Source organism: Dyella nitratireducens (assembly GCF_014642835.1).
Classification (GTDB): domain Bacteria; phylum Pseudomonadota; class Gammaproteobacteria; order Xanthomonadales; family Rhodanobacteraceae; genus Dyella_B; species Dyella_B nitratireducens.
The window spans coordinates 193,861-251,531 of record NZ_BMJA01000002.1; the positions used below are offsets into that span (position 1 = coordinate 193,861).

The window sequence follows — 57,671 nt, forward strand, 5'->3', positions numbered from 1 at the left end:
CCAGTCACTGAACACGTCGCTGTAGGTGAGTTTGGCTGCGCCCGTTTTCTTCACCACGCCAGCCTGCGGATCGAACGGGCTTACCGCGTGATATTCGATCTGCGCCTGTTCCGCCGGTGCATAACCCTTGCCCTTGGTGGTGATCACGTGAAGCAGTTGCGGACCTTTCGCATCTTTCAGCGTGTGCAGCACTTCCAGCAGCTTCGGCACGTCGTGGCCGTCGATGGGGCCGGTGTAGTGGAAGCCCAGTTCCTCGAACATGGTGCTGGGTACTGCCACGCTGTCGTCGCGTTTTTCCAGGCGTTTGGCCAGGCCGCCTACGTTTTCGCTGATCGACATGCCGTTGTCGTTGAGCACCACCAGCAGGTTCGCGCTGAGGTCGCCGGCATGATCAAGCGCCTCGAACGCCATGCCGGCGGTCATCGCGCCATCGCCGATCACCGCCACGAACTTGCGCGTTTCACCCTTGTGCTGCGCAGCGATCGCCATGCCCAGCGCGGCGGAAATCGACGTGGAGGAATGGCCCACGCCGAAAGTGTCGTACTCGCTTTCCTCGCGGCGCGGGAATGGCGCCAGGCCACCTTTTTTCTTGATGGTGGTGATGCGATCGCGGCGGCCGGTGAGGATCTTGTGTGGGTAGCATTGGTGGCCGACGTCCCAGATCAGCCGATCGTGCGGTGTGTCGAACACGTAGTGCAGCGCGACGGTCAGCTCTACCACGCCGAGGCCTGCACCGAAATGGCCGCCGGAGCTGGCTACCGCTTCAATCAGGTAGCGGCGCAGTTCGTCGGCGACAGTGGGAAGCTGATCGTCGGGGATGCAGCGTAGGTCGGCGGGGGACTGGATGGACGCGAGATGCGGGAAGCGGGAGAGATCGATCATCCGCGTATTGTGCGCCCTCTCGCCGCTTTTTCCCCTCTCCTCCAATAGGAGAGGGGGCGTGCGGTGCTACACCAACGCCTCGCGCCGATGCCGCGGCAGATGGCTCACCAGAAACTCCATCTGGTCCGCCAGAATGTTGCGGTTGGAGAGAATCAAATGCTCCACCCAGCTCGGCCGGTACGGCACTGCCAGCAGCGGCATGTTGGCTTCCTGCGGCGTGCGGTTGCCTTTCTTCAAGTTGCAGGCCAGGCAGGCGCTGACCACGTTTTCCCACTCGTCGCGGCCGCGTTTGGAAATGGGCAGCACGTGGTCGCGGGTCAGTTCGCTGCGGCTGAAGCGAACGCCGCAGTACATGCACAGGTAGCGGTCACGGCTGAACAAGGCGACGTTGGTCAGGGCCGGGGCGGGGTCGATGGCGTGGTCATGGCAGTGACCACGGCTGGCGACGATAGGATGCAGCTCGATACGACTTTGCACGCCCAAGTGCCGGTTGTGGCCGCCGTGCACGGTGAGGCAAGGGTCGCCAAGGGTCCAGGCCACGGCGTCCCGGACATAAAGGCATACCGCGTCCTGCCAGCTGATCCAGTCAAGAATCCGGCCCGCGGCATCCAGTGACAGTACCCGGGTCGAGTTCAGGTCGGCCCTATGTGGCACTTCCATAAGCATGCGTTTCGTCCTTCACCTATAAGCGAAAGAGCGTCTTTCTATGCAATGGCGCTCGGTTTTTCCGCAGCATAGAACAAATTCATTGCAAATCGCATGCAATCCGTTGAGGTCTTCTGACGGAAAACCGGGGCAAAGTGCCAACTCGCCCCGGCTTTGGCGCGCTGATATAGTGGTTGTTCATCTGTAGACCCGACGCCGGGCTTGGGAGGGGGAGCCGTGGGTGGCGACCCCGGCACGGCGGGGCAGAGGTAATTAACGTGGCTGAAGTACTTTTCTACGAGCGTCCGGTTCCGCTGAACCGCACCGTCCACAAGGATCTGCGCATCAAGGGGCTGCAGAACCTCAAGTTCGCACACAACGTGCATTCCGTGCCGCTGACCTGCTCGGAATTCCCCATCACTGCCCGCGACATCCCGATCCTGTTCGCCGGCCCCGACGAAGGCAACGCCGGTCCGATGGCACTGCTGGGTTTGCGCCAGAACGAGAATCTGTACCTCGACGACGCCGGGCAGTGGGCACAGGGCGTGTACATTCCGGCCTTCGTCCGCCGCTATCCATTCGTGCTGGCCGAGAAGCCGCCGGGCGCGGAAGGCGACGACTTCACCGTGTTCCTCGATGAAGCGTATGAAGGCTTCAACAGCGCCGAAGGCGAGCGCCTGTTCAAGGAAGACGGCACCGAAAGCGACATGCTGAAGAACGCCGTGAACTTCCTCGGCGAATTCCAGCAGCACGTGGCGCGTACCAAGCAGCTGATGGAAGATCTGCGCAAGCACGACCTGCTCGAGCCGCGCAACATCCGCCTGGAGCGCAACGGCAACGTGATCAACCTCAATGGCCTGTACGTGGTCAGCGAGGAAAAGCTGCGTAAGCTCGACGCGGAAACCACGCACCGTTTCCTCACCGATGGCACCCTGGGCTGGATCTACGCCCACCTGCTGTCGCTGATGAACATCGATCGCGTGGGCCAGCGTCTGGCGCTGCGCGAGGAAGCCGAGGCGGCTAACGCGACCAAGAATTGATTGGCTGTTTCATAGCGATCATGAAAAAGCCACCCATATCGGGTGGCTTTTTTGTAGGTTGGGGTGCAAACCCCAACGCTGCCATCGCCACGAGCATGGCGATGTTGGAATCTAAGGTTTCGTTGCCACGCTTTGCGGATGCATCGCAGCCACATCCGCCGCCGTGATGTTGTTCGTGTAGTGATTACCAAAATGCGTGCGCACGTAATTGATCACCTCGGCAATCTGCTCGTCGGTGAGCATCGTGTCCCTGAAGAAATTCTTGCGATCCGCAGGTCGTTCGGCGAACGACGGCATGTCATGCCGGCCGAACAGAATCACTGCAGCCATGTATTGCGGTGATGCCAGTTTCGGATTGTTCGCCAGTGCCGGATACGTCCCTGCACCGGTTGCCCCCTTGGCGTCAGGCATATGACAGCCTTGGCAAATAGCGTGGAAGATCGCTTCGCCATTTGCTGTTTTGAGCGAGTCGTAGGTGTAGAACGTGCTATCCGAAGTCTGTGCGACGGCGTTGCCCGTTCCGGCAAGCAACAGCACAACGATAAAAAGCAGCTGCTTCATGCTGCACCTCCTGCCACAACCCGCTGATGAAGCCGGGCAATCACATCCATCGCTGACGTCACGGCGCCTTCCTGCCACGCAGGCAAATAGGAGGCATGTTCACCCGCAAGGGCGATGCGTCCATCGATCTGGCATAGATTGTCGTAATGCTTCGCGCGCAATTCATCCGTCCAGGTCGCAAAACAGCCCAGGGTGAATGGCGCACGATGCCATGCCACAGCGACACCGTTTTCGAATTCCTGTTTGTACTGTGGGTGAATCTGGCTCCCGTATTCCACCGCTCTGCGCACGCGTTCTTCCGGCGGCATGGCCGTGAACTGATAAGCATCCAGGCCATAGAGATAGGCACCAAGCAGCACACCCTTGCCCTTGCGGTTGAAATCGTTGCTCGGGTAGCTGATGGTGTTGATCGGCAGATCGGTCATGGTGACGCCGCCGTAGATGTCCTCGTCTTCTTCCCAGAAACGGCGCTTGAACTGCAAGCCGATTTTCACGGAAGCGGCATAAGGTACCGCGCCGATCGCTGCAGCCATCGGCGCGCTCACGTTCATGGGAATCTGGCTAAGGATGGAAAGCGGAATGGTGCAGATGCACCAGTCTGCATGCGCTGTTTGGATGTGGCCCGAACGACGTGCATCTTCGTAGCTGACGGTGACGCCATGCTCGTCCTGGTGGATGGCAGTCACTTTGGCGTTGTAGCGGATCACGCCGTCCAGTTGGCGCCCGAAAGCTTCGCCAATGCGTCCCATGCCGCCGACGGGTTGGAACAACGTGGTCTGGAATTCGTAGTTTTCGCCGTCGGCAAGGCCCGACCACAAGCGCGAACTGAGCACATCGTGCAATTGCAGCGGTTGCGAATCCAACGGTTTTGCTGACAGTCCGCCGCCGGGTTCTTTGTCGTAGCCGCGGCGATTACTGGCGCTGTGGCCGGCGACGTAGGCGTAATGGTCGTTCAGTGCCCCCCACCGGCGTAGCGAGTCGAGCAGCAGCGCCTGGTCTTCCTTGGTAACTTGCGCCTCGAGCTTGCCTTGCTGCGTGACCTTGGCCAACAACTCGGCGATATGCCCGCGGTAATCCGCATTGATGGCGCGGTACCGTTGTGGCTTGCCGCCAAAAGCCTGCGCGCTGTGGAGGTAGGCGTTGTAGTTGACCTGCACGAACGACTCGAGCGGTATGCCGAGTTTCTTGCAGTAATCGAGCAAGCCGCGATGGTGGTAAGGAATGCGCCATGGGCCCGGATTGATATACAGCCCACGCTCGAACTGGCAGTGCTGGGTGAAGCCACCCAGTTCGGTATAGGTATCCCCGCCGCGCAGCGTCCAGTTGCGGCCGCCGGGGCGCTGGTTGTATTCGAGTACCTGCACTTTGTATCCGGCCTGGCGGAGCTCATACGCCGCCACCATGCCGGCCAGCCCCGCGCCGAGAATCAGCACGGAGGTACCGCGTGGTGCGCCCTGAAGTACAGGCGCACCTTTGTACGGCGACTCGGCTGCCAGGCCAAGCCGATTCATCACCGCATACATCGCCGCCCCGCCCGCGCTGAGCCCGATCAGGCGCAGCAGATCACGACGCGTCATCGAAAGCTGGGAGTCTTCCCCTTGCATTGCCTGCCCCTTGTCATCGAGCTGTCAGCTCAGCGCATCCAGGGCGGTGGGGACAGTGACATAAGGCATGCATCGCCGCAGAACATTCCCTCTCTTCATCACGGAGAGGGCGAATTTCGCAGAAAGCGTAGATTGGGTTAGCGCAGCGTAACCCAACCTGCACCAGTTCAATGCATCGGCTTCGCCATCCGCAACAAATCCAGGTTGTACCCCGCCGCCTCATACAGCGCGCGCGCGCGTTCATTGCCTGGAAACACCGCCAGCGTCACCAACTGACACTGATGTTCGCGTGCCCAGCCCTCCGCATGCTCGATCAGCGCCTTGCCCACACCCTGGCCTTCGTGGCGCGGTGCAACGGCAAGATCGGAGATGTGGCAGTTGTAGCGCCCGGTGAAGTAGTCCTGGGTTTTCTGGAGGTGGATGAAGCCCACGCGATCGCCGTCGTCGTTTTCGGCCACGAAGACGTAGCTGTTGGAGGGCTGGTCATCCAGGTGGCGGCTGAGGTCCTTGCGAATACCTTCAATACATTCGTGCCGCTTGCGCCAGGTAGGCAGGGTGAAATCCACGAAGCGTGGAACCAGGCCGAGGATAAAGTCGTCGTCATCCTCGGCCAGACGAATAAGAAAAGTGGTGTCGCTCATGCGTCGGCCGGTCAATAAGAACGGGTAGGTCGGTTCTACACCCAACAGGGTTGTGGGTGGAAGACCCTGTCGTATATCTCACGCCTTTGGTGCCAAGCGAAAGCTCGCCGGTGTCTGCTCCCGCCCCTGCAAGCAGGGGCGGGAGCGGTTCTTCGGAGTAGGGAAATTATTCGCCGATAACCGGCAGCGAGATGTAGCTCGCCTGCTCACCCGAGTGATAAACCCGCTGCGTCGCCTTCTGATAATCCGCCGGCTGGGCGAAAAAGATATTCGGCACGAAGGTTTGCGGATTGCGGTCGTACAGCGGGAACCAGCTCGATTGCACCTGCACCATCACGCGATGGCCGGGCAGGAACACATGATTCGCAGCCGGCAGGTCGAAGCGGTAGGCCAGTGGCTGGTTGGCGGCGAGCGGTTTGGGGTTGTCGTAGCCTTCACGATAGCGGCCGCGGAAGATGTCCATCGATACGGCCAGCTGAAAGCCGCCCATCTCCGGCTGCTCGGCCATCTGGTCGGGATACACGTCGATCAGCTTCACCACCCAGTCGCTGTCCGTGCCGCTGGTGGATGCCACCAGGTGCACTACCGGTGCGCCGGCAATCGTCAGTGGCTGTGTGAGCACATCGGAGACATAGGTGAGCACGTCCGTGCGACCGGAGGCTTCGCGCTGGTCATCCACCAGCCACTGCGACCAGGTGAGGCCGTTGTCGTAACCGATCGGTTGGATCGGGCGTGCGCGGAATGGTACGGGGTGGGCGGGATCGGACATGTATTCGTCATAGGCGCTGCCGCTGCCCGGCGCACTGAAGCCAAGCTTGTTATCCGCCACCAGGTACAACGGGCGGCTCTTCACGTTGCAGCCCTGCTCGCAGGCCAGCGGCCAATGGCTCAGGCGCTGCCATTGATTGCTGCCGGTCTGATAGGCGGTGACCGGTGCGATGTCCGCCTTGGGTGCACCGTCCTTCAAGTACTGCGCCAGATACGGCCGCAGGATGTGTTCGCGGAAATACTTGGCGGTGTCGCTGCCGAAGTGGATCGCGCCGAGCGAGCTGGCTTCGTCGATTTCCTGGCCGTGATGCCAGGGACCCATCACCAGCTTCACCATGTCGCCGTTCTTGTCCTTCGGCTTGATGGCGCGATACACGGCAAGCGCGCCGTAGATGTCTTCCTGGTCCCACAAGCTGTGCACCAGCATGGTCGGCACTTTTAGCGGTTGTCCGGCGAGTACCTTGTCGACCGCCTGCTCGCTCCAGAAGGAGTCATAGGCCGGGTGCGCGGTGACCTTGTTCCAGAAACCCAACTGCTCCATGCCGTACTGCTTGCCCATGTTGCCGGCGGAGACGTAGTGCATGAACAAATCGTACTCATCGTGATAGTTGGTCCACCACTTGTAGGTGTTGTCGCGGCTGGCCGACTGCTCATAGATGTAAGACATGTTCTGCTGGCGGAACGCACCGTGGTGGAACCAGTCGTCACCCATCCAGCCATCCACCATCGGGTTCATCGGCACGGCCACTTTCAGCGCCGGATGCGGATTCACCAGTGACATCAGCGGCTCGAAGCCGTCGTAGGAAATGCCGATGGTGCCGACTTTGCCGTTCGATTCCGGCACGTTCTTCACCAGCCAGTCGATGGTGTCGTAGGTATCGGTGGCATCGTCGACCGGTGTCGGATTGAGCGGGCCGTGCACCGGCCGGTTCATCACGTAATCGCCTTCGGAACCGTACTTGCCGCGGATGTCCTGGATCACGCGGATGTAGCCGTCTTCCACGATCACGTCGGTGGCGTTGTCGTAGCCTTCCAGCATCGGGCCAAGATGGCCGCTCATGACGTGATGCGTAAGTTCCTTGGCATCGTACGGCGTACGTGTGAGCACGATGCCGGCGTGATGCGCGCCTTTGGGAATCAGGATCACCGTATTGAGCTTGACGCCATCGCGCATCGGAATCTTCACGTCGCGCTCGACGTAGTCGAAGCTTTCGCTGGCAGGCTTGAATTGCGCCGGCGTTTCGCTGGGGTAATTGGGGTATTGCGGCTTTGGCGTGTCGTCCATGGCCGATGCGGCGCCGCTCAGGCTGAGCAGCAGGGCAAGCAGGGCGGGTTTGATCCCGCGTACAGCGATCTTCATGGTGACTCCCCTTGGGATGAGCCTCCCTAGACTAGCGGGAATGCTAAGGAATTACGCAGGACGTAGGTCGGGGTTTGCATTCTGAGATCGCGCCAGTTGTTTTATGGCAGCCAAAGTGTCGCTGATCGCGAAAAGAAGGCAGTCTTGCCTCACCGTCATTCCGGCGAAGGCCGGAATCCATGCTTCGTACTGGCGATGGATTCCGGCCTTCGCCGGAATGACGGTGAGGAACGTGTCGAACTGATTAGCTGGTTCACAGCTTTCCGCGATCAAAATAAAAACGCCCGGAGTTCTCCGGGCGTTTTTGCAGAGCGCATGCAGCTTTATGCAATCGCCGGAAGCGTATCGATCCCCGCTTCGATTGCCGCCTTGTGCATATGCGTACGCGGCAACAGGCGCGCAAAGTAAAACGCCGCCGCATCCCGCTTCGCCTGCTTGAACGCCTGCTGCTGCGTACTTTGCCCCAGCGCCGCAACCGCGCGCGCCCAGAAATAGGCAAGCGTGATGTAGCCGCTGTAATAGAGATAGTCCGTGGCGGCAGCGCCAAGTTCTTCCGGATTGGACTGGATACGTTGCGCCAGCTTCATTGTCAGTTCGCCCCATTCCTTGGCGAGCGCGCCGAGCGGGCCGATGTACGGCTTCAAGGCTTCATCGGTTGCATGCTGTTTGCAGAACGCCCCAACTTCACCCAGGAAATGCTGCAGGCCCACACCCTTGAGCTGGAGGATCTTACGGCCCAGCAGGTCAGCAGCCTGGATGCCGGTGGTGCCTTCGTACAGCGTGATGATGCGTGCGTCGCGCACGAACTGTTCGACGCCGTTCTCCACGATGAAGCCGTGGCCGCCATACACCTGCAGCGCTTCCTTGGTGCACTCCTGTGCAAGCTCGGTGACCAGGCCTTTGGCGATCGGAATCAGGAAGGCAAGCAGTTCGCTGGCCTTCTGCCGCTGTGCTTCATCGGCGCCGCGCGCTTCGATATCGGTTTGCAGCGCGGCGTACAGCAGCAGCATGCGCGAGCCTTCCACGAACGCGCGCTGGGTCAGCAGCATGCGGCGCACATCCGGTTGCACCAGCAGGTTATCGGCGGGCTTGTCCGGGAATTTCGCACCGGACAGCGAACGCGACTGCAGGCGCTCGCGGGCGTAGTTGAGGCTGTTCTGCCACGCGCGTTCGGCAAGCGCGAGCCCTTGCACGCCCACCGACAGGCGTGCGGCATTCATCATGGTGAACATCGCCGCCAGGCCCTTGTGCGGCTGGCCGATGAGGAAGCCTTCCGCTTCGTCGAAGTTCATCACGCAGGTGGCGGAGCCGCGAATACCCATCTTGTGCTCGATGGCGCCCGCGTACACGTTGTTGCGCTCACCGACCGAGCCCGCACCGTTCACCTTGAACTTCGGCACGATGAACATGGAGATGCCGCGGCTGCCGGCTGGCGCATCGGGCAAGCGCGCGAGCACCAGGTGGATGATGTTTTCAGCCAGGTCGTGATCACCCGCGCTGATGAAGATCTTGGTGCCGGTGATCTTGTAGCTGCCGTTGGCGCCAGGTTCTGCACGCGTTTTCAAGAGACCCAGGTCGGAACCGGCCTGTGGTTCGGTCAGGCACATGGTGCCGGTCCATTGGCCGGCGACGATGGGCTTGAGATAGATGTGCTTCTGGTCTTCCGTGCCGTGCAGTTCCAGCGCATGGCAGGCGCCTTCGGAGAGCAGTGGGTACAAGCTCCACGACAGGTTGCCGGATTGGAACAGCTCGGTCGTGGCAACACCCAACACGGAGGGCAGCGCTTGCCCGCCAAACTCCTCCGCCATGGTGAGTCCGGCCCAGCCGCCCTCGGCAAATTGCTTGAACGCTTCCTTGAAGCCCTTGGGCGTGGTGACGGTACGGTTGGCCTTGTCGTAATGGCAGCCTTCTTCGTCGCCGGGTGCATTGGTCGGCGCCAACACCTGTTCGCTCAACCGGCCGGCTTCTTCCAGCACGGCATCGAGCAGGTCGCGCGTGTGGCCGTCGCCCCCTTGCAGCTTGGTCAGTGCGGTTTCGGCGCCGAGCACGTCGAAAAGTGCAAAGCGCTGATCATCAAGCGGGGCCTTGTAGAGCGTCATGGCGGGATCCTTCGTAGAGCGTTAGCGATACGTGTTGGGGACGCCGGGAACCGGCGAGAGGAACGAGTTGCTGTTGAACGGGAAATCACGCGGATTCTTGTTGTCCGGGTGGTCTTCCAGATTGGGCATGCAGTGCACGACACCATTCACCACGTAGGGCAGGGAACCGGAGCTGCCTTTGGCGGCCACGGCTTGCAAGGCCTGGCTCATGGCCGGTGTCGGCAGTACTTCCACCTGCACCACGTCGCCGGCAAAAGAGGGGACATCCAGGTCGAACGTCTTATGCACCCGCACCGGAATACCTTGCGCGACCTGCAAGCTGCCTTCGATCGATTGGTAATTCATGCCGGTGTAGCTGTTGTTCTGGAAGCGAAGGGTGAGCTGCCAGGCGCCATCGGGCTGCACGTGCATCTGCTGGATGGTGATGGTGGGCGGGAACACGCTTTGCCGTTGCGGTCCGCAGGCCGTCAGCAGGATTGCCAGCAGCGATAAGGCCAGTCCGTGGAGCAGTCGTTTCATGGAAGCACCTCAAACGATTGTTTGAATATAACAGGGAATGGGATGGGTGGAATGGGGTCGTGCAGCACGCAAAACGTTTGAAACGAAATGGTCGCATGCGGTTCCCAAGGTCACACAGAGCAGGCATCATTACTGGCTGCGCTCACTCTCTTTCCAACTACGGTCATCCATGTCCCGTCGCATCGTTGCTCGCCGCTCACCCATCCACGGCAATGGCGTATTTGCCGTTGCTCCCATCCAGAAAGGTGAGGAAATCATCGAATACAAGGGCACGCTCATGACCCATGACGAAGCCGACGAGATGTACGGCGACGGTGGCGAAACGGGGCATACCTTCCTGTTCACGCTCAACGAGGAGTACATCCTCGACGCCAACCGCAAGGGCAATGTCGCGCGCTGGATCAACCACAGCTGCGCCCCCAACTGCGTGGCATTCGTGATCGAGAATGAAAAAGGCAACCTGCGCAAGGACAAGGTGATCATCGAAGCCAGGCGCAACATCAAGGCCGGCGAAGAGCTCACCTACGATTACGGCATCGTGCTGGAGGTGCCGCACACGGCGCGCCTGAAGAAAAAGTGGGCCTGTCTGTGCGGTTCGCCCAAGTGCACCGGCACGCTGCTCAAGCCCAAGCGCCAAAAGCAGAGCTGATGTCGCAAGCCGGATGATATTCCGGCGTTTGGCAAAGCGTTTATCGAGCTGTCGACGGCGTAGCGCGGCTGCGCCCTCTCCCCAGCGGGGAGAGCATTAGCGGGGTGGGGGCCAATCTCGCCCAGAGCTTTATCCAGGGCGAGCGTAGGTTGGGGTGCAAACCCCAACACGATTTACCGATGGGCATGACGATGTTGGGGTTTTCACCCCAACCTACGTGGCATTTCTGACGGAACGCGCCACTTGCACACCCGTCACATCTTGCCCCTATACTCAAGTCAAGCATCGGCACGGGGGCCGATGTTCAGACAGGGAAAAACCAGCCATGGAAACGAATCCGTATGCCGCGCCCGGCGCGGTGGTCGAGGACGCACCCGCATGGGCCGAAGGGGATATCGAGGCGCGCAAAGCCACCCGATGGCAGCGTTGGTGGGGCAATTTTATTGACGGCTTCATCGTGGGGATCTGCAGTTGGCCCATATCCGCATGGTGGGCGACTCATCACGGTATGAACCACGCCGCAAGCGCTCGCATGATGGCGAATTTTCCGTTTACCGGGCCTAGTTTCGTGATGATCAGCTTCGTATTGGTGTTGGTGGTCATTTCCATCAATATCGCGTTGCTTAACGGCAATGGGCAGACCATCGGCAAGCGTGCCGTCGGTACTAAGATCGTGCGTACGGACGGCAGCGAGGTGGAGCTCTGGCGCGTGATCGTTCTGCGCTACCTTCCCCTGTTCTTTGCGCGGTTGATCCCCTTTATCGGTGGCCTCGCCTATCTTGCCGACGCGCTCGTCATCTTCGGCAACGAAAAGCGCTGCATCCACGATTACATCGCCGACACCATCGTCATCGTCAACTGATGCTGGACACAGTACGCGAAATCGAAACGCCGGAAGGCGTCAGCTTGCGTCTGCGCGCTGCCGGAGCTTTCGGCCGCGCCCAGGCCTGGCTGCTCGATACCTTGCTGCGCTTCGTGGTGTTCTGCGTCGGGCTGGGCATTTTTTCCGCGATACTTGGACGTGGCGGCGTCGGCTTGGGCATGCTGCTGATGTTCACGCTGATGTGGGTCTACAACGTGGTGTGCGAGGTGTGGTTTCACGGCCAGACCCTTGGCAAGCGCGCACTGGGTTTGCGCGTGGTCAGCGCCGATGGCACGCCGGTTACCTTGTTGCCATCCGTCGTGCGCAATCTGCTGCGCGTGGTCGATGCATTACCGGGTATATATGGCGTTGGCTTGGTGACCAGCATGATCGATCCTTCTGCGCGTCGCATCGGCGACATCGTGGCGGGGACGCTGGTGATTCATGCCGACGATCTTCCTGCCGGCAGCAAGGTGCCGATGGCTCCCGCACAACCGCTGCCTCTGCCGCTTGATCAGGACGAGCAGGCCGCGGTGATCGAATTCGCCGAGCGTTCGCCACAACTCACGCCGGAGCGCCAGGAAGAATTGGCCGATATTCTTTATCCGCTGACGGGACGCGAAGGCACCGCAGCGGTCACGCAGATCACCGCCTACGCCAATGGATTGCTGGGAAGGCCATGAAGCAGGAGCAGTTCGTCGCCTTGCATGAAAAAGAATGGAACGTGCTGCGCTCCTGGCTCGGGCAGCTCGACCGCACGCCGCAGGCAGCCATGCGCGCGGAGCACGCGCTGGATTTTCCGCAGGCGTATCGGCGCGTATGCCATCACCTTGCCTTGGCGCAGGCGCGCGGCTATAGCCGCGAGGTAACCGATCGCCTGCAGCAGATCGTACAGATGGGGCATCGCCAGCTCTATCGTCCGCCTGCGCCGCGTTGGCACAAAGTGGCGGTGTTTCTGGTCGCTGATTTTCCGCGTCTGGTGCGGCAGCAGTGGCGCTGCATGCTGGTGGCGATGTTGTTGCTGTATCTCCCGGCGGTGATTGCTTACGTGGCGATCATGTGGGAGCCGTCGCTGGCGCATTCGGTGTTCACGACGCGGCAATTGGCCGACTTCGATCACATGTATGACCCGGCCAACAGCCATCTCGGGCGCAGCAGCGGCACCGATCTGCAGATGTTCGGTTTCTACATCATGAACAACGTGAGCATCGCGTTTCGCACGTTCGCATCGGGTTTGCTGTTCGGCGTGGGCGCGATCTACGTGCTGGCCGCCAATGGCGTGATCATTGGCGGCGTAGCCGGGCATTTGAACGCGATCGGTTACGGCGCGCCGTTCTGGCGTTTCGTGGTCGGGCATTCGGGCTTCGAGCTTACCGCCATCGTGATTGCCGGTGGCGCGGGTTTGCAATTCGGTCTGAGCTTGTTGGCACCGGGGCGTCAAAGGCGCGAGGTGGCATTGCGACACGCGGCATGGATCGGTGCGCGCTTGGCGATGGGCGCGTTTGCGATGCTGATCGCCGCAGCGTTTATCGAAGCGTATTGGTCTTCGATCGCCGCGCTGCCGGATGTTGTGAAGTACAGCAGTGGCGCGGGCATCTGGGTACTGGTGTTCTGGTGGCTCTTGCGCGGCGGGGCAGGGAGCAGGCATGCAGCTTGAGCGCATCGGCGTTGCTTTGCGTCCGCGCACGTCGCAGGAAGCGATGGATCTGGGCATGGCCATGCTGCGCGCGCATGCGCGGCCGGTGTGGTCGGCGTGGCTGGTGTTTACGCTGCCGATCTTTCTTGCTTGCCAACTGCTTGCATGGGTGCTGGGCATGCCATGGCTGGCATTGGTGCTGCCATGGTGGTTGCGTCCGTTGTTCGATCGCATTCCGCTTTACGTACTTTCGCGCGCCGTATTCGAACAAGCACCCAGCTGGCGTGAAACGTTGAAGGCACAACGAACATGGCCGTGGGGGCGCACGTTTGCCGGATTGACCTGGTTGCGCGTGGATACCAACCGTTCGCTGCGCTTGCCGATGGAATTGCTCGAAGGCATGGCGGCGAAGCAGCGTCGGGCGCGCTGGCGTGTGCTCAGCCGGCCGCTAGTCGGCGCGGCCAGCGGCCTGACCTGGATCTGCATCGCCTTCGAGTTGGTGATCTCGCTCAGCTTATGCATTTTCGCGATGTGGTTGGTGCCGAGCGAAGCACTGCCCGATTCCATGCGCAGCTTGAATCAGGCGTTCACCATCCCGGCGTTCCGGCATGCGTTGCTGTGGATTGCTTCGGGCGCTATCTACGTGTCGATGAGCATCGTCGAGCCGCTCTACGTGGCGGCAGGGTTCGGCTTGTACCTCAACCGCCGCACGCAGTTGGAAGCGTGGGACATCGATCTTGCATTTCGGCGCCTGCGAGAGCGGTTGCTGGAAGCCGGCGTGGGCGTGGCGCTGCTTATTTGTGTGCTGTGCTTGCCGTCCTTCGCGCATGCGGCGGACACACGAGCCGATGCAGCCCATGCGTCGTCGCAAAACATTGCCGAAGTGTTCCATCAGCCGGTGAACGACAAGGATGCGCTGTTCGCCAGCGAAGCCGCCTATGTCTATCGCGATGCCCGCTTCGGTCAGCCGCATAAGGTGCAACGTTGGGTGCCGCGCATACCGACGATGGATACACGTTCAAACGCTGTATCGCCATCCTGGTTCGGTGCCATGTTCGCCAACTTGGGCGCAGGCTTGTTGAACGTGCTGCTCTGGGGTCTGCTTGCGATCGTCGTAGGCGCATTGATGGTGTTTGCGCTGCGCTACATACGTATCAAGAAGCTCCCGTTGCCGGAGCCTGGTGAACGTCCCAAGCCACTTCGCAGCAGCGTCATGCATGACATGCCGCTGCCGGACGATCTCGCCGCCGCCGTGCGCGAGCTATGGCACGGCGGTCGCCATCGTGAGGCCTTGGCCTTGCTCTATCGCGGCAGCGTGCAGCGTGCTGCGACGGCATTGCGCATGCAGCCACCGATCGATGCGACGGAATCCGATTGGCTGCACTACGCGCGCAGCGTGGAAGATCAGGCGCGACGCGAGCGATTGATTGCGATCGTGCGCACCTGGCAATTTGCGGCTTACGCCGATCGTTATCCAGGTGACGCCGATGTGGACGCTTTGCTGTCGGGCTGGCCGGCACAGCAGGTGGTGCCATGAAGAACAACCCGCGCCTGATCGTTGCATTCATTGTGCTCGGCATCATCGCGCTGCTCACCGCCTTCTTCTTCGCGGCATTCAAGCGCGAATGGGTGACGGAAACCTCCCTGTCGTCCGGTGAGGCGCGTTACAACCGGTTTTTCGCGCTGGAGCAGATCCTGGGGAACATGGGGCAGCCAGCCAGCAGTGGCGTGCTGCTCGATCGCGTTCTGCCTGGATTGAGGGCTGGCGATACCGTCGTCATCGGCGACGATATCGGGCGCATCACACCCGTGCAGGCGGGGCGGCTTGCTGATTGGGTGCGCTCCGGTGGGCATCTGGTGTTCGCACCGCCTATCTATGCCAGCCATGATGTGCCCCTGCTTGACGCTTTCGATGTGCTGGCTGATCAAAAGGACAAGCAGGTCTGCAGCACGTTGTCGGTGGATGCGCCCACAAAAAATGATGCCAAACAGTCGTCAATGACTTTGTGCGGCTTCGGTTTTCATCTGAAGGCCCAAGCGCGTACGCGTGCCGATGTCGTGGTCAGTGCTGCCGCGGATACGGCGCTGGTGTTTGCACGCGTGAAGGAAGGCCGTGGCACGGTCAGTTTGCTTGGCGACATGCGCGTGCTTTCAGGCGATAACTTGAAAAACTTGCCCGAACAGCAATTCGCACAGCGCGTGCTGGCGCCTAACTTTGGGCAAGGCCGTGTCTATTTGCTGTACGAACTGATCGGCAATTCGTTCTGGGTGAATCTGTTCCTGCGTGGCTGGCCGGCATTGATCGCTTCCCTGTTGCTGATCCTTGGCTGGATGGCGATGCGCAGCGAACGTCTTGGGCCACTGGTGCCGGCGCCAGCCGCACATCGGCGTGCGTTGCTGGAGCATATCCAGGCCGTCGGCGAGTTTCTGTTTCGCCGCGATAGTGGCCGCAGCCTGCATCGCCTGGCATGCGATGCCATCCTGGCGCGCCTGCATCGCACCGATCCGGCCAGCGTCATGCTCAAGAGCCACGAACTCTACGCATGGCTGGCGCAACGCAGCCGGCTGGACGCCAACCACATTGAAAACGCTTTCCACTCGCCTGCGAACGCCACGGCGTTTCGCGGCAGCATGATGACTTTGGCGCGCCTGAGGAGCCACTTATGACGACAGAAACCCTTGCGCCCGCGGCGCCCATGACGGTCGACATCATCCACGCGCGCGCTAACACGTTGCGGCAGCAGGTGGCGCACGCCTTTATCGGTCAGACCGAAGTGTTCGACCAGGTGCTGATGGCCTTGCTTGCCGGTGGCCACGTGCTGATCGAAGGTGTGCCGGGGCTTGGGAAAACCTTGCTGGTACGTGCACTGGCAGCTGCGATGAATTGCAGCTTCGGGCGTATCCAGTTCACGCCCGACCTGATGCCGACCGACGTAACCGGCCATGCGATCTACGACGTCAAGGCCGAGCGCTTTCAGGTGCGTCGCGGCCCGGTATTCGCCAATCTGTTGCTGGCCGATGAAATCAACCGTGCGCCTGCCAAGACGCAGGCTGCCTTGCTGGAAGCGATGCAGGAAGGGCAGGCCACCATCGAAGGCCGTCGCTTTGCACTGCCGGCGCCGTTCATGGTGGTGGCTACCCAGAACCCCATCGAGCAGGAAGGCACCTACCCGTTGCCGGAAGCGCAGCTCGATCGTTTCCTGATCAAGGTGCTGATCAACTACCCGTCGCTGGAAGACGAAAAGCGCATGGTCGAGAACGTGCTGAGCGGCAAGGTCGCCGCCGATCTCGACGTTTCACGCGTGCAGCAAGTGATGACGCAGGAAGAACTGCTCGCCATGCAGCAAGGTGTGGCGCACATGCATATGGACCCCGCCGTGATGGATTACGCCGTGCGTATTGCTCGCGCGACGCGCGAGTGGCCTGCGGTGGTTGGCGGTGCGGGGCCGCGCGGCGGCTTGGCACTCGCACGTCTGGCGCGTGCGCATGCCACGATCGATGGCAGGGATTTCGTCACCCCGGATGATGTGCGTGCCGTTGCGCTGCCGGCCTTGCGTCATCGCCTGATGCTGGCGCCGGAAGCGCTGGTGGAGCGGCAGCGTCCGGACGACGTAATCCGCGCGCTGCTGCACAAGGTGGCCGCGCCGCGGCAATGATGCGACCGTCTCCACTACTGCTGTGGTTGCTGCTCGGCTGGACGCTGGTGGGCGTGTTGGCGAGCATCAGCATGCTGCCGTTGACGGCATGGCTGGCTTACGGCGGCGTACTGGCCTGCCTGATGCTGGCGGATGCATGGCAGCTGCTGCGCACGCCGTCGCCGGCCCTACAGCGTGAAGTGGCGCCGGTCGTGCCGTTGGGCGTGGAGATGTTCGTGCGGTTGCGGCTGCAGTCCGATGCCAAGGCAACGCGTGCCATGGATGTGCATGATCTGCATCCGGGCGGATGGCTGGTAGATGGTTTGCCACACCGCTTGCAACTGGCACCACAGAGCGAATACGACTTCGAATATGCATTGACGCCCGATGCGCGCGGGCCCGCCGTGTTTACCGGCTGCCACTTGCGTTTCCACTCTGCGTGGCGCATGTGGTCGCAACGTCGCACGCTCGACGTGGTGAATACCGTGCGCGTGTATCCCAATTTCGCACCGCTGGCGAAGATGGCCGGCCTCAGCGTCGAACTTGCTTCGCACACCATCGGCGCGCGCCTGCAGCGGCGGCGTGGCGAAGGCACTGAATTCCAGGAGCTGCGCGACTACCGCGTCGGCGACAGCATGCGCAAGATCGACTGGAAAGCCACGGCGCGCATGGGCCATTTCATTTCGCGCGAATACCGCGAGGAGCGCAACCAGCAGATCGTGCTATTGCTTGATTGCGGTCGCCGCATGTTGGCGAAAGACGGCGCGATCGCGCATTTCGATCATGTGTTGAACGCTTCCTTGTCGCTGGCCTACATCGCCATGCGCGAAGGCGATGCCGTAGGTTTGCTGGCCTGCACCGGCCGCACGCAGCGTTGGTTGCCGCCGCAGCGGGATAGCGGCGGCATGGACATGCTGCTGGGAGCGGGCTACGACCTGCAGGCCACTTCAGCGCCGACCGATTACCTCGCTGCGGCGAGAGCCTTGCAGGAGCGGCAGCGCCGCCGCGCACTCGTGATTCTCATCACCAACGTGCGCGACGAAGACGATAGCGAACTCGCCATGGCGGTGACGCTGTTAGCCCAACGCCATCTGGTGCTGGTGACAAGCCTGCGCGAGCAGGCGGTCGAGCAAGCCGCCAACCACGCCGGCGACAATCTGGAAACCGCGATTCGTAGCGCGTCCGCCATGCATTATCTGGCTGGACGCGAGCGCGTGCATGACGATCTCAACCGGCGTGGCGTGATGACGATGGATGTGGAGTGCGCGCAGTTGTCAGGGGCACTGATTGAGCGGTATTTGCGGCTGAAGCGGGAGAGCAGGTTGTAACGCTTGCGTCCCTGTTTCAGAGCGTGTCATTCCGGCGAAGGCCGGAATCCATCGCAAATACGAAGCATGGATTCTGCCTTCACTGCAATGACATCGAATCAAGACTAATTTTTTTCGCGACCCACGACATTTTGGCAGCTCAAGCGGCTCACATGCTGGGATTTCATCCCAGCCTACATGCTTTGCAATATGACTTCGTGCCAGGGTTTCGATCAGATCGATAAGTCAACTTGGAACCGCCTTTTGGGCGCCGCTTCTTTTGTCGTACCGTTTTGTACCATCTCAGCGGTCATTCGCTATGGCGGCGATATAGGGTTAGCGTCTGAGTGAAAGTACCATCGGCGTTCGGTTCGGAAGTCATTTCACCGGTATAGCCAATGTACTTTCCCGTAGCGCCAATGACGGCAACTACGGATCTGCCTACTTCTTGCTCCTGCCCAGCGACGACTATCGTGCCGCCGTCCATCAGCAGCGTCCATTGGCATTGGCTATGGACACCTGGCAGCGTGTTGATGCAGTAGCCGCTGTTGCTGCCGATGTCCCTTCGGTGCTCATCCATTAATGGCTGATCAAAGACAAATAGATCACCCAACGAGGGGCCAGGTGGTCCGATATCGACCGTGCTTTTATGGCCGCGAGTACTGTCGGCGAGTGTGACTATGACTAGAGGCTTGGAACCGTTGGCTTGTGCATTCAGGGTCAAGGACATGGTCATCCATACAGCGCAAAGGCGGCGAAGCGAAGCAGTCATCTTTCTAGACTCCAGCGAGTTGTCAGGCAGTAAATGCCTCGTTGCCAACGACGAGGCCAAATCGATCATGCGGGTACCGGACGGCGCCCTACTGCAACATCGTCGATATTCAGGTCGATCCGAAAATCTCCATTTCCTGCGCGGATGAAGGTCTGCGAGCCTGGTCCAGGGGTGCTTACGGAGGTGGGCACACCCTTCGGAGCAGGATGAATCTCGACGCCGATCCCTCCCAAAATTTCCGACAGCCCTGGCACGGCAGTTCTTCCGCTTGTTTTCATATGCGCTTGCCCGACTAGTGCCACCCATTTTCCTGGATTTGCTTGCTGATCCAGCAAGATTGTTGTTTTTGCCCAGTAATTCATTCTTTTTAATCTATTTGCGACACTGCTTGTGATGCTGCCACTGTCAGTGAATGTATGGTTGTCTATGCCAATAACCCGGATGCCAAGCTCTTCTGCCTTTTCATATAGATTTCCCATGGTGTATGGCCACCCATATCGTTTTCTATCCCATTCAATGTCCACGGCAAGCCTCTGTTTTTTTGTTTTCCATTTTGTTATCCATTGGCCATCGAATCCCTCTACATAAAGAGTGGTTACGCCATTTCTTTTGAAGTTAACAAGGTTGTCGTAAAGGAATTTAATTGAGGAAACGTTGGTGTGCGTTTCACCAAGCACAAGCCCCCAGCTCTCTCTGTACACGGCCCTGATGAGATCTGTAATAGTTGCGTTTGGCCCGAGTGAAGGCATGGTGGGCCGAGCTGGGTAGGTGCTGGTGGGTATATTGTCGTAGAAATCCTTATAAAGCTCTTTGAATGCAATCTGCTTTTCTTTGAGCGTTGGCGCGGCATTATATTTAGCCAATAAAGCAACCTGATTTCCTTGCTGAGGCGCTGAAACTACGGCGCCTACCCCGCCAGAGCTAGCGCCGGCCGCGGGCTGATTTCCGCCTGCCGCTACAATCCTGATGACCTTGGGCTGCCACACCTCTTTGCCATTGCGGAGCTCAGGCTTGGCGATGATGCCAGCGCTGACGAGCTGCCCCTCATGGTTGGGATCGATGGCACGCAGCAGGTAGTGGCCACCCGGCTGGTCAGGGACTTTCGGGGCCAGATAACTTTGGCGGTGTCCTGGCAGGTTCACGATATTCATGCGATGGTCCGCAGCGATCTCGTGCAGCGCGCTGTGCCCGATTGCGCGCTTCGGAATGGAGATGCTCATGGATGCTATCGGGCGTTGGGCGCCTTTTTGCACGATACGGGCAAAGTTCGGCAGCTCATTCAAGCTCGCGATGGCTTTGTACGGATCAAGCAAGCGTCGCAAGCCCTTCAACGCGGCGCGGGCTGGCGCCACGATGTCTGTCGCCGAGGTGGCGATGTCCATGGCGAGGAGAAGTAGATCGACTGACGTCTCCGCATCCAGCTGCTGATTGGATTTGGACAAGGTTTGCGTATCGGCAAGCTGCCGCCTTACGTGAGCTTCGTAAAGCGTATCTTCGAGTTTGCGGAACGAGGTGGCCTGCGTGCTGCCGCGGTCGAATATGTCGTAGCCTTTTTTGAATTGTTGATCCAAAAAGGGCTTCATGTTTTCCGATACACGATTTTTAAAATAGGTCTGCCAATCCTCTTCCTTGAATCGGCGGTCCCTTTTCAGATCGTCCATGCCTTTCAGGTAAGCCTTGAACTCTATGCCATCCGGCGCGTTGAGCGTGCACAGAAGCATGGGGTCGTTGGATTTGGCGTTCTTCTTGGCAATCAGCAGCGGCCCTTCCACGCTGGCACCCGTCCGGCCACCTTGGCTCTTGCCGATGCGCAAGTAGAAAACCTGAAGGGGCTCGCCGGGCTTGCCGAGGCTGTCGGGGTGGTCCAGCAGGGCCATGACTTGGCCGTAGCCGCTCTCGTCCAAAGCACCGCTGAGCCGTGCCTCTTTCGCGGCGACACGCATTTGCGCCGCGTAGCTATCCTTCCAGGCTTGACGCAGTTCGTTACTATCGCTGGACAGCATGCGTTGCCTGATCAGGTCCTGATGGCCCTGACCGACGTCCAAATCGCGCGCCAAGCTGCGCAAGTCGTTTTGCAGCAGGGTGATCAGTTCCCCATTCTTGCCTATGAAGCTGGCACGCCACTGGGGATTCCACTTGGGGTTGGCAATGAGATCCGACTTGGTCTTGACGTTATTCAGTACGAATTGGGTCAAGGAAACAGGCTTATTGGGCACTCGCGTGCGGTTGAAGGCATAGGATCGTACCTGGATGGCGTCCGGATCGATGTCCGCACCGGGATACTCCGCCTGCAAGTTGTCCTTGATGCGTTGGACGGCATAGTCATGCAGCGTAGGGACTTGCTCTTGCATGGCGTCATGGAGCGCTTCAGCCTTGCTCTTCGCATCCCGTTCCAGGCGGTCCAACTCTGCTCGATCCAGTTCGCTGGCACTCTTCCACCACGCGGATCGCTTGTGTTCGATCCAGGCAGCATTCCGCCGGGCGTCCATCTGATGGACATCGAACGCGGCGGTTAACGGTTCAGAGAGATTCCGGCCGATCATATCCAGCTCGTTCGGATCGGTCATGCCCTTTTCCGTGGCGTCCTTGAACGCGTAGGCGGTATCGCTCTTGTGACGCTCCAGTTGCGTTTTGACGCTGTAGTTGAAGACATTTTCGTCAAGCGGAGTGAGACCAAAATGGAGTCCATCCAGGTGGGAGGGCAGCTTGGCGGCGTCTTCGTCTGATAGTGCGCTCAACAGCGCTTGGCGATCCTGCTTGAAGATATGGTCTTGAAAGTCCTGGAGCGAATCGAAGGTTTGAATACCGCGGGTGCGCGAATAAAACACGCCTGCCGTCTTGTCGGATACGGGGTTGTTATCTGTGATCAAGAAAGTCCCGGGGATGGTCAGGCCAGGGTACGGCGTGCTGTTCGTGATGACCGATACGCCATACACCGCCGGTGTGGTGGCTAGCTTGCGTTCCTCGGCGCTCGGATTCGGATGGGCGATGACGCGATCGATCAATGCCTTGTGCTCTGGTTTCAAGGTGCCATCGATCGTGCGAAGGTCGGCTTCCGCTTTAAACTGGTCGGCGTAGATGGTGCTCAAGGTATCTTTAGGGATGATGTAAAGCGGAAGCCCCGATACAAGCGTGGCCGGTTTATTGAAGTAGTCGTCGGTACTGTTCTGCAGCGCGCTGGCGGGATCACGGGCCAGCTTGTCGAGCCGGTTTTTGAAGTCTGCAGGGGTGATACCGCTTAAGGCGGAGCCCGCATCCACGACGTTCGGCTGAGTGAAAAGACCATAGCTGTTCTCAACGTTGTTCAAAAAGGACGGTGCCTGGCCTGTCTTGAGGGCTTCTGACAGCACGTCGGTCAGCTTGTGGGAAGCGAGCCAGGTGCGCTTCAACGTGGCCGTGCCGCCGTAGTCATTGAATGAACCTATGTAGTTTTCCGAGTACTCATTGACATACACATGGCTCAAGTCCAGCGGCGGTATGGCGGCCGGAAACAGTGTCGTGGACACGGCCTGCAAGAAGCTTGGACGTCGGTCGATGAGGTCCAGGGCGTACTGGGAATTGGCGGCCAAACTCTCGTTGAGTTCTTTTTCCTTGGCCGACGTAGTGGTATCGGTGGCTTGCGACTTGGGAATGGTCGTCGAATCACTGATTGCCGCACGGGCGGTACGCGTAGTGTTCGTGGGCGCCTCAGCAGGGGCGATGCCCGACGGCGTTCGCACATAGCCGGGGGCGGTAGACGAAAAGGGCTGCGGTTGTGGCTGGGGCGAATAAGGCTTATCGATTTCTTTGCTGGCGGCTTCCGGTGGAGATGCGTGGGCGGTAGGCGTCAGCCCATCGGATAGCGGTGGGATGGAATGCGTTGACACAGGGGCGCCCTCCATAGGGGGAGACGACTCCTATATCGCCTAAAAAGCGCGCTGACGTGTGGTAACCGTGTTTGATCCGCACGTTAGCCATCTCGCTCTGCGATCTGACATGGTTTGCGAGGTCAGGGTTGGACGTAGTCAATCTGCAACACCTCAATCATCATGTCCCCCGCCGGCCGCTGCCAGCGCACTTCATCGCCCACCCGCGCACCGAGCAACGCTGTCGCCAATGGCGACACGTAACTCACCAGGCCATGCTCCGCATCGGCTTCATCCTCGCCAACGATCTGCCAGCGCTGCTCGCCTTCGTCGCTATCCACCGTAACGGTGGCGCCGAAGGCTACGCGATCGTGCGGTTGCTTCGATAGATCCACTTCCGTGGCGCTTGAGACGCGTGCATGGAGATAGCGCAGCTCCCGCTCCAAGGCGGTCAGTTCGCTGCGTTCGGCGAGTGCATCCTGGTCATTTGCCTTCAAGGCGTCGTGACGTGCGGCGGCTTTGTCCAGGCGTTCGCGCAAGCGGGCGAGGCCGCGCGGCGTCACGTAGTTGTGATGCGTGCTGATCGGCAGTTCGGGCAATACCTCGGGGGTATCGTCATCATTGTCTTTGACGAAGGCTCGGCTCATTGCGGCCCTCCTTTGTAGTCGTTGAATGCAAAGAGCAAAGCCGGGCGGCTGCGGCGTCGCCCGGCTCGTTCGGTGAAGGGGTAGGCGACGTCAGTCTTCGTCCAGTTTGGGCTTCCAGGCTTCGCTGAGCTGGCGCTGGATGGGTGGCGGTACCGGTTCGTAATGGCTGAGGTCGAGGCTGTAGCGGCCGCGGCCGCCGGTCATGGCTTTGAGTTCGGTGGGGTAGTCGGTGAGTTCGGCCAAGGGCGCTTGCGCCTTGATCACAATTTCGCCGTCGCGTTTGGCATCGGTACCCATGATGCGCGCGCGCTTGCCGGCCAGTCCGCCGGTGACGTCGCCCACGCTGGGTTCGGGAATGGCCACTTCAACATCCACGATCGGCTCCAATACCAACGGCCGCGCTTTGCTGACCGCATCGAGAAACGCTTTCTTGCCTGCAGCGATGAAGGCTACTTCCTTCGAGTCGACGGGATGGTATTTGCCGTCGTAAACGGTCACACGCAAATCCTGCAGCGGATAGCCGGCCACTGCTCCGTTTTCCATCGCCTGGCGCACGCCTTTCTCGATCGCGGGCAGATATTGCCCGGGAATCACGCCGCCCTTGACCGCGTCGACAAACTCGAAGCCGGCACCGCGGCCGAGCGGATCGACGCGCAGAAATACTTCGCCAAATTGTCCGGCGCCGCCGGTTTGTTTTTTGTGACGATGATGTCCTTCGGCGGAGTTGGAAATGGTTTCGCGGTAGGCGATGCGCGGCGGATGCGTGACCACTTCCACGCCGTAGCGGTCTTTCATACGCTCCAGCATGATCTTCAGGTGTAGGTCGGAAAGTCCGCGGATCACCGTTTCGTTAAGCTCTTTGTGATGTTCCACGCGGAAGCACGGATCTTCCTCGGATAGCCGTAACAGCGCCTGGGAGAGTTTCTGTTCCTGGCCCTTGTGCTTGGGCTCGAGCGCCAGGCCGAACATGGGTTGCGGGAACTGCACAGGCTCAAGGTGAATCAGGTCTTCGTCGTGCGAGTCATGCAGCACGGCGTCGAAATGAATGTCTTCCACCTTGGCTACGGCGGCGATGTCACCCGGTATGGCTTGCTCTATTTCCACGTGAGACTTGCCATTCAGGCGGAACAGGTGGCCAACCTTGAAAGCTTTGCGGTTGTCGTCGATGAACAACTGGCTATCGCGGCGAATCGCACCCTGCCAGACGCGAAAAACGCCCAACTTGCCGACGAAGGGGTCGTTCACCACCTTGAACACGTCGGCGATCACGTGCGCGCTCGAATCGGGCTCCACCGCGAGCTGCAGGTTCTGTGCATTGCGGAAGGGTGGGGGATTGGCCTCGGCCGGGTTGGGCAGTAAGCGGTCGAAGATGTCCAGTAGCTCGTTGACGCCCGCGCCACTGCGTGCGCTGACGAAACAAATGGGTACCAGGTGGCCTTCGCGCAGACATTGTTCGAAGGCATCGTGTACTTGCTGTGGTGTGAGCGCCTCTTCACCGGCGTCGAGATAGGCGCCCATGGTGGTTTCGTTGATCTCCACCACCTGGTCGAGAATCTGCTGATGCGCTTCGGCCAATGAGGAGAAATCGGTGGTGCCGTCGCGATGGAAAAAACAGTCCATCACCGTGCTGCCGTTGTCAGTCGGCAAGTTCACGGGCAGGCACTCGCTGCCGAACTCTTCGCGCAGCGCATTGACCAGGGCAGGGAGGCCCGCGTTCTCGGCATCGATCTTGTTGACCACGACAAGGCGCGCCAAGCCGCGCTCGCGTGCGCGTTCCATCATTCGGCGCGTGCCGTGCTCGATGCCGTTGGCGGCGTTCACCACGACGGCGACGGTTTCTACCGCGGCGAAGGCGGAGAGCGTGCCACCGCGGAAATCCGGGTAGCCGGCGGTGTCGATCAGGTTGATGTGGCAGGCGTTGCGGTCGATGCCGGCAACGCAGCTGTCGATGGAGTGGGTACGTGCTTTTTCCTGTGGATCCGTGTCGGACTGGGTGGTGCCGCGCTCTACCGATCCCTGGGTCTGGATGACGCCTCCGGCATGCAGCAAGGCTTCGAACAAGGTGGTCTTGCCCACGCCGGCATGACCGGCGAGTGCGACGTTGCGGATATGTTCCGTGTGGTAGGACACGATGCGACCCTCCTATGCAATGGCCGCGTGGCGGCCAGATAGTGGCGGGCCGTCATGGTCGTCCTTCGCGTACAGGACGCAGGGGCGGTCATGGCGGGGTGGCAGCAACGCCTGCGGGGCTGTGGCTGCGTTGGGTTAGCCTTCTCTCATTGGCGGGGATGGTCAAGTTGCAGTGCGAAGACAGCCTCGCGGCGGCCCGCCTACAACCGTTAATCTCGTGTGATTGCTGGCGGAACCGTATGGCCAGGCGATGGTCTGTGAGGCATCTCCTACCCACGGCGACCACATGGTGCAGCCGGCAAACACACTGAGGACGCTTTATCGACCGCCCCGATGAGGTCGAGCACCATCGCTGGTTTCCGCCGCCGGATGACGACCGGCACCGAGGACTGGCGCAGCTCGACGGCCCCACCCGCGCCATGCTGCATCAATTGCGCTGGCGCAAACCGCCGCCTGATCGCCGCCGCTTATGGGGGACGCTGGCGATCACGCTGTTGTTGCACGTCTTTTTTGTCGTGGCGGTGTGGTACGAGATGAAGCCGAACGTGCGAGCGCCGGAAGTGGTGCAGGTGCAGCTCGATCAGGGTATCCAGGTACGTTTCATTGTGCGCAGCGCGGCAAAACCGCAGGCTGCACCGCCACCGATCGCACCGCCACCACCGCCGCCGCGTCCCGCACGCGAAGCGGTATCGAAAAATGCGATGACGGTGCAACTGCCGGCATCTCCGGCGCCGCAGCCCGCGCCTGCAACATCCGCGCCGCGTCCGGTGCTGTTCGATCGCACCGGACGGATCGTGCTGCCGGCCCACGCATCCAGCGCGACGACGGCACCGGCGGCGGAGTACGTGCAGCCTGCGCCGCAGGGCGACGCACGAATCATGCGCGATCAAGACATGATCAAGTACAAACCCACCAAGCTTGATCCGTATTGGCGCAAGAGCGGCAATGCCATCGACGATGCCCTGCAGAAGGCCGTCGAAAAAACCACGGTAAAGAAAACCATCCAACTGCCGGGTGGTATTCGTATTCATTGCGGCATGTCGCTGGCTGCGCTTGCCGGTGGATGCGGCGGCGATCCGCCACCGCCGCCGCCGCCCACCGATGGCGACGAGCGCTTGAACATGGCGCCGGCACCGCTGGTTAAGGGAAGGTCTACGCCAAAGCCGGACGTAGCCACGTGCATCGCCGATTATCGAGCGGGCATACCTTTGCCTTATGGCTGTCCGGTGGATACGCCCACGCGAGCCGTCGATACGGAGAAGAAGAAAACGGGGACGTAGGTTAGCGGGCAAACTCCAGCATTGCCGTCTCAATAACGATCATGATGTTGGGGTTTGCATCCCCGCCTACGAGCTTTCGCAAATTTCCCTGGGCCGTAGTGGGAGGGTAGGGGAATTTCCCAAGTGCGCGTCTTTTAAATAAGTGCCATTCGTTTTTGACCCATTTTCCATCATGCATTCTTCACATCATGGGTTTTTGTATCGTCAAATTTTTACTGGATTGTACATTTAGACGTCCAAATTTAGACGTCTAAAAAACTTCCATTTGCGCGCAAGAAGTTTAGTTACTTGTAGCACTAGACGCCCAAACAATTCTGGGAGCACTATCGGGCTCCCCGGCCTCTGACCGGGGATTTTGTGGGATCTCAAGCAAGTCTTCGCGCCCGCGGCCTGTGGCTGCGTCGGGCTCGTGCGGCGGTGCGATGACTAAATCCATTTTTATATAGATAGAGAGGTGACCACGACGCATACATCGATGAGGTGACAGATACATCACAGGGGGCTCGCTTTCTTTTTTCATCTACTTTTTTCATCTACTTTTTATGGAGAAAAAACGTGAAAACCGAGCATGTGATGATCAGTGTCGCGATTGCGGCAGCGCTTGCTACGCTGCCTTCATTGGTTTTGGCTTCTTCTTCAAGTGCCGCGTTGGCGGGTATCAACACCGCCGAAGCGCCGCGCGTAACACAAACGGTCGATAACCGGGTCGTTTCCGCCCTGAGCAATACCCATCTGTCGCTGCTGGACAAGGTGACTCCCACCAGCGCCGTGGCTGATGCCACACCGATGAACCATATGCAATTGGTTCTGCAACGCAGTGCATTGCGCACGACTGCGTTGAATCAGCTGATCGCCACGCAGCACGATCCTTCCTCATCCAAATTTCATCAATGGGTAACGCCTGCCGAGTTCGGAAAGGCTTTCGGCGTGTCTGATGCGGATATCAGCGCTGTCACGGCCTGGCTGACTTCGCAAGGCTTCAAGGTCAACGGTGTGCTCCCGAACAGGACGCAGATCGATTTCAGCGGTACTGCCGGACAGGTACGGCAGGCTTTCCACACGCAAGAGAGCCATTACGTCGTCAACCAGAAGAGCCATATTGCCAACACGGGCGATATCAGCATTCCAACGGCATTGCGCAGCGTGGTGGTGGGTGTGGCGGGCTTGAACGATTTCCGGCCGCAGCCCTTGCACCAGCAGCCGCAGATCGCGCAGTTCAATGGCGCTAGCCAGCGCTTCAAGATTCAGCAGTCGGCCAAGACCGCCAGTGTCAGTGGTGGTCCGAAACCGATGGTGAATTTCGAGGGCGGCCAACGCGGCTTCGTTCCCTATGACATGCAGACGATCTACAACACCGCTCCCTTGTACGTTCAAGGCTTGACTGGCAAGGGCATCACGATCGCATTGGTGGAAGACCAGGACATGGATGTATCGGACTGGCCGAACTTCGTCAGCCAGTTTGGCCTGGGCGGCTACGGCGGCACCTTCACGCAGTTCCAGCCGTTGCTATCGCCGGATACCGGCAATTGCACCGATCCGGGTGGCAATAATCCCGACGGCGAAAGCATTGAGACCGTGCTTGATTCGGAATACTCCACCGCGATGGCGCCGGGTGCATCGATCTGGGTGGCAACGTGCAGCGACACCGGCAGCAACAATTTCTTCGGTGGCGTGTTCACCGCGGCAAGCAATTTGATCAATGGCGCATCGCGTCCCAACATCATCAGCGCCAGCTATGGCTACGGTGAAGGCTTTACCGATGCGGCCAGCAAGACGGCTATCGACCTGATGTGGGCCCAGGCGGATGCGGAAGGCATCTCGGTTTTCGTATCGAGCGGCGATTCCGGTTCCAACCCGAGCTTCAATGGCTCGATCATCAACGGCGTGCCGGCCATTGATGCCAACTCCTTTGGTTCGTCGGCCAACAACACGGCCGTCGGCGGTTCGGATACGGCGGATGTGCTCGATGGCACGAGCAGCAAGTACTTCAACACGACCTTGAATGCAGTGTATGGATCGGCCAAGTCGTATGTGCCGGAAATCACCTGGAACCAATCGTGCGGCAACACCCGCGCTGCCAAGGATCTGATCAACGCCTCGGGTTTGCAGTTCTGCAAGAACGCGCTGATCTATGATCCCAACGGCGATTACGTCACCTCCGAAAGCGGCAGCGGTGGCGCGTCTTCGGTCGTTGCAAAGCCGTCGTGGCAGCGGGTGGTGCGCGGCGCGGCCAAAGACCAGTCGCGTGACTTGCCGGATGTTTCGTTGTTCGCCGGTTCCTATGGCGGTTATTCGTGGGTGATCCTGTGCACCGGCGCCTATCCGTGCACGGCGAACTTCGCCTCGCCGGTGGTTCTGGAAGGCGGTACCTCGCTGTCGTCGCCGATGTTCGCCGGCATCCAGGCGCTGATCGACCAGGGCTTGTCCAGCGCGGGCGGATCGGTGGATCAAGGCAATGCCGCACCGACGCTGTATGAGCTGGCACGCAACGAGTACGGTGGCACGACCGGCTCGGCGCCGTCGACACTTGCTGCCTGCAATGCCAACAACGGTACCAAGGGCACCAGCAAGTGCGTGTTCTACAACATCACCGACGGCGGCAACTCCACGCAGTGCATTGAGCTGCTAAGTGAAAACGAAGTCACGCCCGACTGCTACTTCTACGGCACGATCAACAATTTCGAAGGATTCTTCGGGCCGGTAAAAGTCGGCCTGACCTCGTCCAATGCCACGAAGTACAACAGCACCACGGCGGCTTACGCGGCACAAGCCGGCTGGAGTTTCGCCAATGGCCTGGGCTCGGTGAATGCCACCAACTTGCTGTCGGCGTGGAAGTCGTTCAACGGTCTGTGATCGCTGTAGCAGGCCTCATTGAGCATGGTTTGTCCGACCCCTGGTGGCTGACGCCACCAGGGGTTTTTGATGAACAAGTAAAAGGCAGGGACGCAGTGTGGGTTCGATGGCGCGAGCTCAAGAAATTCCGCTCGTCCCATTACACTGGCGCCCATGCCGCCATCGTTTCCTGATCATCCCGAGTCCACACCGTCCAAGGTCATCATGGTCAAGTCACCGCGTGATGCGGCGACCTGGGCGGTCGTTTACCGGCGGCGCACGCGCGAGAAGCCGCGCGACTATTTGTTGAAGCTGACTGGTGCGATCGGTGCGCTGCTGGTGCATTTGCTCGTGCTGCTTGGATCCATTTTCGGTTCGCCTTACGAACTGCCGCCGCCACCGCCCGAACCCAAGGGCAATATGCTGTTTGTGCGCCTGATTCCGAACAAACCGCCACCGCCGCCACCACCGCCGGTACGCGGTGTGCCACCCAAGGAGCATGGCCCCACCCATCGCGGTAACACTTCGCAGGTGGTGCATGCCACGCATGAGATGTCTACCGCCGCGCCGGTGGCCGCGGTGACGCAGCCGCCGGTGCCCGCACCGAAGCAGCCTCCGGTGGCAGCGCAGGTCAAGCAGCCCGCGGCCGAAAAAGCGCAGCAGCAACCGGCCGCGCCGTTGCCGCCGATCACGCTGCCGAAACCGTCGCCGCAGCAGATCGAGCAACCCACGCCGACCGGTCTGCCGCCACCGCCGCTGACGTTGCAGGCCGTGCAAGTGCCGCAGCCGGTGCCACCACAATTCCAGCCGGAGCCAGCACGCAAGCCGCAACCGGAAGGCACGCAGCCGATGCCGCCATTGCCGTCGCTGGCGCTGCCCACGCAGCCGGCGCAATCGGCACCGACCATTACAGCGCCGCAAATGGCGGTCGAAAATCCTTCGCTCGCGCCGTCGCCCATGCCGAGCGTGGCACCGGTTCAACCCAGCCCTCCATCCGCGGCGCCGCCCGCACCGGCGCTACAGCCGATACCCATGCCGGCGCAAGAAGCGCCGACGGTGAATTTGCAGGCATCGGCTACCCCGTTGGCGACACCCAATGTTCAGCGCACGGCGCCGCAGCAGCTTGGGCCGGTAGTGCGTCCACAAGAGCAGCCGACACTCGCGCCGGTGCCGGTGACGCCGGTTGCTGCCGCGCCAACGCCTAACGTGACGCCTTCCGCACCGGCCTTGAATATCGAAGCGCCCAAGCTGGCGGTGCCGGAAGTGTCGCTGCGTCCGCAGTTGAGTCCAGCACCTGCTCCCACACCCACTACGACGCAGAGCGAGACGAAGCCGTCGACGTCGCCCAGCAGCGAAAAGGAAACCGCCGCGACGTCTTCACCCACACCAAGCCCATCGCCAGCGAACGCACCGGCGAACGAAGGCAATGCCAGCACCAGTACCGCGCCCAACGCAACGCCACAAGGGAGTGAAACCGCCAATCCGGGCCAGCCGAACGGCGTGGCGCAGTCGCCGAACGAAAACAACGGCACGCAGGGGACGCAACCATCGTCTTCCACCGGCAACGGCAACAACACGGCGGGTGAGCAGGGTGGTGGTACCCCCGGCACGCCGAACGGTACTTACATCCAGCTCAAGCCGCGCGGCGATACGGAGATCATGTCGCACAACACGAACTTGCCGGGCTACAAACGGACGCGTTTCGACCAGTACTGGACGCCCGAAGGCGAGAGTTCCGTTGATACCGCCTTGCGCCATGCGGTCGAAAAAACCACGGTCAAACACACCTTCAACTTGCCGCAAGGCGTGCGCATCGAGTGCCAGGTCATGCCGTTGTTGCCGTCGTCATTGTTCGGCTGCCACAACCCCGATCCGCCGGCCAAGCCGTTGGACCAGAAAATCTACGATCGACTGAACCTGCCGACACAGAATGCGTCGGTACCCAAGACGGACGTGGCGACGGCGGCAAGCGCACCAGCACCTACCGCACCGGTGGTATTGGACAACAGTGCAGAATGCGCGGCAGCGCGCGTCAGCGGCGGACCGATGCCGCCGAATTGCCCGCCGGATACGTCAACGCCGGTGAAGCCGTTGCAGCCGATCAAGCCGGTGGGTGCGCTGCCGTCCAAGTCAGGCTCATGGGTGCCGGCCAGCGATCAATTTCATTAGCACGAGGAATCGTGTCGCGTGGCTGCAGGCGAGCTTGGTGCGGTAGCTTCGTAGGTTGGGGTGCAAACCCCAACATCGCCATGTCAATCAAGGTCTCGATGTTGGGGTTTGCACCCCAACCTACGAATCGCGTGAGATTTACGTATCACAACAACCGCAGCAATTCCTTCATCAACGGCAGCCGGCGCACACGCACCGCACTCACACGAAACACCGCATTGGCCAGTGCTGGTGCCGCCGTCGGCATCGCAAGGAAACTTGCACCAGCCGGATCGCCTTCACCCGGCACCGTGATCACTTCAACCGTGCGCGGCAACTGCGCCATGCTGGCGAGCGGGTAATCCTTCCAGCTGTTTTGCTGCACCTTGCCGTCTTTCACCGTGATGGCGAGATTGAGCGCGGTAGACAGCGCATCCAGCGTTGCGCCGGCAACTTGTCCTTCCAGCCCCATCGGGTTGATCACCCGGCCCACATCCACCGCACACACGGCGCGTTCAATGGTGAGCTTTTCGCCCTGCATCGATACTTCGATCGCGTGTGCGACGTAAGCGCCGTCCATATACCAGCAGGCGAGTCCCAAGCCGTTGACCGAATGCAGCCAGTCTTTCCAGCCGATGCGGTCGGTAGCGAGTTTCAGCACGTTGATCAACCGCGCAGTATCGACCGCACCGCCACCTTGCTGAGGAATCAGCCGCGGCTCGCCGATCAGGCGCAGGTTGGTGACCAGTGGATCTTCCTTCAGCGAATGCGCGATTTCATCGATGAAGCTGTCTACCGCGAAGGCGTTGGTGATATGCGGCATGCCGCGATGCGGGCCGCGCGGCATGGATGATGAAAGACCGAACCAGTCGCTGCGGTAGTTGGGTACGAAGCCGGCGGGAAACTGATTGACGCTGACTTCCGAACTCCATAGATGGTCGACCGGTACGCCGCGGCCAGCCAGTGCCGAGGCGCTGGCGACACGCTGGTTCCATGCAAGTACTTGGCGCTTGGCCTCGATGATCGCCTGGAACTTGTGCACGCAGCCGGAGCGGTAGAAGTCGTGCGTGAGATCTTCGTCGCGCGTCCAGAACAGGCGCAGCGGCTTGTCGACTTCCTTCGCCAGCAACACGGCTTCGGCTACGTAGTCGTGGTCGAGACGCCGCCCGTAGCCGCCGCCGATGCGCGGCACGCGGATGTCGATCTGATCGGGGGCCAAGCCAGTGAGACGCTGCACCACGGTCCACGCTTGTTGCGGTGATTGCGTCGGCACGTAAAGCGTGGCGCTGGTCTTGTCCAGGCGTACCAGGCAGTTCATCGGCTCGTTGGTGGCATGGGCCAGCCACGGCTGGTAGTAGATCGCTTCGACGCGGCGCGCAGCTTTGCGTTTCGCCTTGTCGATGTCGCCATCATCGCGTAGGCGAGTGGTCGGTGCTGCGTCGCTGTTGATGAGTGCGGTGGCCTGCTGTTCCAGCGCGGCGCTGCTTTCGCTGCCGCTTGCGCCGGGCTTCCACTGGAGCTTCAGCGCGCGCCGTCCTTGCAAGGCAATCCAGGTGTTTTCGGCAATCACGGCTACGGCCGGCGCAATCACCGTTTCGCCCGGCGGCAGATGAGGATCGGGTTTGAGCTCGATCACCTTCACCACGCCCTTGATGGCGAGTGCCGCGCTGCTGTCGAGGCCGCTGAGTTGACCATCCGGCCACGGGCAATGTGCAAGCACGGCGACCAGCGTGTCGCCGAAGTGCTTGTCCAGCGCGTACTCCGTTTGGCCCGTGACGATGGCGCGTGCTTCGGCGTCGCCGGCGGGCTTGCCGATCAAGTTGTAGTGATCCGGCGTCTTCAGCAAAAGGCTGCCGGGGGGCAGGGCGACCTTCGCCGCGGCGGCAGCCAGCTCCCCGTAACCAAGGCGGCGCCCGCCAGGTGCTATGACAAATCCCTTTTCCGTGCGTAGTTGCTCCGGTGGGACACCCAGTTGCGGCACGGCGGCTCGAATCAACAGCCAGCGTGCAAGCGCACCGGCCGAGCGCAGATCGCGCCAGGCGCGTGGCATCGAGTTGCCCGTGCCGCCCGCTTGCTGGCCGTATAGCCAGTGTGGCTTGCCGTTGTCGCTGGCCACACCCAGGCCAAGCGGCAGCACGCGCACGCGTTGCCAGTCGGCATCCATTTCGTCCGCAATGATGCGCGCCAACGCGGTGGCGACGCCGGTGCCGGTTTCCGGGTCACGCGAACCGATCAGCACCGTGCCATCTGCATCGACGCGCACGAACATGCCGAAGTCATACAGCGCATCGCCCAGCATGTCGGGCGGCACGAGTGCGCTGGCTGCGCGGGCACTGCGAATACCGACGATCAAGGCGCCGGCCGTGCCGGCGAGTACTTGCAGAAAGCGGCGGCGCGAGAGCTTCACCGTGCCGCTCATGCCTTGGTTCCTTGCTTCATCGCTGCAGCAGCGCGCTTGATCGCCTGGCGCACGCGCGTCTGGCAGCCGCAACGGCAAAGGTTGGGCAGGCCGTCGATGTCGTTGTCGGAAGGGTCTTTGTTGCGGTTGAGCAGCTCCATCGAGGCGATCAGCCAACCGGGCGTGCAATAGCCGCAGCCGATGGCGTCTTCATCGATAAATGCTTGCTGCAGCGGATGCAGGTTGCCGTTGCCCCTGGCGTCGGCCAGGCCTTCCACCGTGATGACCTGTTTGCCAGCCAGCTTGCTCATCGGAGTGTTGATGGCGGACGTGGCCTTGCCGTTCACCAGCACCAGATCCGCGCCGCCGTCGCCGTGCTCGCCGCCGTACTTGGTGCCGTCCAACTGCAGCACATCGCGCAGGTACCACAGCAGAGGCATCGCCGGATCGCCGGTGTGGCGATAGCGCTCGCCATTGATCTGCAAGTCGATGCCAGCACGAACGGGAGTGGGAGTGATTTCCGTCGGCTTGGCGGGCAGCGCGGCGTGGTCTTGCGCCATCGGGTGGTGTCTCCGTAATGCTTATCCGCCCATTGTGGCATTGCCGCAAGAAATTTATCACTGTGTTGAAAAAGTGCTTGCTGCACTTTTTCAACTCGCCGAGTTCGGCACAGGTCCGAACTCGGCTCCGCGAATCAAGCGTTTATGCGCTTGATTCGCGGCAGGCCATCCGTGGCCTGTCTAACAGGCTCAATAGCCTGTTAGGGACGGGCCGGACTGAACAGCCGTCGCCAAATAAGATAGACGGGAATGCCAGCAATCATGATGGCGAGGCCGATACCGGTATTCACCAAACTTGTACGCAGGCTTTGCACCACGACCAGCGCGATGGTAGCGATGAAGATCAGTGGCGGCAGCGGATAACCGGGCACGCTGAACCTTACGTCGGCAGCCTCCGCGCCCGTTTCCCGGCGGCGATACCAGAACAGCGTACTCACGCCCACCGCACAGGCCAGCCAATCGCCGAACGTGGCGTAGTCCAGCAACTGGCCGTAGCTGCCCGACAGCACCAGCACGATCGACCAGCCCACCAGCAGCAGCAGCGCCAGATTGGGTGTGTGATGGCGCGGGTGCAGGCGCCCCACGCTGGCGAAGAACAGGCCGTCCGCACCCATCACTTGCAGGACACGCGCACCCGCCACCAGGGTGATGTTGCAAAAGCCGAAGGTGGAAATGGCGATGCCCACCGCGATCAGCTTGGCGCCGGTCGTGCCGAAGACCTTGTTCATCACGTCGGCGGCGGGGGTGTTGCTATGCGCCAGGCCATCGTGGCCCAGCACCGACAGGTACGCGACGTTGACCAAGGCATACGCGCCGATCACGCCCAGCATGCCAACGACCAGTGCGCGGGGCAGGGTGCGCTGCGGTTCTTTTACTTCGCCGGCCAGATTGTTGAGGTAGGTGAAGCCGGAGTATGCGAACAGCACCGGCAGTGCCGCGCTCATGAACCCGACGTCGCTGCGAGCCGGGTCCACCGCGAGCCACGGCGTGCCGTTGCCGACACCGGCCAGAAACAGCCCACATACCACCAGCACCGCCACGGCCAGCAGTTTCAACAAGGTGAAGATGTTCTGCATCTGCACGCCGAACTTCAGGCCGAATACGTTGATCAGCGCGACCAGTGCCAGCGCGCCCGCGGCCATGGGCGTGGCCATGCCGGCGGGCAGTCCGAAGACCGTGGCGGCATAGCTGGCGAAGATGGTGGCCACCGCTGCGCTGGAACCGGAATAGATCACCAGCAACATGGTCCAGCCGAACAGGAAGCCGGCCAGCGGACCGAAGGCTTCGCGCAGATAGACATAGCTGCCGCCGGCATGCGGCCGGCGCGCGCCCAGTTCGGCGTAGCACAGGGCGCCAAGCAGCGTGAGCACACCGGCGCCCACCCACATCAGCAGCAGGGCCAGTCCCGACTCGGTGCGCTGCGCAGCGATGCCCGGATTAAGAAAAATGCCGCCGCCGATGATGCCGCCGATTACGACCAGTGCTGCATCGCGCAGACGCAGGCTGCGCTGATAGCCGGTAACCGGTGTTGTCATGAGAGGGCGCCCTGGAATGGAAAGGCAGAGCATGGCAATCGCAGAGGTGTACGGCAAGCGAGGCCTGTTCTTCTCCCTCATCGTCGCCGAAAGGGATGGACAGGGGGCGGAACGTCGGTTGGGGTGCAAACCCTGAGATATCCCCACGTTTTTTGCGTTGTCCAAGCGGAAAAGTTGGAGTCCGGGTCAATGTTGTTTCAGAGCGAACCGTCATTCCGGCGAAGGCCGGCACGCGGGGAGAGCACATGGATGTGCTCGGCTTTGAGGAGCGAGGAATCCATGCTTCGCACTGGCGATGGATTCCGGCCTTCGCCGGAATGACGGCTGGCTTCGAAACAAACTTCATGTAAACCCAGGACTTCTCCGGCATAACGGGCAAAAAACGTGGGGATATCTCAGGGTGCAAACCCCAACGTCTTCGCGCGCACATGCATTCCAAACGTTGGGGTTTGCACCCCAACCTACGTGGCTGAGGTATGACGGCTCATCAGATGATGGTGGGCATCAAGCCATGTTTGCGTGCTCCATCACACTTCCTACAATGCGATGTCCGCCGCAACCCGGCGGACGCAGGAACTTGCGTCCCACACAGGCGCAAGAGGGAAGTGGTCGGACGTTGCGTTTATCCGCGAACAATCATCCACATCAGGGGTTTCAATGAACAAATGGATTTCGAAGGCGGCCATCGGGGCCGCGCTCGCTGTTGCGTCTAGCACGGCGATGGCAATGGATGGCAACTTCTTCGTCAACGGAGAAGCGGCCGGGTCTGATACCAACATCAGAAATTTGGAGAACACCAACAACAACAGCATGGCCGGTGCGTTGCGCCTGGGCTATTTATGGAACGCCGGCGCCATATCCTGGGGTGCGGAAGGCGGTTATGTCGATCTGGGCAAAGTCACCGGCAACGACAATTACGCCGTGCAAGATGCCGGCGGTCCCTACGATCCTCTCCACATTTCCATCAAGACCCAAGGGGAAATGCTAGGCGGCGTGTTCAAGCTGCACTATGGCGACTACGGTTGGTTTTTCTCCGCGCGTGGCGGATGGTTCCATTCGCATACGTCGGCAAGGGTGCATGACCAGCTCGGTCTGTCGTCAGTGTCTGCCAGCAACAACGGCGACGGGATCTATGCCGGTTTTGGCCTGGGTTACGACTTCAACAAACACCTCGGTATCAGCCTGAATTACGACTATTTCAATAGCCGTGCGAATGGCATTTACGCCGGACGCTTCAACACTGGCATGTACGGTGGAACCATCGAATACCGTTTTTGATGTAGCGCATGACGCAGCAAGCAACGGCCGCTTTGTGCGGCCGTTGTCGTTTATAGATCGAGTTCGCCTTCGATCACCGTGACGCATTGGCCGCCGATGGTGATGGCGCCGTTGGCGGCGTGCCGGATGGTGACGTAGCCGTCGCGGCCTATCTCACGGCCCTGGCTCGCCACGTAGCTCTCGCCGTAATGGGCGTCTTTGCGTGCCAGCAGAAAGGCCATGATCGCAGCATTGGCGCTGCCGGTAACCGGATCTTCCGGTATGCCGTCCGACGGGCAAAACGCACGCACGGCCATGCGTGCGGGGCCGTCGTATTCCTTGCCGAAGACGACGATGCCGAGGTTGCCTTGCTCTTCGCTCAAGCGCTTGATGATGGACAGGTCAGGCTTCAATGCACGCACACGCGATGCTTCGTGCAGATCGCATACCCACCAGCGCGGGCCGTTGTCGACCAGGCTGAGGTGCGAATGATCCGGCGCCACGTGCACCGCTTCGGCAATGGCATGACGCACCTCGGTGCTGATGCTGCGCAACTGGGCGACGGGTGCTTGCACATGGATGGTGCGTGCTACACCGGGATGTTCAATGTCCACCGGCAACAAGCCAGCGGCGCATTGCTGAATCAGTTTCGTTTTACCACCGGCGATGAGGCCTGATTCGATGGCCGCATACGCGCTGCCGACACTTGGATGTCCGGCGAACGGCAATTCCTGCATCGGTGTGAAAATGCGCACGCGGTAATCCGCTTCCGGTGCCGTCGGCGGCAGCAGGAAGGCGGTTTCAGAGAGATTCGTCCAGCGCGCGAAGGCGCGCATCGCGGCGTCATCCAGTCCATCGCTATCGATGACCACCGCCAGCGGATTGCCCTTCATGGGCTGGCGCGAGAAAACATCGATTTGCATGAAGCGTCGCTTGGAAGACATGGGCATGCGAGGTGGCGAGATGGAGCGCCATCATAGCAATCGCATGTCAGCGAGTTTGTGGTTCCCTCCCCTGCTGACAGGAGAGGGAACCGTCTTGCAACTTAGAACCCGCTACGCAGGAAAACATCCAGGTTTGCGACATTCAGCGAGCCGATGCCGGCACCCTGGTTGTAGCGCGGCGCACCGTAGTAGAACCAGTTGTCACCGGCACGCACGCTGTTGAACGGCGAGAAGAAGCCGTAGCCGAAGATGTTCTGCAGCGCATACACCTGCGGATTCCACAAGCCGATGCGATGGCCCGTACTTTGCCGCAGCAGGGCGGTGATGCCGTTGAGCTGCGGTGCTACGAAGCTCGTGCCGCCTTCGCCGGACGCCAGGCCGCCATCGACCGTCGACACAAAGATGTAGCCTGTTTCCGGATCGGCATTCAACGAAATATCCGGCACGTTGCGGCCCGCGAAATGGCTGGGCAACTGCAGCAGCGTGGTCGGGCCGGCGCTGGGATCGTTGAAGACCAGCGACTGGTTCGGCTCGCTGCGGCGAATGCCCCAGGTAAACGCCTGATAGAACGGCTCGTGCCAATACACGCTGACGCCGCCACCACCACCCGAGGAGAACAGGTTGATGGGACGTACGTACTGGTTGAAATAGTTCTGCAGATAATCCCAACCCCACACGCTTTCCTGCGTCACCGACTCGGTCGGGCCGGTGCCGAATTGATAGCTGTAAGGCGTGGTGGTGCCGCCAGCCGCGGTGATGTACGGATCGGAAGCCGGCGAATCCACGGTAAGCGGCGCGGTGTATTGGCCTACGCCGGTGCCGGCACCGAGATCGCGGACGGTGTCATAGGCGCCCGAATCGCCTGAAGCCGCGAACAGCGATTGTCCTTGTACGGCGGCTTCCAGGAAGATCTTATGGAACGCACGCAAATCCCCCGCGTCGCTCGTGTCGGTGTTGCTTGCGCCGGCCACGTTCAATGCAGCGAAATTGAAGATTTCCGGCAAGCCCCAGCTGGTGGAGATGCTATCGGCGATATCGTCCGACACGGCTTGCGCAAACGCGTCGACATAACCGTCGGTGGTATTGGGCGCGTCATACACGATGATGTTGGCGAACGGTGCGATACCGCCGGACTGTTCCACGTCGATCGAGGTTTCGCCGCTGCCGCCGTCGATCGCTGCGCCGCCATCCACATGCACCTGTGTGATGCGATTGGGTTTGGTGGTCAGGCCGATATCCGACCAATAGGCGGTCGCGTCGCTGGGATAGAAGTTGGACAGCGTGACGATGCCGACGGTCGAGCCCTTGCCGACGACACCGCGGTGATAAAGCGGGTTGATGTTGTAGAAGTTGGCAACGTCGCCCACGGTGTATTCACCGGGCACACCCGAGGCAGTGGGATTGCTGCTCGAACCACTGGAACCCTTGCTGCTCTGCGCGTTGAGCTTGACGTTCGGCGCACCGAGCGATGCAAGAGCCGGCGAGGAGACGTGATGCGGGCGATACACTTTCTCGCTGCTCAGACCGGTGGCCACATCGACCACGTCGGCAATTGACGACGGTATCTGCAGCGCCGTCACCGGCTTGTGGAAGCTATGGCCGTTCTGGCGCGAGACGTAGTTGTGGACGGAGGTCTGGAACAGCTTGCCGAATTGGCTCAGCGTGCCGCTGGTGCGGATGGCCAGATGGCCGGGCAACACCGTGCTGCTCAAGCCTTGGCTCTGCAGATAGGACTGCACCCGTGCGACCTCCGCATCCGTTGCGCCGTATTGCTGCGCAAACTGCTGCGGAGTGAGGAATTGCTGATAGTGCGCGCTGCCGGGTGTCACGGTCTGGCGGATGTAATCCTCCAGCGCAGCCTGGTTATGCAGCTTCAGAATCAGCGTGACGTGTACGGTCTGATTGGCCGGTGCGGTGCCGGCATCTACCGCGGGTAGGGCGCTTGCGGCCCACGTGCCGGCGCTGGCGCCGGTAAGCAGCAGGCCAAGGGATAACGAAAGCGACTTGCGATGCAGGTTTGCAAACATGGTGCTTCTCCCTAACGGGCGCGATGGCATCTACGCATGCAAGCAAAGGCTGGAAGCGCACACCCTTGCCGCACCCGAACGATGTCGTTGCGCATTTGATTGATGGTCGATTTCCTAGCGACGTCGTCCGTCTCCCCTGACGACCAGCATCGCGCCGCTGAGATCAGCCTATAGCGCTGGCATGAAACCTGGAAGTGCCTGAGATGCATGTGGGCAATACAAGATGTCATGTGCAGGCTAGTTCTTATGAATTGTCTCGATTCAATGGGAAATATCGAGGTTGCGCGTGTAGTCCTCCCTTGCCAGCGAGCTGCAAAAAACGTGTGCACTGAGTTTTACAAACGGGTTGCGTAAGTGAATCCCTACCTGTGTGCAAGGCATTTCTTTAGGCGGCGACGAAGCGATCAGTTAGCTTTTGCAAAATTTTTACGCTCGGAACCGCCTCCCATTTTTTGCGCGGTTCGGCGGCGGCATCTCGTTCAAAACATCAAGGAGTTTTTCATGCGCAAGCTTGCAGCGATCGCTATGGCGTTGGCGTTGGGTACGGCATCTTCCGTGGCTCTGGCCGATGACGGTAATTTCTTTGTCAATGCCAATGCGGGTGCTTCGCAGTACGACACCAAGAACCCGTTCTCGGGCGTGCCGGGTAACAGCTTCAGCAAGACCGGTAAGGCGGGTGCGCTTCGTGCGGGTTATCGCTGGAACAGCGTGGTGGATTACGGCGTCGAAGTTGGTTACGGCTTCCTGGGTAACGAAGTTGCACGCCTCGGCAGTGATACGGGCTACGCCCGCCTGCAGGATCAGACGCGTGGCTGGTTGCTGGGTGGCAACCTCAATTACAACATCGACGAGCATTGGTACGTGGACGCCCGTGCCGGCTGGATCCGTGCACGCAGCCTGTACGAGGTTCGCATGCTGACCGATGTTGCCCATTTGTCGAGCCGTGACGCCGTGACTAACACGGGCGAGTACTTCGGCTTCGGTGGTGGCTACAACGTCAACAAGAACCTCAGCCTCGGCCTGGCTTACGACACCTATCGCGTGCCGGTGAACGAGTACAACGAGCGGAACACCCGCGTCGGCATGTACTCGCTCCAGGCCGAATACCGCTTCTAATTCAAGGCGTTCTCCACTCTTTTACGGCCGCCTCGCGCGGCCGTCTTTTTGTGCGCGGCCCGGTTTGGGCGCACAATACGGCGGTTGTGCCCCGCGAGCGCAAGGCTCGCGGGGCTTTATTTCCCAGTCGAAGCTGCCGCCATGACCACCATCAAGCAAGACGATCTGATCCAGTCCGTCGCCGACGCCCTGCAGTACATCAGCTACTACCACCCCGTCGACTACATCACCCATCTCGCCAAAGCCTACGAGCGCGAGGAGTCGCCGGCCGCGAAAGACGCGATGGCGCAGATCCTGATCAATTCGCGCATGGCGGCGGAAGGGCATCGCCCGCTGTGCCAGGACACCGGCATCGTCACCGTGTTCCTGAAGGTCGGCATGAACGTGCGCTGGGACGCCACGATGAGCCTGGAGGATATGGTCAACGAAGGCGTGCGCCGCGCGTACAACCATCCGGACAACAAGCTGCGCGCCAGCGTACTGGCCGATCCGGCCGGCAAGCGCAGCAACACCAAGGACAACACGCCGGCGGTGATCAATGTTTCCATCGTGCCGGGCGACACGGTCGATGTGATCGTGGCTGCGAAGGGTGGCGGTTCGGAAGCGAAATCCAAATTCGTGATGCTCAACCCCTCCGACTCCATCGTCGACTGGGTGCTCAAGACGGTGCCGACCATGGGCGCCGGCTGGTGCCCACCCGGCATGCTGGGCATCGGCATCGGCGGTACGGCCGAGAAAGCCATGCTGCTGGCGAAGGAGGCGTTGATGGAGCCGATCGATATCCAGGATCTGATTGCGCGTGGCCCGAAGAATCGCGCCGAGGAATTGCGCCTGGAGCTGTATGAAAAGGTCAACGCGCTGGGCATCGGCGCGCAGGGCTTGGGTGGCCTCACCACTGTGCTCGACATCAAGGTCAAGGATTACCCCACCCACGCCGCCAACCTGCCGGTGGCGATGATCCCCAACTGCGCCGCCACCCGCCATGCGCATTTCACCCTGGATGGCTCCGGCCCGGTGATGCTCGATCCGCCGTCGCTGGAAGACTGGCCCAAGCTCACCTACGACTCGTCCAAGGGGCGCCGCGTGAACCTGGATACGGTGACGCGCGAGGACGTCGCCACCTGGAAACCCGGCGAAGTACTGCTGCTCAACGGCAAACTGCTGACCGGCCGCGACGCCGCGCACAAGCGCATGGTCGACATGTTGAACAAAGGCGAGAAGCTGCCGGTCGACTTCACGGGTCGCTTTATCTACTACGTCGGCCCGGTCGACCCGGTACGCGATGAAGTGGTAGGCCCCGCCGGCCCCACCACTGCCACCCGCATGGACAAATTCACCGAGCAAGTGCTGGCGCAGACGGGTCTGCTAGGCATGGTCGGCAAGGCCGAGCGCGGCCCCACTGCGATCGAGGCGATCAAAAAACATCAGTCGATCTACCTGATGGCGGTGGGCGGCGCGGCGTACCTGGTGTCCAAAGCCATCAAGGCCAGCCGCGTGCTGGCGTTCGAGGACTTGGGAATGGAGGCGATCTACGAGTTCGAGGTCAAGGACATGCCGGTGACCGTGGCAGTGGATTCGGCGGGTACGTCGGTGCATAAGACGGGACCGCGGGAGTGGCAGGCCAAAATCGGCAAGATTCCCGTGCTGGTGGAATAACTCGGCGCTTTTATTTCGTGCTCCCTTTGGGAGATAGGGAGTGCGTAGGTTGGGGTGCAAACCCCAACATCGGGATATATACGTGTACGGCGATGTTGGGGTTTGCACCCCAACCTACGTCGCTTCGATTCATTCCTATGGCAACGGCGGTCTCTCACCCCAGCCCCTCCTCGCCGGCGAGAGGGAGCAGAGGGATTTAGCCATCCAAACGCTATGCCAAATTTTCGGTTGCATTCCACCTGACGCAGCGCAACACTGGTGGAATTGACTTTTCCCGCAACCCTAGACAGAGAAACCGTGACCTCGAACGCCCCCGCGCCGCTTTCTGCCGGCGCACCCTGGATCGTGATGAAGTTTGGCGGCACCAGTGTCGCCACCCTGCCGCGCTGGCAGAACATCCGCGAACTCGTAGCCAGCCGCCGTGCCGAAGGCGCGCGCGTACTGGTGGTCGTGTCCGCGCTGACTGGCATCACCGACGCACTCAAACAACTGTGCGCCCAGGAAGATAAAGGCAAACGTATCGAGGCGTACAAAGCGATCGCGCAGCGCCATTACGACCTGCTCGATCACATGCAACTTACCATGCCGGAAACGCTGGCCGAGCGTTTGCGCGAGCTGGGCAAACTGGCCGAAGAAGGTCCAGCGGTGATGGGTGAACTCGCGTGGTCTGCGCTTGTGCAGGCGCATGGCGAGCTGATGTCCAGCGCCCTGGGCGCGGCGTTTCTTTCGCACACCGATCTATCCACGCAATGGCTGGACGCGCGCGATTGTCTTGCCGCGATTGCCTTGCCCAACCAGAACGAGCGCACCAAGTTGCTCTCGGCGATGGTCGAGGCCAAGCCCGATCCCGCGTTGAATACGCGCCTGGCGCAGCTTGGCGAAGTGTTCATCACGCAGGGTTTTATTGCGCGTGAATCGCAAGGCCGAACCGTGCTGCTCGGTCGTGGCGGCTCGGATACGTCCGCCTCGTATTTCGGTGCACTGCTGAAAGCGCAGCGGGTGGAAATCTGGACCGACGTGGCGGGTATGTTCACCGCCAACCCGCGCCAGGTGCCTGGTGCGCGCCTGCTGCAGAAACTCGATTACGAGGAAGCCCAGGAAATCGCCTCCACCGGTGCAAAGGTGTTGCATCCGCGCTGTCTGTCACCGCTGCGCGAACCGCGCGTACCGATGCTGATCAAGGACACCAACCGTCCCGAGCTGGAAGGCACGGTAATCGGCCCGGAAGTGCGCGAGCATGCGCCTAGCGTGAAAGCAATCAGCGCGCGCAAGGGGTTGACCCTGGTGTCGATGGAATCGGTGGGCATGTGGCAGCAGGTCGGTTTCCTGGCCGACGTGTTCGCACAGTTCAAGCAGCACGGCTTGTCGGTGGACCTGATCAGTTCGGCGGAAACCAACGTGACCGTATCGTTGGACCCCACCGAAAATCTGCTTGATTCCGATGCCGTCGCGGCACTTGCCAGCGATCTGGCGAAAGTCTGCCGCGTAAAGGTGATCGCGCCATGCGCAGCCATCACCATGGTTGGTCGTGGCATGCGCTCGATGCTGCATACACTGTCCGGTGTGCTGGCGGAATTCGGCCAGTTGCGGGTGCATCTGATTTCGCAATCGTCCAACAACCTCAACCTCACCTTTGTGGTGGACGAGAGCGTGGTCGACGAACTGGTGCCGCGTCTGCATGAAATGTTGATTGCCGCGGGTGCCTTGCGTACCGACGACAGCGCCTTGTTTGGTTCAAGCTGGCAAACCCTATACGGCAGCGGTGAAACCGTCACGGCAGCGGATGACTGGTGGCGCAGCGAGTGCCGCGATCGCTTGCTTGCGCTTGGCGCCGAAGCCACGCCGCGCTACGTGTATCACCTCTCGACTGTGCGCAAGCAGGCCCGGGAGTTGAAAACGCTCACGGCCGTGGATCGTTTGCATTACGCGGTGAAGGCCAATACGCATCCGGCCATCCTGCGCGCGCTGGCCGAGGAAGGTTTCGGCTTCGAATGCGTCTCGCCCGGTGAGTTGAAGGCGGTGATGGCCGTGGTCCCGGAATCGGCGCCGTTGCTGTTCACACCCAACTTTGCGCCACGCGACGATTACGCGTGGGCGTTCAGCACGCGCGCCACCGTGTCGCTGGATTCGCTCTATCCGCTGGAACACTGGGGCGACGTCTTCCGCGGCCGCGAAATCGTGCTACGCGTCGACCTTGGCCGCGGGCTGGGTCACCACGAAAAAGTACGCACCGGCGGCAGCGGCAGCAAATTCGGCCTGCCGGTGGATCAACTGGATGCTTTCCTGCGCCTGGCCGACGCCCACCACGTGACGGTACGCGGCCTGCATGCGCACCTGGGCTCGGGCATTCTCGACGTCAAGCACTGGAGCGAGGTGTACAGCCAGCTGGCCAGCATTGCCGAACGCATCGGCAGCGTGGCCTTCCTCGATATCGGCGGCGGCCTTGGCGTGCCTTCGCACCCGGGCGAGGCGCGGCTGGATATCGCCGCACTCGAAGAAACACTGCGCAAGGTCAAGGCCGCCTATCCGCACTACCAGCTGTGGATGGAGCCGGGCCGTTACCTGGTGGCGGATGCCGGCGTGCTGATCACCCGCGTCACCCAGCAGAAGGGCAAGGGTTCGTGGCGTTACCTCGGCGTGGACACCGGCATGAACAGCCTGATCCGCCCTGCGCTGTACGACGCCTGGCACGAAATCGTGAACCTTACCCGCCTGGACGAACCGGCCACCGCTCTCTATCAGGTGGTCGGCCCGATCTGCGAAAGCGGCGACGTGATCGGCTCCGACCGCATCCTGCCCGAGGCGCAAGAGGGCGATGTGGTGCTGATTGCCCAGGCCGGTGCTTACGGCAAAGTGATGTCGTCGCCGTACAATCTGCGGGATGAGGCGGAAGAGGTCGTTCTCGAATAGCGGCGGGAAGCTGCTGTTCCCTCTCCTCGAAGCCCACAGCTGTCATTCCCGGGTGAGGGCGAACACTCGCGACGTGTCAGAAACAAAGCCGGAGTTTTCTGAGTGACCCAACCGATCCAACCCCGCCTGACCCAGGTCTTCCACTTCGTCCGCGCAAGCTATGCCGACGGCGTGGCCGAGCTGGTCTATGCCTTCGACCACGGCGAGGAATTGATCGAACGCGTGCGCTTCCCTGCGCCGCCCGCATTGACGCCCGAGCGCAAGCACGCCTTCAACGCCGCGCTGAAACTGCTGCACCTGATTGCCGGCATCAGCTACTACAAAGCAGGCGTGCCGCCAAAAATCGAAGTGGCCGATGATCATCTCGACGATGCCACGGCCAATCTGCTTGACGATTTGTACCTGCACGGCCTGGCCGAATTTGCCTATCGCAACGGGCTGGACTTGCGCGGACGCATTGCCTTTCCACGTTCAGGCGAGCCACCGGGCAAAGTGGAAGCTGCCGTGCTGCATCTGCCCAAGCGCACGTTGGTACCCATTGGGGGTGGCAAAGATTCGCTTGTTGCCGTGGAAGCGATCAAGCAGATCGGTAGTGAAGCCACTGCGGTATGGGTAGGCAATTCACCGTTGATCGCGGCATGTGCCGAACGCACCGGCCTTCCCACACTCAACATCCAGCGCGAACTCGCCCCTGGATTATTCGAACTGAATCGCCTCGGCGCCTGGAACGGCCATATCCCGGTGACGGCGGTGAACTCCGCCATTCTTGCCGTAGCTGCCGTGCTCTACGGCTTCGACAGCATCGCCTTCGCCAATGAGCGCTCTGCATCCGTGGCCACGCTGGAGTACGAAGGTCAGCAGGTCAACCATCAATGGAGCAAGGGCTATGCGTTCGAGAGGCTGCTCAGCGACTGGTTGCATACGCACGTCGCTGCCGATCTTGATTATTGCTCGCTGCTGCGCCCGTACTCCGAGCTTGCCATCACGCGTGCGTTTGCCAGGCACACGGCCTATTTCGACGTCTTCTCCAGTTGTAACCGCAACTTCAAAATCCTCGGCCCCAAGCCAGCCGATCGCTGGTGCGGCCAATGTCCGAAGTGCCACTTTGTTTTCCTGGCGCTGGCGCCGTTCCTGCCGAAACCGCGCCTGCTCGCGATTTTCGGCCGCAATCTGCTCGATGACGATTCGCAGGCTGCAGGCTTCGATGCACTGCTGGAATACCACGACCACAAACCCTTCGAATGCGTGGGCGAGGGCGCCGAAGCGCGTGCTGCGATGTATGCCCTGAGCCAGCGGCCGGAATGGCAGGAAGATGCGCTCGTCGCGCGTTTCCGCAGCGAAATTCTGCCGCAACTCGATGTCTCAGAGCTGGCGCTGGAGCCTTGGCTGCAGCCTGCCGGCGAGCATCGTGTGCCGGAGCGTTTGCAAGCGGCGCTAGCGACCATCGCCTGATATGCGCATTGCCGATCTTGCCACGCAGCGCGTAGCAATTTGGGGCTTCGGCCGCGAAGGGCGCGCTGCGATTCATGCGCTTCGCAAGCGTCTTCCCGAATTGATGCTTGCGCTCTACTGCAGCGAGTCGGAAGCGGCGGATGCGCAGGCATTCGATGCGGCGTTGCGCGTCTACCCCAACGAACCGGATGCCGTAGTACTCAGTGCCTACGACATCGTCATCAAATCGCCAGGCATTTCTGCCTACAAACCCGCCATCATCACGGCGCAAGCGCAAGGTACGCATTTCACGTCCGGTACCGCGCTCTGGTTTGCGGAGAATCCGCAAGCACGCGTCATAGCGGTGACCGGCACCAAGGGCAAGAGCACCACTACCGCGCTGATCGCGCACCTTGCTCGCGTGCAAGGCGTGCGCACCGCGTTAGCCGGCAATATCGGTTTGCCCTTGCTGGAACTGCTAGACCAACAAGCCGACCTGTGGGCCATCGAGCTGTCCAGCTTCCAGACCAGTGAAGCTGGGTCATTGGAGTTGGGCGTCGTCACCAGCTTGTACGAGGAACACCTCGACTGGCATGGCTCGCGCGAGCGTTATGTGGCCGACAAGCTCAAACTGGTGGACAAGGCCAATCAGCTGCTAGTGAATGCTCAGCAGTCATCGTTGTTGGAGAAGACGGCTCATCACCCGCATCGCTTGCTGTTCGGCCAAGCGGATGGCTGGCATGTGGCGGAGGACGCCATCCGTCATGGTGAGCAGATCGTGTTCCCGCTGCAGCGCATGTCGGTTCCCGGTCTCCATAACGCTCTCAACGCCTGCGCTGCACTCGCTGCATTGGAAGCCATGGGCGTGGATGCCATGGCCGCCGCAGAAGGGCTGGCTTCGTTCCACCCGCTGCCGCATCGCTTGCAACCGCTTGGCGAGCGCGATGGTGTGCAGTGGATCAACGACTCCATCAGTACGACACCGCAAGCGACGCTTGCAGCGCTGGAAAGCCTGCACAATCGCGAAGTAACCGTCATCGTCGGCGGACACGACCGTGGCCTCGACTGGACACCCTTCGTCGAAGCGGTCAAATCGCGCAAGTCACTACGCATCGTGGCGCAAGGCGCCAATGGCCCGCGCATCGCTGCTACGCTGCGCACCGCCAAGTCGGACGTACCGCTAGGCGATGTCGATCATCTGGCAGATGCCATCGAAATGGCCCGCACCATCACGCCTGAAGGTGGCGCGGTGTTGCTGTCGCCGGGTGCGCCGAGCTTCGATCAGTTCCACGATTACGCCGAACGCGGACGGCGCTTTGCAGCGTTGGCGGGATTCGATGAGAAGGCCATCGTGGGCATCGAAGGCCTCGGCATCGCCTGACGCGCCGAGGCGAGTGTTGGGCAGCTATCAGCTTCATGCCGCAACCATGGTTGTCGTGTATCGCTTATGCACGAACCATCAAGTCACTTGCCATGGCAAGTGGGCTTGTTCTCTTTTGTTCACTTCGTACGCTTACGTCATCGTTATCTCTGACTAGTCCGAATTTGCGCAAATACCTTCACATGTATTCGATGATCCCTTATAGGGTCTGGCTCAGACATACCGTAGTTTTTCACCATTCCGCATCTTTACGAGCCGTGGGTTGATTGGCTGCCTCGCGTGATTAGGTAGATCGCGTTGTAGCTGCTTTGCAGGAGGATGAGAAGTGAGAAAGGGATGGCGAGAGAATGTGTGGTTGATGCAGATAGCAGTCGCGATTGGTTATGCGCTTGCTTATTTGGCGGTTCGGCCATTCTCGGATGCGCAGTGGACGCTTACATCGGGGCTTCGTGTTACATGTTTGCTTCTAATGCCTTATCGCTTTTGGCCGGCTTTGGTTGTAGGTGAAGTTTTTCCACTGACATGGTGGAACTATGAAGCAGGTTTTGGCTACGGATGGACCTGGGTACTGGTGGCATCCATTCCGCCCATCGCCATAGGGATGCCAATTGCATGGTGGTGTCGCAAATGTCTGGCGCTATTCCCTTCACCTCGCTCGATCAACATAAGCGCTTTGTTGCAATGCCTGTTGTGGCTGTCAACAATCTGGGCGCTGATCACCCAATTGTTGTATCTCACGGCCAAGTTACCAGCTTCAGAGGAAATAGTTGGTTCAGCAGTCGGAGCCGTGGCGTACTTCCTTGGCAGCTATCTAGGCATGATTACCATCTTGCCGTGGGCGTTGCTGGCTAGGCTGGAGCAATGGCAAGGGAAGTGGTGCTTCAAGCTTCAGCAGTTGTTTGCCAGTCGCGTGACACACGACATGCTCCACATCGTATTGCCTCTGATGGGGGCTCTCTTTGTGTTAGGTCACGTTGATCAGGGAGAGATTGGGAATGTTGCGCGGGCGGCAATGATATTGCCTGTTGCATGGCTTACGCTTAGGCACGGATGGCGTGCTTCATTGGTGGGAAGTGCCTTTGTTGCAACGTGCGTCAGCTTGAGGTCTGCTCAAAAAATAGACGTAAGTATGGTGCAGGAGCAGTTATATTTGGTCATTGGAGTGGCCTGTCTATATGCGCTTGGCGCGTGCATTTCCGCGCAAAAGCAGCAGAAGGATCAAGTCAGAAAACGTATGTTGCAAACGCAACGAGCTGCGAAAAATAGTTTGAATTTTGACGAGAGACGTTTGGAGCAGGCTTCTCGTGCGCTGGAGTCTGTATTGGGCGTGCTGGAGATTGAGCAACTGACTGTTTCAGAGAAATTGCGGCATATCGCAACAGATACGGAAAGAAGGGTTTACGACAAACAGGCGAGCATGCTTCAGCAGCGGATATACCACCTGGCGGAAAGCATACATCCCAGTGCTTGGCGCCAAGGTGGAATGCAAGCGGCACTCGGTGATTCCATCGGGCGAGTGCTGCATGAGGTTGGACTATCGTATCGCTTCAGTCCCAAGGGGCGATGTTCCCAGGATCTGTCGCCAAGCATACAGGCGGCCATTTACCGGTGCGTCTGCTCGGCCGTGGCATCCATGAGTTCAGATCTTACGTGTGCAGCTATTGATGTGGTCATGCGTACAGGCACGACATATGGTCATCGCTGGGTTATGTTGCGTATCAATGGGTCACTTAGCGAGCTGTCTATTGCGCGGAATATTTGCCTTGCAGCAGAGCGCGGGCGCGTGGCGCCGAAATTGGGCACCCACGCGCTCGATTTCCAGGATTTACGAAACCTTATCCGATTGTTTGATGGTGATCTGCGTATTCGAGAAGGAAAAGATATGGTGCAAGTTACAGCGTTGTTATTCGATGGCTTTCAAGAAGCGAAGGAAGGCGAATTGACCTTCGCGTCTCCTAGGTTATGGGTCAGCTGAGTTATTGGATTTGAAATCTGCCGCCGCCTGCGCAACCGGCGCCAGTGCAAGTAAGGATTCCCACCAAATTTTGTGTGGTACTGGTCGCCTGTGTCGCCGTCGCTGACGAGCTGCTCGTCGTAGTCTGCGCAAAGGAAATAGTCGACACGCCAGCAGTGAGAGCGAAGGCAGCAATGGCTTGACGAACAAAACGGCTGTTAATGCGAATCATGATGTATGTCCTTTACGTTGGTAGTGGAGGATTTCCCCTGCGCGCTCAATGTAACAAGACGCGTATTACGGAAAAGACAGCGCAATTCGTCTTGACAGGTCCTCGTTCTGTGTGCTTTTCGGTAGGTTTGCTGAAAATCCGTTGAGCGTTTTTTGCTCGATAAAAAAGCCGCACTCCAAGGAGTGCGGCTGATCGCGGTTTTTCGTTTGGATTGATGCTTACCAGATCTTCACGCGGTCATCCGGTGCGAGATAAAGCTTCTCGCCCGGCTTCACATCAAAGGCGTCGTACCAGCCGTCGATATTGCGCACCGTCAGCGCGCGGAACTGCGCGGGTGCGTGCACGTCGGTGGCTAGTCGTTGGCGCAGTGCCGCGTCGCGGATCTTCGAGCGCCATGCCTGGCCGAATGACAGGAAGAAGCGTTGATCGCCGGTGAGGCCATCGATGACCGGGGCGGGTTTGCCACCGAGCGACTTGTGATAGGCCGCATAGGCAGCAGTGAGACCGGAGACGTCGGCGATGTTTTCACCCAGTGTCTGTTGGCCACTCACATGCAACCCGGGTAGCGCTTCATATTGGTCGTACTGCTTGACCAGCTTCTGCGTCGCAGCCTGGAAGTGTGCGGCATCTTCGGGTGTCCACCAGTTTTCCATCCGACCTTGCGCATCGAAATCGGCGCCGGTGTTGTCGAAGCTATGGCTAATTTCGTGACCGATGATGGCGCCAATGGCGCCGTAATTGGCGGCGGCGTCCGAGTTTGGATCAAAGAACGGTGGTTGCAGAATGGCGGCAGGGAAATTGAGGGCGTTCTGCAGCGGCAGGTTCACCGCATTGACCGTCTGCGGCGTCATCCACCACTCGCCCTTGTCGACCGGCTGGCTGAGCTTGGCAAGTTGATGCTTGTATTCCAGCGCTTCGGCGCGCTCGTGATTGCCGAGCGGATCGTCCGCGCTGATCTCAAGCGTGCTGTAGTCGCGCCAGGTATCCGGATAGCCTACGCTGACGCGCAGGGTGGCAATTTTCTCTTTGGCCTTTGCGCGCGTAGCGGGCGTCATCCAGGCCAGCGTGTCCAGGCGCTCGTTGAAGGCAGAGACGATGTTCTTCACCAGTTCTTCTACTTTCGCCTTGGCAGCCGGCGGGAAGTAGTGCTTCACATAGAGCTGGCCAACCGCATCGCCGAGGTCGGTGTTGGTGGCCGTGACCGCGCGTTTCCAACGATCCTGCTGCTTGGGCGTGCCCTGCAGCGTCGTGCCGTAGAAGTTGAAGCTGAGATCGGCATAAGCCTTGGGCAACAGCGGTGCGGCACTATCCAGTGCGTGATAGCGCAGCAGTTGCTTCCAGGTTTCGAGCGGTTCGCTGCTCACCAGCTTGGCGATGTCAATGGTCGCGGAAGGCTGCCACACGTCGATTTGCTTTTGATTGTCCAGGCCGGCGGCTTTGAAGTAGGCGTCCCAATTCAGGCCGGGTGCCTTTTGCGCGAAATCAACGATGTTCCAGACATTGTTGGCCTTGTGCACGTCCTGGCTGTCGACCAGGCTTTCCTGTGCCTGCGCGATCTTGGTTTCCAGCGCGATGATGGCCTTGGCTTGTGTTTCGGCATCCGGCGTGCCGGCGAGCTTCAGTAGCGAGGTCACGTACGTCTGGTATTGGGTGCGTGCTTCGACCATGTCCTTGTCTTGCGACAAGTAATAGTCGCGGCTGGGCATGGCGATGCCACCTTGCAGCAGGTAGGCCATGTTGCGCGAAGAATCTTCCAGCCCCTGTGTCACGAACAGGCCGAACAGATGCTCGGTATGGAAGTTGGTGGCGTTGATCGGGTCGACGTCGGAGCGCATCTCGCTACCCAGCGCGCTGGCGAGATCGTCGCGAGTTTTAATCGCATCGATCCGCTCGAATGCGGGCTTGAGCGGAGTGAGGTCGAGCTTGTCGATGTTGGCCTCATTCATGTAGGCCGCGTAGTAGTCGGCGATCTTGCGCTCGTTGGAACCAGTTGCTGCGTGGCCTTGTGCCAGATTGCGGATCAGCTGCGAGGTCTGTTTCTCGGCGAGTTGGTAAACCTGCAGGAAGGTACCGGTGCCGGAGCGGTCGGCGGGGATCTGCGTGTTTTTCACCCAGACGCCGTTGGCGTAGTCGAAGAAGTTGTCGCCGGGTTTGACGGTGTGATCGACGCCTTTTAGATCGATGCCGATATCCGTGTGGCTCGCTTTGGCTGCTGGTACGCCGTCCGCGATGGCAGGCGTTACGGCCAGTGCGCAGGTACTGCTTACTAGCGCGGCGGAGAGAATCCATCTGAATCGCTGCATGGCGATCACCTTACAAGTGGGAACGAGTTCCCCACCTTAGCGGCCTGCAGGGGGCTTGTGAGCATGACTTTCGGGCTAGAAACCAGCCCTCTCCCCGGAGGGGAGAGGGCGTAAGAAGCAGCGTCAATGCCCTAACAGGCCAATCTCTGCCAATGCCTTTGGCGCATCGTTATCAAATCGCACGCGGTAATACGCATGTTGCCCCGGCTGGTGAATGGCGAAGGCTCGTGTTTGCAGCGCCCACGGGAAATGCTCATCCTTCCGCGTATCCAACACCGTCCAATGCTGCCCGTCATCGGACGCTTCCAACGTCCAGCTTGATGGTGCCGCTGCGTGCTTCGCTGAAGTCAGCGTATACATCGCCACCGTATGCGGTTGCGGGAAATGCCAGCTCACCATGGGATGCGCGGCGGGCAACTGCGCTTCAGTATCACTGGTGTGATCGAACAGTTTGTCGAGATCGGCGATGACCGGTTCGTTGCCAGGCTCACCTTGTCCCGGACCGACGAGATCATGCATCGGTGCAGGTTTGCCGCTAGTTGTCAGCGAAGGCGGCAAGTCCTGCTCGTCACTGCCCCAGGTCGAAGGCTTCGGCCCCATCACGAAATCCAGCGTGGCACCTTGTTCGAGCAGTTCGTGCGGCAAGGTGAGCTTGCTCCACGGCCGGCCATTGACGCGCAGGCTTTGGATGTAGCGATTGGTGTCGCTCACATCCGGCGCATTGATGACGATGTGCTTGCCGTTTTCCAGGGCGATATCCATATGCGGGAAATACGGTGCGCCGATCACGTATTCCGGCGTACCCATGCGCAAGGGATAAAAGCCAGCGGCGCTGAACAGCCACCAGCCGGACATCTCGCCGTTGTCCTCGTCACCCACATAGCCCTGGCCGATGTCGCTGCCCAGGTACAGGCGCGAGAGCACATCGCGAATCTTGTCCTGGGCTTTCCACGGCTCGCCCGCGTAGTCATACATATAGATGATGTGGTGCGACGGCTGGTTGCTGTGGCCGTATTGGCCCATGCGCACGGCCTGTGCCTCGCGCATTTCGTGGATCGGTTCGCCGTAGCCGCCGACGTGGTAGACGCCGGGCGTGGTGAAGAACTGGTCCAGCTTGGCGGCGAGTGCTGCGCGTCCGCCATACAGCGCAGCGAGACCGGCACCATCCTGTGGCGAGTGGAAAGCCATGTTCCAGGCATCCGTTTCGGTGTAGTCGTCGCCCCAGCGCAGTGGATCGAAGTTCTGCTTCGTGTAACGCCAATGGCCTTGTGCATCGCGGGCGACGAAGAAGCCGATGTCCGGGTTGTAGAGGTTGGCGTAACCCAGCGCACGGTCGTGGAAGTAGCTGGCGTCCTCTGCGTAGTTGGCTTGATAGGGATCTTGCGCACCGCTGCGCGCAGCGAGTGCGCTGGCCAGGTTGCCGATTGCAAAATCGGCGATATAGCCATCCATCGACCAGGAAAAGCCTTCCTTGATGGCATAGTCCGTATAACCGTTGAAGATCGAGCGTTGCAGACCTTTTCGCCCAGTGCCTTGGAGCGGGCTGACTACCGTCGCATCCTTCAATGCCGCCTTATAGAACGACTGCACGTCGAAGTTGTGCACGCCTTTCAGCCATGCATCGGCGAACGCCACATCGGCGCTGGTGCCAACCATCAGATCCGCATAACCCGGCGACGACCAGCGCGCGATCCAGCCACCGTCGCGGTATTCCTGCACGAAACCGTCGATGATCTCGCCGTCCTGTTTCGGCATCAGCAGCGCATAGGCCGGCCACACGGTGCGGTAGGTATCCCAGAAGCCGTTGTTGACGAACACCTTGCCGTCGACGATGTGCGCACCGGTCTGCGTAGGTGTGTCTTTGCCAACGGCAGGCGAGAATGGGCTGGCATAGCGATACGCCGGCTTGTCGGCCGTGCCGGTGTTCTCGTACGCCGAATTGGGGTACATGAACAGGCGATAGAGATTGGAATACAGCGTGACCAGCTCGCCGTGGCTGGCGCCTTGCACGTGCACGATGCCGAGCTGCTTGTCCCACACGTTCTGCGCACGTTCGCGCACATCGTCGAAGCTTTCCTGCGGTGCGATTTCCAGTGCCAGATTGTGCTTGGCCTGTTCCAGGCTGATCAACGAGGTGGCGATGCGCACGTTCACCGTTTTCGTCTTCGAGGTGTCGAAGCCGAGCCAGGCGGTGACGTGATCGCGGCCTTCGCCGGTAAGTCGTCCGCTTTCAGTGACCGGTTGATCAACGGTGGCGTAGAAGAACAGACGTGTGGCGCCAGTGGAGAGCACGCTCTTCACATCGGAGTAGCCGCTGAAGCTGCGACGGGCGGGATCGAGCGTGATGCCGCCTTCATCCGTGCGATTGTCGAACACCAATTGCCCGCGCTTGCCGGGAAAGGTGAAGCGCAGCATGGCGGCGTGATCGGTGGGTGTCATCTCACCAACGATGCCGTTGTCGAATGTCACCTTGTAGTAATGCGCATGTGCGATCTCATGATCGTGGCTGAAACTGAGCGCGCGTTTTTCGCGGTTTGCACTCGGCGCGCCGTTGGTGACCGCCGCAGGCATCATCTGCAAGGTTTGCCGATCGCCCATCCAGGGGCTGGGCTCGTGTGAAAGTGAGAAGGCTTCGATGCGTGGCCGGTTGTTGGCATCGTTGCGCTGCTGGTACTGATACATCCAGTCCGAACCCGCATCGGTCACCGGCGTCCAGAAATTGAAACCGTGTGGCAGCGTGACCGCAGGAATGTTGTTGCCACGTGAGAAGGTGTAGCCGGAGTTGGTGCCACGCAGAATGTTTACATAGTCGCTGGGCCGTTCGTTCGCAGCGTACTCGGGGGCGGGTCCGATGCGCAGGTCGTCGAGAAAACCCTGGAAATTGGCCGCAGGGCCGTCATGCATCAGCACGATGCGGCGAATGCGTCGGCCTGCGGCGACTTTGCCCACATCGATCGTGAGCTTGTTCCATTGATTAACGTAAACCGTGCGGCTCTTGCCAAGCGCATTGGCGTTAGCAGCGATGCGGTGCTGGTCCTGTGCCAGGCTGCTGGAAAGGCGTGTACCGTCGTCGAACACGAGATCGATGGCGACATACGTGGAGGGATCATCGAGTCGATTCGCCACGATGCATGGAAACAGCAGATAGGAAAGCTGCGTCGTCGACTGGACCGGCAGATCCACGTTGAACAAGGTTGTTTCCTGCTTGCCGCCGATCTGCCCTTGGTAGTGCAGTGAGTGCAAGCCAGTGAAACCGACGCCCGGTTTGGCGCTGTATGCATCGTCCGTCGACGGGCCGCCGCCGACGTCCACGGTGAAACCCGCCTGGTTTGAAGCTGCCAGGGGTGCAGGCTGGCCGGTTTCGAAGGAGGTGTAGAACGCGCCGTTGCCATCGGCACTGACAACCGTGGTGCAGCAGGCAAGCGCGAGCAAAAGCAGTTTCTGCCGGGTAGAACGAGCAGTTGAGCCTGGCATCTGATGACCCCTGTTGACGATGCGTGGGAGCGATGAGGACACGCCAAAGGCTGGATTTGATCGATCTAAACAGGGGGTGTCAAACCGCAGCGCAGCATCCGTTGCAGTGCCTTGCGACGGGTATGTGCGCGTCGTGATGCCTATTTCTCCGGGCTCCGATCCCGTGGACGCATGTCATGTCGATTTCTACATTCCCTATTCGACGTACTAAAGAGCAAACTCTTACGATGCCCGCATCACCCTTATCCAAGGATGCACTAATGACTCACCCGCCCCACATCGCCATACATCCCGACCGCCGCTGGCTGGCACTCATCGTGCTCTGCCTGGGCGTACTGATGATCGTGTTGGACACGACGATCGTTAATGTGGCGCTGCCTTCCATCAAGGTCGATCTGGCATTTGGCGATACCGAGCTGGCCTGGGTGGTGAATGCCTATCTGCTTACCTATGGCGGATTCCTTTTGCTGGGTGGCCGACTGGGTGATCTTTATGGACACCGCCGCGTGTTCCTGATCGGCGTCGCCGCCTTCACGCTGGCTTCGCTGGCTTGCGGCCTTTCCACCACGCAGGCGGCATTGGTCATCGCGCGCGCCATACAGGGCTTGGGTGGCGCCGTGGTGACGGCGGT

Annotated in this window: 39 protein-coding genes (2 of these 39 only partly in view); 20 read left to right on the forward strand and 19 right to left on the reverse strand. The window is 60.3% G+C overall.

The window, feature by feature from the left end:
* Nucleotides 1-882: the 5' portion of a 1-deoxy-D-xylulose-5-phosphate synthase gene (dxs, locus tag IEX75_RS11945; RefSeq protein WP_188794548.1), read on the reverse strand. Its footprint begins 909 nt before the window's first position; the window shows 882 of its 1,791 coding nt (coding positions 1-882); it begins with the start codon at nt 880-882; its stop codon lies off the left edge, out of view.
* Nucleotides 883-948: 66 nt separating this feature from the next.
* Complete coding sequence (locus IEX75_RS11950) at nt 949-1,548, reverse strand: HNH endonuclease (protein WP_188794549.1); 600 nt, start codon at nt 1,546-1,548, stop codon at nt 949-951.
* Between the two features lie 257 nt (nt 1,549-1,805).
* Here IEX75_RS11950 and IEX75_RS11955 point away from each other — a divergent pair, with 257 nt between their 5' ends.
* Complete coding sequence (locus IEX75_RS11955) at nt 1,806-2,567, forward strand: SapC family protein (protein WP_188794550.1); 762 nt, start codon at nt 1,806-1,808, stop codon at nt 2,565-2,567.
* Nucleotides 2,568-2,678: 111 nt separating this feature from the next.
* Here the strand turns inward: IEX75_RS11955 and IEX75_RS11960 are convergent, their stop codons facing one another.
* From IEX75_RS11960 to IEX75_RS11985, 6 genes are all read right to left on the reverse strand, one after another.
* Entirely contained in the window at nt 2,679-3,128 is a 450-nt protein-coding gene (locus tag IEX75_RS11960; RefSeq protein ID WP_188794551.1) for a c-type cytochrome, read from the reverse strand.
* Nucleotides 3,125-4,732, reverse strand: coding sequence for a flavin monoamine oxidase family protein (locus tag IEX75_RS11965; protein ID WP_188794552.1), 1,608 nt, complete (start codon nt 4,730-4,732; stop codon nt 3,125-3,127). The genes IEX75_RS11960 and IEX75_RS11965 overlap by 4 nt, the downstream gene beginning before the upstream one ends.
* A 167-nt stretch (nt 4,733-4,899) precedes the next feature.
* Nucleotides 4,900-5,373: a GNAT family N-acetyltransferase gene (locus tag IEX75_RS11970; RefSeq protein ID WP_188794553.1), complete on the reverse strand. Its 474-nt coding sequence runs from the start codon at nt 5,371-5,373 to the stop codon at nt 4,900-4,902.
* 166 nt (nt 5,374-5,539) lie between these two features.
* On the reverse strand, nt 5,540-7,501 hold the full coding sequence (locus tag IEX75_RS11975) for a CocE/NonD family hydrolase (RefSeq protein WP_188794554.1): 1,962 nt from the start codon (nt 7,499-7,501) through the stop codon (nt 5,540-5,542).
* Between the two features lie 323 nt (nt 7,502-7,824).
* The gene (locus IEX75_RS11980; protein WP_188794555.1) at nt 7,825-9,600 is read right to left on the reverse strand and encodes an acyl-CoA dehydrogenase C-terminal domain-containing protein; all 1,776 of its coding nucleotides are present in this window, start codon (nt 9,598-9,600) and stop codon (nt 7,825-7,827) included.
* Between the two features lie 21 nt (nt 9,601-9,621).
* The gene (locus tag IEX75_RS11985) at nt 9,622-10,119 is read right to left on the reverse strand and encodes a hypothetical protein (RefSeq protein WP_188794556.1); all 498 of its coding nucleotides are present in this window, start codon (nt 10,117-10,119) and stop codon (nt 9,622-9,624) included.
* A 169-nt stretch (nt 10,120-10,288) separates the two neighbouring features.
* Between IEX75_RS11985 and IEX75_RS11990 the strand changes: the two genes are divergently transcribed.
* The 8 genes from IEX75_RS11990 to IEX75_RS12025 all read left to right on the forward strand — a co-directional run bounded on the left by IEX75_RS11990 (nt 10,289) and on the right by IEX75_RS12025 (nt 18,229).
* Complete coding sequence (locus tag IEX75_RS11990) at nt 10,289-10,768, forward strand: SET domain-containing protein (RefSeq protein WP_188794557.1); 480 nt, start codon at nt 10,289-10,291, stop codon at nt 10,766-10,768.
* Between the two features lie 325 nt (nt 10,769-11,093).
* Nucleotides 11,094-11,630, forward strand: a complete 537-nt coding sequence (locus IEX75_RS11995; protein WP_188794558.1) for an RDD family protein — start codon at nt 11,094-11,096, stop codon at nt 11,628-11,630.
* Nucleotides 11,630-12,313: an RDD family protein gene (locus IEX75_RS12000; RefSeq protein ID WP_188794559.1), complete on the forward strand. Its 684-nt coding sequence runs from the start codon at nt 11,630-11,632 to the stop codon at nt 12,311-12,313. The genes IEX75_RS11995 and IEX75_RS12000 overlap by 1 nt, the downstream gene beginning before the upstream one ends.
* Complete coding sequence (locus IEX75_RS12005) at nt 12,310-13,287, forward strand: stage II sporulation protein M (RefSeq protein WP_188794560.1); 978 nt, start codon at nt 12,310-12,312, stop codon at nt 13,285-13,287. Before IEX75_RS12000 ends, IEX75_RS12005 begins: the two co-directional genes overlap by 4 nt.
* Nucleotides 13,277-14,803, forward strand: coding sequence for a DUF4129 domain-containing protein (locus IEX75_RS12010; RefSeq protein WP_188794561.1), 1,527 nt, complete (start codon nt 13,277-13,279; stop codon nt 14,801-14,803). Before IEX75_RS12005 ends, IEX75_RS12010 begins: the two co-directional genes overlap by 11 nt.
* Complete coding sequence (locus IEX75_RS12015) at nt 14,800-15,933, forward strand: DUF4350 domain-containing protein (protein ID WP_188794562.1); 1,134 nt, start codon at nt 14,800-14,802, stop codon at nt 15,931-15,933. Before IEX75_RS12010 ends, IEX75_RS12015 begins: the two co-directional genes overlap by 4 nt.
* A complete protein-coding gene (locus IEX75_RS12020) occupies nt 15,930-16,922 on the forward strand; it encodes an AAA family ATPase (protein WP_188794563.1) in 993 nt (330 codons plus the stop codon). The genes IEX75_RS12015 and IEX75_RS12020 overlap by 4 nt, the downstream gene beginning before the upstream one ends.
* Complete coding sequence (locus IEX75_RS12025) at nt 16,922-18,229, forward strand: DUF58 domain-containing protein (protein ID WP_188795627.1); 1,308 nt, start codon at nt 16,922-16,924, stop codon at nt 18,227-18,229. Before IEX75_RS12020 ends, IEX75_RS12025 begins: the two co-directional genes overlap by 1 nt.
* A gap of 289 nt (nt 18,230-18,518) precedes the next feature.
* Here IEX75_RS12025 and IEX75_RS12030 read toward each other — a convergent pair whose 3' ends face one another.
* From IEX75_RS12030 to fusA, 4 genes are all read right to left on the reverse strand, one after another.
* Nucleotides 18,519-18,938 (reverse strand): allene oxide cyclase barrel-like domain-containing protein, encoded by a 420-nt coding sequence (locus tag IEX75_RS12030; protein WP_229720799.1) that lies wholly within the window; start codon nt 18,936-18,938, stop codon nt 18,519-18,521.
* A 107-nt stretch (nt 18,939-19,045) separates the two neighbouring features.
* Nucleotides 19,046-22,846, reverse strand: a complete 3,801-nt coding sequence (locus IEX75_RS12035) for a membrane-targeted effector domain-containing toxin (protein WP_188794564.1) — start codon at nt 22,844-22,846, stop codon at nt 19,046-19,048.
* A 122-nt stretch (nt 22,847-22,968) separates the two neighbouring features.
* Nucleotides 22,969-23,472, reverse strand: coding sequence for a GreA/GreB family elongation factor (locus IEX75_RS12040; RefSeq protein ID WP_188794565.1), 504 nt, complete (start codon nt 23,470-23,472; stop codon nt 22,969-22,971).
* A gap of 90 nt (nt 23,473-23,562) precedes the next feature.
* Complete coding sequence (fusA, locus tag IEX75_RS12045) at nt 23,563-25,602, reverse strand: elongation factor G (RefSeq protein ID WP_188794566.1); 2,040 nt, start codon at nt 25,600-25,602, stop codon at nt 23,563-23,565.
* Between the two features lie 419 nt (nt 25,603-26,021).
* Between fusA and IEX75_RS12050 the strand changes: the two genes are divergently transcribed.
* The 3 genes from IEX75_RS12050 to IEX75_RS12060 all read left to right on the forward strand — a co-directional run bounded on the left by IEX75_RS12050 (nt 26,022) and on the right by IEX75_RS12060 (nt 31,883).
* Complete coding sequence (locus IEX75_RS12050) at nt 26,022-26,882, forward strand: hypothetical protein (RefSeq protein WP_188794567.1); 861 nt, start codon at nt 26,022-26,024, stop codon at nt 26,880-26,882.
* Nucleotides 26,883-27,437: 555 nt separating this feature from the next.
* Nucleotides 27,438-29,735: a S53 family peptidase gene (locus tag IEX75_RS12055; protein WP_188794568.1), complete on the forward strand. Its 2,298-nt coding sequence runs from the start codon at nt 27,438-27,440 to the stop codon at nt 29,733-29,735.
* Between the two features lie 204 nt (nt 29,736-29,939).
* The gene (locus IEX75_RS12060; RefSeq protein ID WP_188794569.1) at nt 29,940-31,883 is read left to right on the forward strand and encodes a hypothetical protein; all 1,944 of its coding nucleotides are present in this window, start codon (nt 29,940-29,942) and stop codon (nt 31,881-31,883) included.
* 145 nt (nt 31,884-32,028) lie between these two features.
* Here IEX75_RS12060 and IEX75_RS12065 read toward each other — a convergent pair whose 3' ends face one another.
* From IEX75_RS12065 to IEX75_RS12075, 3 genes are all read right to left on the reverse strand, one after another.
* Entirely contained in the window at nt 32,029-34,281 is a 2,253-nt protein-coding gene (locus tag IEX75_RS12065) for a xanthine dehydrogenase family protein molybdopterin-binding subunit (RefSeq protein WP_188794570.1), read from the reverse strand.
* On the reverse strand, nt 34,278-34,820 hold the full coding sequence (locus IEX75_RS12070; protein ID WP_188794571.1) for a (2Fe-2S)-binding protein: 543 nt from the start codon (nt 34,818-34,820) through the stop codon (nt 34,278-34,280). The genes IEX75_RS12065 and IEX75_RS12070 overlap by 4 nt, the downstream gene beginning before the upstream one ends.
* A gap of 200 nt (nt 34,821-35,020) precedes the next feature.
* Complete coding sequence (locus IEX75_RS12075) at nt 35,021-36,355, reverse strand: APC family permease (RefSeq protein ID WP_188794572.1); 1,335 nt, start codon at nt 36,353-36,355, stop codon at nt 35,021-35,023.
* A 657-nt stretch (nt 36,356-37,012) separates the two neighbouring features.
* Here IEX75_RS12075 and IEX75_RS12080 point away from each other — a divergent pair.
* Nucleotides 37,013-37,633, forward strand: coding sequence for an outer membrane protein (locus tag IEX75_RS12080; RefSeq protein WP_188794573.1), 621 nt, complete (start codon nt 37,013-37,015; stop codon nt 37,631-37,633).
* 50 nt (nt 37,634-37,683) lie between these two features.
* Here IEX75_RS12080 and IEX75_RS12085 read toward each other — a convergent pair whose 3' ends face one another.
* Together IEX75_RS12085 and IEX75_RS12090 are read right to left on the reverse strand one after the other, a co-directional pair.
* Entirely contained in the window at nt 37,684-38,535 is an 852-nt protein-coding gene (locus IEX75_RS12085; RefSeq protein WP_229720800.1) for a PhzF family phenazine biosynthesis protein, read from the reverse strand.
* Nucleotides 38,536-38,657: 122 nt separating this feature from the next.
* Nucleotides 38,658-40,583 (reverse strand): S53 family peptidase, encoded by a 1,926-nt coding sequence (locus tag IEX75_RS12090; RefSeq protein ID WP_188794575.1) that lies wholly within the window; start codon nt 40,581-40,583, stop codon nt 38,658-38,660.
* A gap of 501 nt (nt 40,584-41,084) precedes the next feature.
* On the opposite strand from IEX75_RS12090, the gene IEX75_RS12095 reads away from it, so the two are divergent.
* The 6 genes from IEX75_RS12095 to IEX75_RS12120 all read left to right on the forward strand — a co-directional run bounded on the left by IEX75_RS12095 (nt 41,085) and on the right by IEX75_RS12120 (nt 51,052).
* Nucleotides 41,085-41,699, forward strand: coding sequence for an outer membrane beta-barrel protein (locus IEX75_RS12095; RefSeq protein ID WP_188794576.1), 615 nt, complete (start codon nt 41,085-41,087; stop codon nt 41,697-41,699).
* 141 nt (nt 41,700-41,840) lie between these two features.
* Entirely contained in the window at nt 41,841-43,355 is a 1,515-nt protein-coding gene (locus IEX75_RS12100) for a fumarate hydratase (protein ID WP_188794577.1), read from the forward strand.
* A 297-nt stretch (nt 43,356-43,652) separates the two neighbouring features.
* On the forward strand, nt 43,653-46,265 hold the full coding sequence (locus tag IEX75_RS12105) for a bifunctional aspartate kinase/diaminopimelate decarboxylase (RefSeq protein WP_268236478.1): 2,613 nt from the start codon (nt 43,653-43,655) through the stop codon (nt 46,263-46,265).
* A 102-nt stretch (nt 46,266-46,367) separates the two neighbouring features.
* A complete protein-coding gene (gene murL / locus IEX75_RS12110) occupies nt 46,368-47,717 on the forward strand; it encodes a UDP-N-acetyl-alpha-D-muramoyl-L-alanyl-L-glutamate epimerase (protein WP_188794578.1) in 1,350 nt (449 codons plus the stop codon).
* A gap of 1 nt (nt 47,718) precedes the next feature.
* Nucleotides 47,719-49,077: a UDP-N-acetylmuramoyl-L-alanine--D-glutamate ligase gene (gene murD / locus IEX75_RS12115; RefSeq protein WP_188794579.1), complete on the forward strand. Its 1,359-nt coding sequence runs from the start codon at nt 47,719-47,721 to the stop codon at nt 49,075-49,077.
* 358 nt (nt 49,078-49,435) lie between these two features.
* Nucleotides 49,436-51,052 carry an MASE1 domain-containing protein gene (locus IEX75_RS12120; protein ID WP_188794580.1) on the forward strand — a complete coding sequence of 539 codons (1,617 nt, stop codon included), beginning with the start codon at nt 49,436-49,438 and terminating at the stop codon, nt 51,050-51,052.
* A gap of 429 nt (nt 51,053-51,481) precedes the next feature.
* On the opposite strand, the gene IEX75_RS12125 is transcribed toward IEX75_RS12120, so the two are convergent.
* A complete protein-coding gene (locus tag IEX75_RS12125; RefSeq protein ID WP_188794581.1) occupies nt 51,482-53,566 on the reverse strand; it encodes a M13 family metallopeptidase in 2,085 nt (694 codons plus the stop codon).
* A 123-nt stretch (nt 53,567-53,689) separates the two neighbouring features.
* Entirely contained in the window at nt 53,690-57,040 is a 3,351-nt protein-coding gene (locus tag IEX75_RS12130) for a GH92 family glycosyl hydrolase (RefSeq protein WP_188794582.1), read from the reverse strand.
* 260 nt (nt 57,041-57,300) lie between these two features.
* Between IEX75_RS12130 and IEX75_RS12135 the strand changes: the two genes are divergently transcribed.
* On the forward strand, nt 57,301-57,671 hold the 5' portion of the coding sequence (locus tag IEX75_RS12135; protein ID WP_188794583.1) for a DHA2 family efflux MFS transporter permease subunit. The gene runs 1,081 nt beyond the window's last position; 371 of the gene's 1,452 nt are visible here — the first part of the coding sequence; its start codon is at nt 57,301-57,303; its stop codon lies beyond the right edge, outside the window.

Excerpts from the sequence above, each read along its gene's own strand:
- IEX75_RS12010 (WP_188794561.1), top strand. The coding sequence starts at position 13,277 with ATGCAGCTTGAGCGCATCGGCGTTGCTTTGCGTCCGCGCACGTCGCAG.
- IEX75_RS12015 (WP_188794562.1), top strand. The coding sequence starts at position 14,800 with ATGAAGAACAACCCGCGCCTGATCGTTGCATTCATTGTGCTCGGCATC.
- IEX75_RS12030 (WP_229720799.1), bottom strand. The coding sequence starts at position 18,938 with ATGTCCTTGACCCTGAATGCACAAGCCAACGGTTCCAAGCCTCTAGTC.
- IEX75_RS12000 (WP_188794559.1), top strand. The coding sequence starts at position 11,630 with ATGCTGGACACAGTACGCGAAATCGAAACGCCGGAAGGCGTCAGCTTG.
- IEX75_RS12125 (WP_188794581.1), bottom strand. The coding sequence starts at position 53,566 with ATGCAGCGATTCAGATGGATTCTCTCCGCCGCGCTAGTAAGCAGTACC.
- IEX75_RS12025 (WP_188795627.1), top strand. The coding sequence starts at position 16,922 with ATGCGACCGTCTCCACTACTGCTGTGGTTGCTGCTCGGCTGGACGCTG.
- IEX75_RS11995 (WP_188794558.1), top strand. The coding sequence starts at position 11,094 with ATGGAAACGAATCCGTATGCCGCGCCCGGCGCGGTGGTCGAGGACGCA.
- IEX75_RS11970 (WP_188794553.1), bottom strand. The coding sequence starts at position 5,373 with ATGAGCGACACCACTTTTCTTATTCGTCTGGCCGAGGATGACGACGAC.
- IEX75_RS11990 (WP_188794557.1), top strand. The coding sequence starts at position 10,289 with ATGTCCCGTCGCATCGTTGCTCGCCGCTCACCCATCCACGGCAATGGC.
- IEX75_RS12095 (WP_188794576.1), top strand. The coding sequence starts at position 41,085 with ATGCGCAAGCTTGCAGCGATCGCTATGGCGTTGGCGTTGGGTACGGCA.
- IEX75_RS12075 (WP_188794572.1), bottom strand. The coding sequence starts at position 36,355 with ATGACAACACCGGTTACCGGCTATCAGCGCAGCCTGCGTCTGCGCGAT.
- IEX75_RS12040 (WP_188794565.1), bottom strand. The coding sequence starts at position 23,472 with ATGAGCCGAGCCTTCGTCAAAGACAATGATGACGATACCCCCGAGGTA.
- IEX75_RS12080 (WP_188794573.1), top strand. The coding sequence starts at position 37,013 with ATGAACAAATGGATTTCGAAGGCGGCCATCGGGGCCGCGCTCGCTGTT.
- IEX75_RS12020 (WP_188794563.1), top strand. The coding sequence starts at position 15,930 with ATGACGACAGAAACCCTTGCGCCCGCGGCGCCCATGACGGTCGACATC.
- IEX75_RS12120 (WP_188794580.1), top strand. The coding sequence starts at position 49,436 with ATGCAGATAGCAGTCGCGATTGGTTATGCGCTTGCTTATTTGGCGGTT.
- murD (WP_188794579.1), top strand. The coding sequence starts at position 47,719 with ATGCGCATTGCCGATCTTGCCACGCAGCGCGTAGCAATTTGGGGCTTC.
- IEX75_RS11980 (WP_188794555.1), bottom strand. The coding sequence starts at position 9,600 with ATGACGCTCTACAAGGCCCCGCTTGATGATCAGCGCTTTGCACTTTTC.
- IEX75_RS12090 (WP_188794575.1), bottom strand. The coding sequence starts at position 40,583 with ATGTTTGCAAACCTGCATCGCAAGTCGCTTTCGTTATCCCTTGGCCTG.
- IEX75_RS12050 (WP_188794567.1), top strand. The coding sequence starts at position 26,022 with ATGCTGCATCAATTGCGCTGGCGCAAACCGCCGCCTGATCGCCGCCGC.
- IEX75_RS12085 (WP_229720800.1), bottom strand. The coding sequence starts at position 38,535 with ATGCAAATCGATGTTTTCTCGCGCCAGCCCATGAAGGGCAATCCGCTG.
- IEX75_RS12065 (WP_188794570.1), bottom strand. The coding sequence starts at position 34,281 with ATGAGCGGCACGGTGAAGCTCTCGCGCCGCCGCTTTCTGCAAGTACTC.
- IEX75_RS12060 (WP_188794569.1), top strand. The coding sequence starts at position 29,940 with ATGGTCAAGTCACCGCGTGATGCGGCGACCTGGGCGGTCGTTTACCGG.
- IEX75_RS11960 (WP_188794551.1), bottom strand. The coding sequence starts at position 3,128 with ATGAAGCAGCTGCTTTTTATCGTTGTGCTGTTGCTTGCCGGAACGGGC.
- IEX75_RS12005 (WP_188794560.1), top strand. The coding sequence starts at position 12,310 with ATGAAGCAGGAGCAGTTCGTCGCCTTGCATGAAAAAGAATGGAACGTG.
- IEX75_RS12100 (WP_188794577.1), top strand. The coding sequence starts at position 41,841 with ATGACCACCATCAAGCAAGACGATCTGATCCAGTCCGTCGCCGACGCC.
- IEX75_RS11985 (WP_188794556.1), bottom strand. The coding sequence starts at position 10,119 with ATGAAACGACTGCTCCACGGACTGGCCTTATCGCTGCTGGCAATCCTG.
- IEX75_RS11950 (WP_188794549.1), bottom strand. The coding sequence starts at position 1,548 with ATGCTTATGGAAGTGCCACATAGGGCCGACCTGAACTCGACCCGGGTA.
- IEX75_RS12070 (WP_188794571.1), bottom strand. The coding sequence starts at position 34,820 with ATGGCGCAAGACCACGCCGCGCTGCCCGCCAAGCCGACGGAAATCACT.
- IEX75_RS11975 (WP_188794554.1), bottom strand. The coding sequence starts at position 7,501 with ATGAAGATCGCTGTACGCGGGATCAAACCCGCCCTGCTTGCCCTGCTG.
- IEX75_RS12130 (WP_188794582.1), bottom strand. The coding sequence starts at position 57,040 with ATGCCAGGCTCAACTGCTCGTTCTACCCGGCAGAAACTGCTTTTGCTC.
- IEX75_RS11965 (WP_188794552.1), bottom strand. The coding sequence starts at position 4,732 with ATGCAAGGGGAAGACTCCCAGCTTTCGATGACGCGTCGTGATCTGCTG.